This is a genomic window from Rhizobium sp. BK112 (assembly GCF_014193215.1).
GTDB lineage: Bacteria > Pseudomonadota > Alphaproteobacteria > Rhizobiales > Rhizobiaceae > Rhizobium > Rhizobium anhuiense.
Genome location: NZ_JACHYZ010000010.1, coordinates 1 through 57671 on the forward strand (window position 1 = coordinate 1; position 57671 = coordinate 57671).

Consider the following 57671-nt stretch of genomic DNA (forward strand, 5'->3'; position numbering starts at 1 on the left):
CAGGCGGGTGATCTTGACGTCACCGTGTTCCAGGATGCCGCCGGCCAGGGCAAGGGCTCGCTCGACGCGGCGCTGAAGCTTGCCAAGGGCGAAAAGGTCGACAAGAAGGTCTATATTCCCTTCCAGCTCGTCACGCCTGAGAACGTCAAGGACTTCGTCACCAAGAACTGAGGCGAATGCCAAGCAGGATGCGGGCCTTGCCCGCATCCTTTCCGCCTGTCCGTATCCGGAGGAGATGATATGGCCGTCAGCCCGACAACCATGGCCGCCGTGCGCGCCAGTGGTGCAGTTCCGAATGCGGAATATCTCTTGAGCGCCGAGGGCGTTCGCAAGGAATTTCCGGGTGTCGTCGCGCTCGACGACGTGCAGTTCCGGCTGAAGCGCGCCTCGGTGCATGCGCTGATGGGCGAAAACGGCGCCGGCAAATCGACACTGATGAAGATCCTCGCCGGCATTTATATCCCCGACAAAGGCGATATCCGCCTGAAAGGGGTCGAGATCCGGCTGAAATCTCCGCTCGATGCGCTGGAGAACGGGATTGCCATGATCCATCAGGAACTGAACCTGATGCCGTTCATGACGGTCGCGGAAAATATCTGGATTCGTCGCGAACCGAAAAACCGCTTGGGTTTCATCGATCACGGCCTCATGCATCGCATGACCGAGGAGCTGTTTGCCCGGCTCAATATCGAGATTGATCCCGATATCGAGGTCCGGCACCTGTCGGTCGCCAACCGGCAGATGGTCGAGATCGCCAAGGCGGTTTCCTATAAGTCCGACGTGCTGATCATGGACGAGCCGACCTCGGCGCTGACGGAGCGCGAGGTCGAGCATCTTTTCCGTATTATCCGCGACCTCAGGGCCCAGGGCATCGGCATCGTCTACATCACCCACAAGATGAACGAGCTTTTCGAGATCGCCGATGAGTTCTCCGTCTTCCGCGACGGCCGATATATCGGCACGCATGCCTCGACCGACGTCACCCGCGACGACATCATCCGCATGATGGTCGGGCGCGAGATCACCCAGATGTTTCCCAAGGAAGAGGTGCCGATCGGCGAGGTCGTGCTCTCCGTCAAGGATCTCTGTCTCAAGGGGGTCTTCCACGACGTTTCCTTCGATGTCAGAGCCGGCGAGATCCTCGGCGTGGCAGGCCTTGTCGGTTCCGGCCGATCGAATGTTGCCGAAACGCTGTTTGGCGTGACGCCGGCAAGCTCCGGCTCGATCGAACTCCACGGCAAGCCGGTGACGATTTCTTCTCCGACCGAGGCCATCCGTCACCAGATGGCGTTCCTGACCGAGGACCGGAAAGATACCGGCTGCCTGCTGATCCTCGATATTCTCGAGAATATGCAGATCGCCGTTCTGCAGGACAGATACGTCAAGCGCGGCTTCGTGCAGCAGGGCGCTATCGAGGCAACCTGTGAAGACATGGCAAAGAAACTGCGCGTGAAAACGCCCAATCTTTACGAGCGGGTGGAAAATCTTTCGGGCGGCAACCAGCAGAAGGTGCTGATCGGACGCTGGCTGCTCACCAATCCGCGCATCCTTATCCTCGACGAGCCGACGCGCGGCATCGATGTCGGCGCCAAGGCGGAAATCCACCGGCTGGTCGTGGAGATGGCGCGCAACGGCGTGGCGGTGGTGATGATCTCGTCCGAGATGCCTGAGGTTCTCGGCATGAGCGACCGCATCATGGTCATGCATGAGGGACGCGTGACCGGTTTCCTCAATCGCGACGAAGCAACGCAGATCAAGGTGATGGAACTGGCTGCGCAGTGATGCGTCACCGGCAATCGCCCAAGGGAGGTTTGACATGACTACCAAGGCAGCAGAGGGCGGAGCCCCGCTCGCAACCCGGCAAAGGCGGCGGCGCATACCGACCGAGCTCAGCATTTTCCTCGTGCTCGTCGGCATCGCGCTCATCTACGAGGTGCTCGGCTGGATGTTCATCGGCCAAAGTTTCCTGATGAATTCGCAGCGCCTGACGATCATGATCCTTCAGGTCTCCGTCATCGGCATCATCGCCGTCGGCGTCACGCAGGTCATCATCACCGGCGGCATCGACCTTTCGTCGGGCTCTGTCGTCGGCATGACGGCGATGATTGCAACAAGCTTCGCCCAGTCGTCGACCTGGGGACGGGCCGTCTTTCCGTCGCTGACCGACCTGCCGGCTTTCGTGCCGATCATAATCGGCCTGCTGATCGGAGCGGCAGCCGGTCTGGCGAACGGCGCACTCATCGCCTATACGAAGATCCCGCCGTTCATTGCAACGCTTGGCATGTTCGTTTCGGCCAGAGGTGTCGCCAAGTGGTATACGAAGGGACAGCCGGTTTCCGGGATCACCGAACAGTTTCATTTCATCGGAACGAAAGCCTGGCCGGTTGTCGTCTTCCTGGTCGTTGCGCTGATCTTTCACATTGCGCTGCGCTATACCCGCTACGGAAAATTCACCTATGCGATCGGCGCGAACCCGCAGGCGGCACGCGTGTCCGGCATCAACATCGAGGCGCATCTCGTCAAGGTCTATGTGATTGCCGGATTGCTTGCCGGTCTCGCCGGGATCGTCACGGCGGCACGTGCTGAAACCGCACAGGCCAGCATGGGCGTCGGCTACGAACTCGACGCGATCGCCGCGACCGTCATCGGCGGCACCTCGCTGACCGGCGGCGTCGGGCGCATCACCGGCACCGTCATCGGCACCATCATCCTCGGCGTCATGACCTCCGGCTTCACCTTCCTCAGGATCGACGCCTATTACCAGGAGATCGTCAAGGGTCTCATCATCGTCGCGGCTGTCGTCATCGACGTCTACAGACAGAAGAAACGACGCAAGCACTGATCTCTCATGGTTTTTTACGGGGGCTTCGGCCCCCGTTCTGTTTTCCGCACCATGACGGATTTTAAAAAAAGGGGTGGCGAATCCCGTCAGCTTTTCTATTCTGCCGCTTCATTCGCCCTCTACGGCGCCGCGCGTCTGAAAAGACGCGCTACGGAGGCTGTAGCACTTTGAATGCTGCATAATTTGTCCTTAAATCGATTCCGATTTAAGGAATTATGCAGTAGGGCAGCGCAGGAAGACAGATGCAATTCGTATTTGACGGTCACAACGACGTTCTCCTTCGACTCTGGACACATTCAAAAGACGGCAGCGATCCGATCGCAGAATTCGCGGACGGCACGACGGTCGGCCATATCGATGCGCGTCGGGCCAGAGAGGGCGGTCTTTCCGGCGGTCTCTGTGCCATCTACATTCCCTCGGGCGATCTCGTCTTCGCCGATCCGGATGCCAACGGTCGCTATATCACGCCGATGGCCGCCCCCCTTGATCCGCTGCCTTCCCTTGCCATTGCCAATGAAATGGCGGCGATCGCGTTGCGGCTCGACCAGGCAGGCGCCTGGCGGCTCTGCCGGACGGTGAAAGACATCCGCGGCGCCATGGTGGACGACATTTTCGCCGCCGTCATGCATATGGAGGGCTGCGAGGCGATCGGCGCCGATCTCTCGGCACTCGAGGTATTCTACGCAGCGGGGCTGCGGTCGCTCGGGCCGGTCTGGAGCCGGCACAATGTCTTTGGTCACGGCGTGCCCTTCGCCTTCCCGATGTCGCCGGACACAGGCCCCGGCCTGACCGATGCCGGCTTCGCACTGGTCAGGGAATGCAATCGCCTCGGGATCCTGATCGATCTGGCCCATATCACCGAGAAGGGTTTCTGGGACGTGGCGAAGACGACGGACCAACCGCTGGTCGCCAGCCACTCCAATGCCCATGTGCTGACGCCGGTCGCACGAAACCTGACGGACAAGCAGCTCGATGCGATCCGCGAAAGCCGCGGGCTCGTCGGCATCAACTATGCGACCGCCATGCTGCGTGCCGACGGCCGCTCGGACAGCGATACGCCGCTTGCCGACATGATCCGCCATATCGACTATCTCGTGAACCGCATCGGCATCGAATGCGTGGCGCTCGGATCGGATTTCGACGGGGCCACCATTCCCGAGGAAATCGGTGATGCGGCTGGCAATCAGAAGCTGATTGCCGCTCTCAAAGAGGTTGGCTATGCTGATGCCGACCTCGCAAAACTTGCCCGTGAAAACTGGCTTCGCATTCTGGCCCAAGCTTGGCGGGAGGACCGCGCCTAAGCCTTTCCTAATCCAATCAAAAAACAGGGGAACAGATCATGATGATGACCAAACTCAGCCGCAATTTTCGCATGCTTTCCGCCGGAGCCGCGCTTTCGCTCCTGATGATGGCGGCACCCGCCGCCTTCGCCGAGACGCCGAAGGATACGCTGGTCGAAGGTTTTGCCATCGACGATATCATTACGATGGATCCGGGCGAGGCTTTCGAGCTTTCGACCGCCGAGATTACCAGCAACAGCTACAGCCTGCTCGTCCGTCTCGACATGGACGATACGTCGAAGGTGAAGGGCGATCTGGCCGAGAGCTGGAGCGTTTCCGATGACGGCCTCACCTATACGTTCAAGCTGAAGCCCGGCCTGAAATTCGCCTCGGGCAATCCGATCACCGCCGAAGACGTCGCCTATTCGTTCGAGCGCGCCGTCAAGCTCGACAAGAGCCCGGCCTTCATCCTCACCCAGTTCGGCCTCACCGGCGACAACGTCACGGAAAAGGCCAAGGCGGCTGATGCCGGCACCTTCGTCTTCACGGTCGACAAGGCCTATGCGCCGAGCTTCGTGCTGAACTGCCTGACGGCAACCGTCGCTTCCGTCGTCGACAAGAAGCTGGTGCTGGAACACGTGAAGGCGGTGACGCCGGATGCCGAGCACAAATACGACAATGATTTCGGCAATGAATGGCTGAAGACCGGCTATGCCGGCTCCGGCGCCTACAAGCTGCGCGAATGGCGTGCCAACGAAGTCGTCGTGCTGGAGCGCAACGACAATTATTACGGCGACAAGGCGAAGCTCAACCGCGTCATCTACCGCTACATGAAGGAAAGTTCTGCCCAGCGGCTGGCGCTCGAAGCCGGCGATATCGATATCGCCCGCAACCTCGAGCCGGGCGATATCGACGCCGTTTCGAAAAATGCCGATCTCGCGACGACAAGTGCGCCGAAGGGCACGATCTATTATGTCAGCCTGAACAACAAGAACGAGAACCTCAAGAAGCCGGAAGTCCAGGAAGCTTTCAAATATCTGGTCGATTACGATGCGATCGGCGCGACCTTGATCAAGGGTATCGGCGAAATCCACCAGACCTTCCTGCCGAAGGGCCAGCTCGGCGCGCTCGACGAGAATCCCTATAAGCTCGATGTCGCCAAAGCCAAGGAACTGCTCGCCAAGGCGGGCCTGCCCGACGGTTTCTCGGTCACCATGGATGTGCGCAACAACCAGCCGGTGACGGGTATCGCCGAATCCATGCAGCAGACGCTGGCGCAGGCCGGCGTGAAGATGGAAATCATCCCCGGGGACGGCAAGCAGACACTGACCAAATACCGCGCCCGCACCCATGACATGTATATCGGCCAGTGGGGTTCGGACTATTTCGATCCGAACTCCAATGCCGATACCTTCACCGGCAATCCCGACAATTCCGATGCCGGCACGGTGAAGACGCTCGCATGGCGCAACAGCTGGGAAGCGCCGGAACTCGACAAGCAAGCCAAGGCCGCACTTCTGGAACGCGACGCCGCCAAGCGTGCCGCCATATATCAGGATATCCAGAAGAAGTACCTGGCCAGCAGCCCCTTCGTCTTCATCTTCCAGCAGACCGAGGTGGCCGGTTACCGCAAGAGCCTGAAGGACTTCAAACTGGGTCCGAGCTTCGATACCAATTTCGTCGGTCCGATCGCCAAGGAATAATCCGGCAGGATTGAGGGGCTTGAGCACCGTCGAAACACCACAGGAGGCGCGGCCCCGAAGGGGCCGTGCCAGCGCCTTCGCAAAGGCGCTAGGGCGGTTCCTGTTTGCCGCTGTCACTACCTATTTCGGCCTGTTGGCCGTCACCTTCTTTATCGGCCGCGTCGTGCCGATCGATCCCGTGCTCGCCATCCTCGGCGACCGCGCGCCCAATCATGTCGTCGAGCGCGTACGCCAGGAAATGGGCTTCAATCTGCCGCTCTATCAGCAGTTCTTCATCTATATCAAAGGCATCCTATCCGGCGATTTCGGCAATTCGGTCCTGACGACCAATCCTGTCATGGTCGATATTCGCCGTGCATTTCCGGCGACGGTGGAGCTTGCAACGCTCGGAACGCTGATCGGCGCTTTCGTCGGCGTGCCGCTCGGCGTTCTCGCCGCGGTGCGCCGCGGCAGCATCGCCGACCAGGTCGTGCGGGTCATCGGCCTGATCGGTTATTCGGTGCCGATCTTCTGGCTGGCGCTGATTTCGCTCGTCATCTTCTACGCGCAACTGCGCTGGGTGGCCTTTCCCGGCCGCATCGACATCGTTTTCGAATACACCTTCACGCCGATCACCGGCTTCTATCTCCTGGACAGTGCCTGGCAGGGACAATGGGATGTCTTCTACGATGTCTTCCGCCACATCATCCTGCCGGCATCCCTGCTCGGTTATTTCTCGCTCGCCTACATCAGCCGCATGACGCGAAGCTTCATGCTGAACGAGCTTTCCCAGGAATATATCGTTGCCGCGCGCGCCAAGGGGCTTTCGGAAACGCGGGTGATCTGGGGCCATGCGCTGCGCAATGCTGCCGTGCCGCTCGTCACGGTGATTGCGCTTTCCTATGCCGGCCTGCTCGAAGGCTCGGTGCTGACCGAGACCGTCTTTTCCTGGCCGGGCATCGGACTCTACATCACCAATTCGCTGCAGAACGCCGACATGAACGCTGTGCTCGGCGGCACGATCGTCATCGGGACGGTCTTCATCGGCATCAACCTTCTGTCCGATCTTCTCTACCGGACGCTCGACCCGAGGACGCGAAACCGATGACGGCCTCCGCCAGCCCACCTCCTGCGATGAGCCGCCGCGACTGGCTGCTTTCCGACCGGCCGCAATCGCGCCTGCAGGCTCGCCTCGGCCGCGCCTATGTCACCTGGCGGCAGTTTACGGCAAACAGGCTCGCCGTCCTCGGCCTGCTGATCATCGTGGCGCTGCTTTTGACCGCCGCCTTTGCCGATGTCATCGCCACGCATAATCCCGTTGTCGGCGATCTGCGCAATGCCCGGCTGCTGCCGCCGGGAACCAGGGAATTCCTGCTCGGTTCGGACGACCAGGGCCGCGACATCTATTCACGGCTGATCTACGGATCGCGATTGACGCTGCTCGTCGTCGCGCTCGTCGCCATCATCTCGGCGCCGATCGGGCTGATCGTCGGCACGGTCTCCGGTTATGCCGGAGGCTGGGTGGATGCGACGCTGATGCGCATCACCGATATTTTCCTGGCCTTTCCGAAGCTGGTGCTGGCGCTCGCCTTTGTCGCAGCCCTCGGGCCTGGCATCCAGAACGCGATCATCGCCATTGCCATCACCTCCTGGCCGCCCTATGCCCGCATCGCGCGTGCCGAGACGCTGACGGTCCGGCGCTCCGACTATATTTCGGCGGTGAAGCTGATGGGCGCCTCGCCGCTTCGCATCATCGTGCGCCATGTTATGCCGCTCTGCATTTCCTCGCTGATCGTCCGCGTAACGCTCGACATGGCGGGTATCATCCTGACGGCGGCCGGTCTCGGTTTCCTTGGCCTGGGCGCACAGCCGCCGCTGCCGGAATGGGGGGCGATGATCGCCTCGGGACGGCGCTTCATCCTCGATCAATGGTGGGTTGCGGCGATGCCCGGCATCGCCATCCTCATCGTCAGCCTTGGCTTCAATCTCCTCGGCGACGGCCTGCGCGATGCGCTCGATCCGAAGGAGAGTGGCCAATGACGACACTTCTGACGGTTGATAAGCTCAAGGTCAGCTACCCCACGCGCACCGGCGTGATCGAGGCCGTGCGCGGCGTCTCCTTCACGCTCGGCAAGGAAAGGCTCGGCATTGTCGGCGAATCCGGTTCCGGCAAGTCGCAGACCGGACGGGCGATCATGGGTCTGACGCCGAAACACGGCGTCGTCACGGCCGAAAGGCTGAATTTCAGCGGCATCGATCTGATCAATGCCCCGGCGGGCGAAAGGCGCAGGCTGCGCGGCAAGCGCATCGCCATGATCCTGCAGGATCCGAAATATTCGCTCGATCCCGTCATGTCGATCGGGCGGCAGATCTGCGAAACGCTGCGCACGCATGAGAAGGTCGGCAAGGCCGAGGCGCGCGAGCGCGCGCTCGCCATGCTGGAAGCGGTGCAGATTCGTGATCCCCAGCGTGTCTTCGACCTGCATCCGCACGAGGTGTCGGGCGGCATGGGACAGCGGGCGATGATCGCCATGATGCTGATTGCCGGGCCAGAATTGCTGATTGCCGACGAGCCGACCTCGGCGCTCGACGTGACGGTCCAGCTCGACGTGTTGAGGATCATGGACAGGCTGGTGTCCGAGCGTGGCATGGGGCTGATCTTCGTCTCCCATGATCTGAGGCTGGTTTCTTCCTTCTGCGATCGCGTCATCGTCATGTATGCCGGAAAGATCGTCGAGGAGCTTGCGGCTGCCGATCTCAAACATGCGCAACATCCCTATACGCAAGGCTTGCTGAATTGCATGCCCGAGATCGGCTCAAACCGTCACCCGCTGCCGGTGCTCGACCGCAGGCCGGAGTGGGCGGCATGAGCGCAGCTCTCCAAGTCGACGATCTCAGCGTCGTCTACGACCATTTTCATGCGCTGAAGGATGTCAGCATCGCCGTCGAAGGCGGCGAATCCTTCGGTCTCGTTGGCGAGTCCGGATCGGGAAAATCGACCTTGTTGCGGGCTGTTGCCGGACTTGCGCCGATCAGCGGCGGCGCGATCAACATCGATGGCGAAGTGCTGAAGGGTTCGAAACGCAGCAAGTCTTTCTATCGCCGCGTGCAAATGGTCTTCCAGGATCCTTATGGTTCTCTGCATCCGCGCCAGACGATCGACCGGCTTCTGCTCGAACCGCTCGCGATCCATGGCATCGACGACAGCGACAAGCGCATCGCCCGCGCACTCGACGAAGTCGGCCTCGGCAATGGTTTCCGGTTCCGCTATCCGCACCAGCTTTCCGGCGGCCAGCGGCAGCGCGTGGCGATCGCCCGGGCGCTGATCGTGGAACCGTCGATCCTGCTGCTCGACGAGCCGACATCGGCGCTCGACGCCTCGGTGCAGGCCGAAGTGCTGAACCTGCTGGAGCAGATCCGACGTGACCGCAAACTCACCTTCGTGATGGTGAGTCATGATCTCGGCGTCGTCACCCACATGTGTGAAAGGCTCGCGGTAATGCGCAACGGCGCCGTCGTCGAGCGGCTGAGCTCTCAGGAACTGGCGGGCGGCGCGGTTCACGAGGACTACACGCGAAATTTGATGATCGCGAGCAAGGGTTTCGTCAAAGCCTGAACGGCAATCTTTTCAAGCCCTTGAAAAGGAAAGATCGATAGCGGCGTTAAGGATAACGCTTTGCTAAAAGACGACCATTCAACTAGACTATTGACAGCTGCCTTGCTTCTGTCATGATCCTGTTAACGTTTGTTAGCTTTCGTGATCAATGGAGGTTGAAGCATGTTCTTTCTCGGTGGGATGACCATGGGCTACCTCGATCCTCCCGTGAAAACCGATCGCCAAGAACAGGCTTCGGTATCTCTTCCTGCGGAAAAGGACCGCCGGCTGATCGAGACTTCCTCCAACCTGCCTGAGAATGAGAGTGCCGTCGAGCGCTCCTGGATCTGGGCGTGGCGCACGCTCTGCTAAAAAGGCTGGTTGAATTTTCTCTTCCTTTCGCTCTGGACGGAAATTTATCTCTACCTACTTGATAGAGAAAATAAGAATATAAGCGCGAGCCGCACAACCGGCCGCACGAGAACAACGGAGGCGACATATGGCAGATCTGGGTATTTCGCATGCTCACGTGAACCAATATGGTTCCATACCGGCCAAGAAGCCACTCACCACGCGTCACAGGCTTCAGGCGCTGCTCCATGGAGCGATTTTCACTGCGGCATTTCTGTTCGTCGTCGCCATGGTTTGCGGCGTCGTCGGCTAATCGGCGAATGGTAAGCGTTGGCAAGTGCCGGCGCTGCGGCGGTTTCCGCCCCTATAGAATTCCGAACATTTGATGTGTCTCGGCATTCTCCTGGCACTCGAATGTCAAAGGGAGAGTGGCCATGAGGGCATCTTATTGTGGTTGATCGGCATTCCGATCCCCATCATCATTCTTCTGTACTTTTTTCACGCATCTGAATACCGGCGACGGAGCGGCAAAGGACAAGGGTCGAAAGCTGCCCCCAAGCGCCGCCCCCCGGCACATGGTCTATCGATCCTGCCCTTTCCTTTTTCCGAAATCGAAGCTTTCGCATTGCCGCCAGACGAGCTCGCCGGCGGCGGCTGATGCCTCTTGGCTTGAATTATTCCGATAGTGTCCAAATTTTCGCCATGGCTTTCGCGGAGAGGATATCGATGGCCGCGATCAGCCTTCGGACCACATCCTGAACCGGGGCTTAGCCCGTTTGCCTCGCTTGGCCCAAGTCTCATTCGCCCCGGTTTCTTCGATCTTTGAAGAATAGGGCTCCGTTCATGTAGCAGTCATGATAAGCAGTGCAAAAGGCTGAGCAAAACAGCCATAACTTCGTTTGGATCCAGAACCGAACCCATGTCTATTTCACATCTTTCTCCGAGCCCTTCGCGCGAAACCGAGACGAAGCAGATCGATCACAACGATTCGATCCGCTCGACCTATCTTGCCATCGAGGACATCAAGGCGATGGGCGATGGGGTCGCCCGGAACGGCGTCGACAAGCTGCCGGCCTTTGCTCCCTTCGATTTTTTCGCGCGCCATAAGGAAAACGAGAAGGAAATCCTGCGCGTCTACCGGACCACGGCGACTGATGTCGAGGCCGGTGAGACGATCACGCCGGCGGCAGAATGGCTGCTGGACAATCACTATATCGTCGAAGAGGCGATCCAGGAGGTGCGGCGCGACTTCCCCCGCCGCTTCTATCGCGAATTGCCGACCATGGTCGTCGGCGGCGTCGAGGTACCGCGCACCCTCGTGCTTGCCTGGCTCTATGTCGCCCATACCCACAGCACGATCTCGCAGGAAAGCCTGACGGCGCTGGTCGATGGCTTCCAGGCCAGCGAGACGCTGAAGATCGGCGAACTCTGGGCGTTGCCTTCGCTGGTGCGTTACGTGCTCGTCGAAAACCTTCGCCGCATTTCCAGCCGTGTCGAAGCCAGCCGCCGCATGCGCCGCCGCGCCAATGAGGCGGCCGACGAATTGGTGCGCCTGACCGATCCGGCCGGAGCGGCCGCCTATCTGAAGACGCTGGAACCGCTTGCCGAGGACAATACATTCTCGACGCAGTTCCTCTATCGCCTGCGCGACGGCTCACAGACGTCGAGCCTGGCGATCACCTGGCTCGACGAGCGGCTGGAAGAACTCGGCCGCAACACCGAAGAGGCGACGACGGCCGAACATAGCCGCCTGTCTTCCGGCAACGTGACGATGGGCAACATCATCCGCAGCCTTCGCGAGATCGATGATGCCGAATGGTCGGTCTGGGTCGAGCAGGTCAGCCATGTCGACAGGCTGCTCTGGGAGCATTCGGATTACGGCATCCTCGATTCCGGCTCGCGCAACAAATATCGAAAACAGATCGAGAAGCTGGCCAAGCGCTCGCCGCTGACGGAAATGGAAATCGCCCAGCTGGCGCTCGACATGACCGATGCCGCCAAAGCTTCGGACGAGCCGCAGCCGCATGAACCGAATGTCGGTGGTTTCCTGTCGGGCGCGCAGCGGCCGAAGCTCGAGGCGCGGGCGAACTATCGCCCGACGATCATCCAGCATTTCGTGCGCGCCGTGCGCCAGTTCAACTGGCTGGCGATTGCCTTGCCGGTCATGCTGCTGACGATCATCGCCATGGCGATCGTCGGCAGGTTCATGGCCAATGCCGGCATGGGGGCGATCGAAATCGCCGTGCTGCTGATCATGTTCTCGGTACCGGCGTCAGAAGGGGCGACGGGTCTCTTCAACACTCTGCTTTCTTTCTTCGTGACGCCGGCGCGCCTTGTCGGTTACGAGTTCAAGGAAGGCATTCCGGAGGACGCACGCACGCTGCTCGTCGTGCCCTGCCTGATCTCGAACCGCGACAGCGTCGACGACCACGTGCGCAATCTCGAGGTTCACTATCTCGCCAACCCGCGCGGCGAGATCTATTTCGCACTGCTCAGCGACTGGCCGGACAGCGAGGTCGAGGAAACGGCTGCCGATCTCGAGGTTCTCGATTATGCGCGGCGTGAGATCGCCAATCTTTCCGCCCGCTATGCCTATGACGGCAAGACGCGCTTCTATCTGCTGCATCGCCGCCGCCTCTACAATCCTTCGGAAGGCGTGTGGATGGGCTGGGAGCGCAAGCGCGGCAAGCTGCACGAACTGAACATGTTGCTGCGCGGCGACCGCGACACGACCTATCTGCCGGGCGCCAATGCGGTGCCGGCCAATGTGCAGTATGTCATGACGCTCGATGCCGATACGCGCCTGATGCGCGATGCCGTCACCAAGCTCGTCGGCAAGCTCTATCATCCGATCAACCGCCCGGTCATCAATCCGAAAACCGGCCGTGTCGAAAGCGGCTACGGCGTCTTGCAGCCGCGTGTCACCCCGTCGCTGACGACGGGCAAGGACGCCTCGGTCTTCCAGCGCGTCTTTTCGATCAATCGCGGCCTCGATCCTTATGTCTTCACCGTTTCCGACGTCTATCAGGATCTCGCCGGCGAAGGCACTTTCACCGGCAAGGGGCTTTATCATGTCGACGCTTTCGAAGCCTCGCTGAAGGGCCGGATCGACGAGAATTCCGTGCTCAGCCACGATCTTCTCGAAGGCTCGATGGCGCGCTGCGCGCTCGTCACCGATCTCGAACTGGTTGAGGATTTCCCGATCCGCTACGAGGTGGAAACCTCGCGCCAGCATCGCTGGGCGCGCGGCGACTGGCAGCTTCTGCCCTACATGTTCAATCCGAAATACGGCGTCACGGCACTCGGCCGCTGGAAGATGTTCGACAATCTGCGCCGCTCGCTGACGCCGATCGCCTGGTTCTTCGCCTCCGTGCTCGGCTGGTATTTCATGGGCCCGCTCGGCGCACTCATCTGGCAGATTCTGCTGATCTTCTGCCTTTTCGTCGCACCGACGCTGTCGCTCATCAACGGCATCATCCCGCGCACCAGCGATATCATCGCCCGCGCCCATCTCTATACGGTCTGGTCCGATATCACGGCGGCCAATGCACAAGTTGCGCTGCGCATCGTCTTCATCGCCGACTCGGCCTGCATGATGGCGGATGCGATCGGCCGTTCGCTCTACCGCCTGTTCGTCAGCCGCAAGCTGATGCTGCAGTGGCGCACCGCCGCCAGCGTCCAGGCCGGCGGCCAGGGGACGCTGATCTCCTACTACAAGGCGATGTGGCATGCGCCGGTGCTGGCGCTGCTGGCGCTCGGTTTCGCAGCCCTTCCCGGCGACAACGCCTTCCTCGTCGGCATTCCCTTCGCCCTGCTGTGGGTCCTGTCGCCTGTTGTCGCCTGGTATGTCAGCCAGTCGGCGGAGACCGAAGACCGGCTCGAAGTCGCCGATTCCGTGTCGAGCGAACTGCGCAAGATCGCCCGGCGCACCTGGCGGTATTTCGAGACCTTCACGACGGCCGAGCAGAACTATCTGCCGCCTGATAATATCCAGGAAACGCCGCATGTGATCGTCGCGGCACGCACCTCGCCGACCAATATCGGCGTCTATCTGCTCTCCGTCGTTTCCGGCCGGCATTTCGGCTGGTTCTCCTTCGAGGAGACGCTCGAGCGGCTGGAGCAGACGATCGCGACGATCGACAGGATGGAGAAATTCCGCGGCCATCTGTTCAACTGGTATCACACCGATACGCTGCAGACGCTTGGGCCTCGTTACGTCTCGGCCGTCGACAGCGGCAATCTCGCCGGCCATCTGATCGCCATTTCATCGGCCTGCCGCAACTGGGCCGAGGCGCCGTCGGCGCATATGCAGGGCAATCTCGACGGCGTCGGCGACACCGCCGGCATTCTCGGCGAAGTGCTGGCGGACCTGCCCGATGACCGCAAGACCGTGCGCCCGCTGCGCCGGCGCCTGGAGGAGCGCATCGTCGGCTTCCAGAACGCACTTGCCGCCGTCAAACGCGAGCATGAATTCGCCTCGATCCGCATCATCAACCTCGCCGTTCTCGCGCGCGACATCGAGAAGCTTGCCGCCAATCTCGACCATGAGGTCAAGTCGAAGCAGAGCGAAGAAGTCACCCAATGGGCGGCATCGCTGGTAAAGGTCTGCGAGGCGCATATTTCCGACAGCACCTTCGACCTTTCCAAGGTCGATGCGCTGCGGCCGCGCCTGGTGGCGTTGCGCGACAAGGCCCGTGATCTGGCTTTCTCGATGGATTTCGGCTTCCTGTTCCGGCCGGAGCGGCGCCTGCTGTCGATCGGCTACCGCGTCGAAAGCGGCGAACTCGACCAGGCGTGTTACGACCTTCTTGCCTCGGAATGCCGCCTGACCAGCCTCTTCGGCATCGCCAAGGGCGACCTGCCGACCGAACACTGGTATCGCCTCGGCCGCCAGGTCGTGCCTGTGGGGTCACGCGGCGCGCTGGTCTCCTGGTCCGGCTCAATGTTCGAATATCTGATGCCGCCGCTCGTCATGCAGGAGCGTGGCGGAGGCATTCTCAACCAGACCAACAATCTGGTCGTCGTCGAGCAGATGAATTACGCCCGCAAGCTCGGCATTCCGTGGGGCATTTCGGAAGCGGCCTTCAATGCCCGCGACCATAACCTCAATTATCAGTACACGAATTTCGGCGTACCGACGCTCGGCCTGAAGCGCGGCCTTGGCCACAATGCCGTCATCGCGCCTTACGCATCGCTGCTCGCCAGTCAGTACGACCCGCCGGGTGCGCTGGAAAACCTGCAGAGGCTGCGCAAGGTCGGCGCGCTCGGCAAGTTCGGCTTCCATGACGCCGTCGACTTCACGCCGACACGCGTGCCGGAAGGCAAGAAATGCGCGGTGGTCTACAATTATTATGCCCACCATCACGGCATGTCGATCGCGGCTGTCGCCAACGTCGCCTTCAACGGTCATCTGCGCGAGCTCTTCCACTCCGATCCGGTCATCGAGGCGGCCGAGCTGCTGCTGCAGGAAAAGGCGCCGCGCGACATCCCGGTCATGAGCGGCAAACACGAATCCGACACGCCGGCCAGCATCCAGGACGATCTCCTGCGACCGGAGCTCCGGAAGATCAACGATCCGGCTTCGCGCGACCGCGAACTCGTATTCCTGTCGAACGGTCATTATTCGCTGATGCTGACGGCGACGGGTGCTGGTTATTCACGCTGGAACGGCCTTTCCGTATCCCGCTGGAAAGCCGATCCGACCGAAGACCGCTGGGGCAGCTTCATCTTCCTGCGCGATACCGCCACCAGCGAATGGTGGTCGGCGACGGCTGAGCCGAAGGGTGTCGAAGGCGAGAAGATCAAGGTCGAATTCGCCGACGAGAAGGCACAGTTCACCAAGACGGTCGGTGACCTCACCAGCGAAGTGGAGTGCATCATTGCGACCGAGCATGATGCCGAGGCTCGCCGCGTCACCCTGCTCAACATGGGCACGGAAGACCGCTTCATCGAAGTCACCTCCTATCTCGAACCGGTGATCACCTCCGATGATACCGACAATGCGCATCCGGCATTCGCCCGCATGTTCGTCAAGACCGAGATCGGCAAGCGCGGCGACGTCATCCGTGCCGAACGCAACAAGCGCGACCCGAACGAGCCGAACATCAGCATCGCCCATCTGATCGTCGACAATGCCGGCGACACCCGCCATACCGAATTCGAGACCGACCGCCGCAAGTTCATCGGCCGTGGCCGCAGTCTTGCCGATGCGGCGGCCTTCGATCCGGGCGCGACACTTTCGGGCAGCGACGGCTTCATGCTCGATCCCGTCATGTCGCTGCGTCGCACCGTCCGCGTGCCGGCCGGCAAGAAAGTCAGCGTGATCTTCTGGACGATCGCGGCGCCCAGCCGCGACGAAGTCGACAAGGCGGTCAATCGCTATCGCCATCCCGACGCCTTCAACCACGAACTCGTCCAGGCCTGGACACGCACGCAGGTGCAGATGCGCCATGTCGGCGTCACCTCGCAGCAGGCGGCGGCCTTCCAGCATCTCGGACGCTACCTCGTCTATCCCGACATGCAGCTGCGCAAGGACGAGGCGACCGTCGAGGCCGGCCTGCAGTCGCAATCGGCGCTCTGGCCGCTGGCGATCTCCGGCGACTTCCCGATTTTCACGCTGCGCATCAACGACGACATGGATCTCGATATCGCCCGGGAGGCGCTGCTGGCGCAGGAGTATCTGCGCTCGCGCGGCGTCACCGCCGATCTCGTCATCATGAACGAACGCGCCTCTTCCTATGCGCAGGACATGCAACATGCGCTCGACGCCATGTGCGAGAACGTCCGTCGCATGGGCCAGGCCGACGGGTTGCGCCAGCATATCTTTGCGGTGCGCAAGGACCTGATGGAGGAGAGCACCTATCATGCGCTGATCGCGGCCTCCCGCGTCACGCTGCATACCAAGAACGGCAAGGTGGTCGACCAGATCAACCGCGCCGTGGCGCTGTTTGCACCCTCCAAGGAGGAGCTGCAGGAGATGGAACGGGCCGAGCGCAACAAGGCCCCCGTCAAGCGTGTCGTGCCGGTGCCGCCGCCTGTCGTGCCCGCCGTTGTCATCGAGGAGGAAGGCGATCTCGACTTCTGGAACGGCATCGGCGGCTTTGCCCGCGACGGACGCGAATATGTCGTTCGGCTGCCTGGCGGTCATGCAACGCCGCAGCCCTGGATCAACGTCATCTCCAATGACAGGTTCGGCTTCCACGTGTCGGCGGAGGGCTCCGGCTTTACCTGGAGCGCCAATTCGCGCGACTACCAGCTGACCTCCTGGTCGAACGATGCCGTGGTCAACCGTTCGGGTGAGGCCTTCTATCTCACCGATCTCCACAGCGGTGCCGTCATGACGCCTTTCGCTGCGCTTTCCCGCCGGCCGGACATTCGTTTCGAAGCCCGCCACGGGCTCGGCTATTCCGTCTTCTCCAGTGTCCAGCACGATATCGCGCTCGAACTAACGCAGACGGTCGACCGCGAAAGGCCGGTGAAACTGCAGCGCCTGCGCCTGCGCAACACCGGTTCGGCCAGCCGCAAGCTGCGCCTCTACGGTTATGTCGAATGGATCCTCGGCAGCAATCCGGCACGCACGGTGCCTTTCATCCTGTCGAGCCATGACGAGGAGACGGGGGCGCTGTTTGCCACCAATCCCTACAGCATCGATTTCTCCAACCGAACCGCCTTCTTCGCGGCGAGCGAGACGGTTTCGAGTTTCTCGGCAAGCCGGCGCGAATTCATCGGCAAGGCGGGGACGATCCAGGCGCCGCAGGCCGTCATCTCGGCCGCCGCCCTTTCCGGCGGCACCGAACTCGATGGCGATCCGGCCGCGGCTCTTGCGATCGACATCGAACTTGGCGCCGGCGAGGAGCGTGATTTCACCTTCTTCCTCGGCGACACGCCGACGGAAGAAGAGGCGCGCACTGTCATTGCCGATATCCGCAAGGTTTCGTTCGACGACGCCGTCGAGGCTAACCGCGCCTTCTGGCGGGACTTCACCGGCAGACTGCAGATATCGACGCCGGATCGCGGGATGAACAATCTGGTCAACACCTGGCTGCCTTATCAGAGCCTCGGCTGCCGCATCATGGCCCGCACCGCCTTCTACCAAGCAAGCGGCGCCTTCGGCTTCCGCGACCAGTTGCAGGATACGCTCGCCTTCGTGCTGCACGAACCCTCGCTTGCCCGCCGGCAGATCCTGAATGCCGCTTCGCGCCAGTTCCGCGAAGGCGACGTGCAGCATTGGTGGCTGCCGGGAACGGGTGCGGGCGTGCGCACGCTGATCTCGGACGACGTCGTCTGGCTGAGTTATGCGATCCATCACTATTGCAGCGTCACCGGCGACAAGAACGTGCTCGACGAGGAGATCGCCTTCCTGGAAGGGCCGGCACTGCTCGAAGGCCAGCACGACTCCTTCTACAAGCCGGAGATTTCCGAGGACAAGGCGAGCGTCTACGAACATGCGGCGCTGGCTCTCGATCTCGCCATCGCCCGCAAGGGGACCAATGGCCTGCCGCTGTTCCTCGGCGGCGACTGGAACGACGGCATGAACCGCGTCGGCATCGGCGGGCGCGGCACCAGCGTCTGGCTCGGCTGGTTCCTGGCGGGTGCATTGCGCTCCTTCATTCCCTATGCCGAAGAGCGCGGCGACACCGCCCGCACGGAGCGCTGGTCGGCGCATCTCATCGAACTGAAGAAGGCGCTCGAAACTGCGGCCTGGGATGGCGGCTACTATCGCCGCGGCACCTTCGACGACGGTGCGCTGCTCGGCTCCAAGGAAAGCCCCGAATGCCGGATCGATTCGATCGCGCAGTCCTGGAGCGTACTCTCGGGCGAGGGCGATCCGGCCCGCGCCGTCACGGCGATGGAGGCCGTGCTCGACCAACTGGTCGACGAGGATGCCCGGATCATCCGGCTGTTCACGCCGCCTTTCGTCAATTCCGCCAGGGATCCCGGCTATATCAAGGCCTACCCGCCGGGTGTGCGCGAAAATGGCGGGCAATATACCCATGCCTCGACCTGGGTGGTGATGGCGCTAGCGCAGCTGAAGCGGGGTGACGATGCCTTCCGCTGCTTCCAGATCCTCAACCCGATCACCCATGCGCTCGACAAGGTTTCAGCGGAGCAATACCGCGTCGAGCCCTATGTCGTGGCCGCCGACGTCTATGGCCATGAGCCCTACACATCACGCGGCGGCTGGACCTGGTATACCGGGTCGGCCGGCTGGCTCTACCGCGCCGCCGTCGAGGGCATCCTCGGCATCCGGCTGAAGGACGGCCGGCTCTACGTGCGTCCGGCGCTCCCGTCCGAATGGGACGGTTTTGCGGCAGAGGTGGAGCAAGGCGGCGGCAAATACCGCATTTCGGTCTCAAAAGCGTCCAATGATCGCGGCTACACTCTGTCGATCAACGGCTGCGAAGTCACCGATCCCGAAGAGGGATATCCGCTCGGATAACAGCGTTCTCCACGCTGAAAAACACGGCGATTCGCGACGGCCAAAAGGGAACCCTTTTGGCCGTCGTCGCGTTTGCAAATCGGATAATAAGGAGAGACCCATGGCAAGCACGCCGTCCGAAGCCATCGTCCCTGGGCGCAGTACTCTATCCGCAGCTGCGCCAGCGCGCGACACAAGGCTCGACGTCCTGCGCGGTGTGGCCCTGATCATGATCTTCATCAATCATGTTCCCGGACAGATTTTCGAATATGTGACGACGAAGAATTTCGGCTTCTCCGATGCCGCCGAGGCCTTTGTGCTGATCTCGGGCATTGCCGTCGGCCTTGCCTATGGGGCTCGCTTTCAGCCGGGGAACCGGCTCAAGGTGGCGATCAAGGCAGCGAAGCGCGCCTTCACGCTCTATCTCGCCCATATGATCACCACCTTCATGACGCTGGCGCTGTTCATCTGCGGTGCCTGGCTGTTCCACCGACCGGGATTGCTGGTCGAAATCAATATCCTGGCGGTTCTGATGAACCTGAAGGAAGGCATTCCGGCTCTGCTCCTGCTCGGCCATCAGATCGGTTACAACAATATCCTGCCGATGTACGGCGCGCTGATGCTGATGGTGCCTATTATCCTCTTCTTGAATGCGCGGAGCCCGTTGCTGGCGCTCGGTGTCTCGGGCACCGTCTGGCTGCTTGCAGGGATCTACGAGGTGGCGCCGCACAACATGCTCATCGAGGGCTACTGGTTCCTCAATCCGCTCTCCTGGCAGTTCCTGTTTTCGATCGGCATCGTCTCGATGCTGCATATCAAGCGCGGCGGCACGATCCCGCGGCATCCGCTGCTGCTGGCTGCCGCTGCCGCTTACGTCTTACTGTCCTTCGTCTGGGTGACGGGCCATCTCTGGATTTTCGGCAACTCGCTGGCCGCACTTGGCCTGCCGACCGTTATCACCGGTTTCGACAAGACGTTCCTGTCGCTGCCGCGGCTGCTGCATGTGCTGGCGCTGACCTATCTCGTCATCAGCATCCCGGCGCTCTCGCGGATCCTGCGCCGTTCTGCGGATCATCCGCTGACGATCCTCGGGCGCCATTCGCTGAACATCTTCGTCGCCGGCACGATCCTCGCCATGATCGGCCAGGTGGTGCTCTACCTCACCAACAAGGACCCGCTGGTCGGCCCGCTCTTCGTGATATCAGGGGTCGCGATACAATTCGCCTATGCATATTATCTCGAGCGTAAGCGCCAGCAGGGCAAGGTCAAAGGAAAACGCGTCACCGATACCGCCACCATCCCGGTTCCCGTCCGTATCGGCGGAACGGTCAATGCCTATCGCCGGAACGATCGGAAATAGGGTTCGGATTTTTGTCGGATGAAGGAGCCGGTGGCCGATGGCCGCCGGCTCATTTTTTATGAACGAGGATGTTCACCAACTTTCCCAGGGGATCGCGCACATAGAATCGCCTGACGCTCCAGGGCTCATCAACTGGGCCGTACTCGATCGGGAAGCCTGAGGCCGACATGGCCTCGAAAGCAGCATCCAGGTCGTCGACCTCGATCGAGAGGTCGGGCACCGGTGTTCCGGAACCGCCCTCACTGGCAATGCTGAGCTGAACGCTCATCGAGCGCGATGCGCCGAACGTCGTGATCCAGCCGTGATCCATGATGACGTCGAGACCGAGGATATCCTGATAGAAACGCCGGGCCGGCGTGATGTCGGGAGCTTGGATATTGGCGACGATGCGCAGGACCTTCATGGCTTTTCTCCCTATGCTCGTTGACTGACGAAGGTTAGGGAAGATCGGCGGGGTGATCAATCTGTCCGGTCGCATCTGGCTTAAACCGGAGACGTTGTGGCGTGGGATACCCCCCTCTGCCCTGCTGGGCATCTCCCCCACAGGTGGGGAGGTTGGCTGGGCTCACCGGCTTCCCCAAACAATGAGCGTCCAGCATGGCGAAACGGCAGATGGACAGGAAGGTCAAGCTGCTTGTGATCTCCCCACCTGCGGGGGTCCGAAGAACGGGTCGAGACCCGTGGCTCGACCCCGGGCCCGGCAGGGCAGAGGGGGGCCACACGGTAAGACGTCGCTCCCAGGGCTCAAAGCAAACAAAAAGGCCGGAAGGGAGCTACCCTTCCGGCCTTTATCTTGAAACCGAACCGATCAGGCGGCTTCGGTGGCGTGGGCCTTGCGGACCTCTTCGTCCGTCAGGATGCCGCTGGCGCGCAGCAGGGCGGCGAAGCGGCCGTTGCTGTGGCTGAGTTCGTCGAAGCTGCCCTGTTCGACGACGCGGCCGTCATCCAGGAAGAGCACCATATCGGCTTCGCGAACCGTCGACAGGCGGTGGGCGATGATGAAGGTGGTGCGGTTCTGGCGCAGATTGTCGATCGCGGCCTTGACGCGGGCTTCGGTCTCGACATCGAGCGCCGAGGTCGCTTCGTCGAGCACCAGGATCGGGGCGTCCTTGAGGATGGCGCGGGCGATCGCGATGCGCTGGCGCTCGCCGCCGGAGAGCTTGTTGCCGCGTTCACCGACATGCGTATCGTAGCGATCCTCACGGGTCTCGATGAAGTCGGCGGCGGCGGCGGCTTCGGCCGCACGGCGCATTTCCTCTTCGCTGGCGCCCTCGCGGCCGAGGCGGATATTGTCGCTGATCGAACGGTTCAGCAGGCCCGCATCCTGGAAGACGGTGGCGATGTGGCGACGCAGCGACTTGCGGGTCACCTTGGTGATATCGGTGCCGTCGACGAGGATCTTGCCGCCCTGGGCATCGTAGACACGCTGCAGCAGGTTGACGAGCGTCGTCTTGCCGGCGCCGGTCGGGCCGACGATCGCGACCGTCTGGCCTGCCTTCACCGAGAAGGAGACATTGTGCAGGCCCTGCGAGCTGTTGCCGAAGCCGAAGGAGACGTCGCGGAATTCAATCGCACCCTTGACGTCCTTGATCTCGCCGTTGCCAGCCGGCTCTTCACGTTCACGTACCGAGTCTTCCAGCGTATAGAAGTCCTCGAGCTTGGAGCGAGCCTCGAAAATCTGCGTGGCGAACTGGCGCATCAGGTCGAGGCGGCCGATCAGCAGGTTGGCGAAGCCGATGAAGGCGATGACGTCGCCGACGCGCAGCTGGCCGGCCTGGACGAGCATGGTGCCGATGATCAGGACCACCATCATCGCGATGGTCGAAGCCATGCGGTTCAGCGCGCTGGCGATCGCCCACCAGTCGAGCACCGGATACTGGGCTTCGAGCAGACGGTCGGCGAAAGATTTCAGCGCTCGGGTTTCAGCCTCGATGCGGTTGTAGCTGTGCAGGACCGAAACGTTGCTGATCGAGTCGCTGACATGCGAGAAGACGGTGTGATAATGGTTCTCGACCGAAGCCTGGCCGTCCTTGGTGCGGCTCATGACGACGCGGCCGATCAGCCAGTAGGCGATGGCGAGCACCATGAGCACGGCGGAAAGGCGCAAGTCCATCGACATTGCGGTCGGCACCAGAAGGGTAAGCGCGATAACCGTCGACAGGTGGTTGCGCATGAATTCCAGCCAGAGGCCGAACAGCGTTTCGCAGGCACGCAGCAATGTATGCAGCGCGTTGGAGGTGCCGCGCTGGTGGTGCCAGCCAAGCGGCATGGAGATGATGCGGCCGAAGGCTTCCGTCAGCAGCGTTGCCCGGCGTCCATGCGCCAGCCTGTCGGCCTCGCGGGCCACCAGGACGAAGGCGATGGTGTTGAAGACCGCGAAAGTCGCCCACATGAAGAGGATAGGCTTGACCTCTCCCTTGCCGGAAATCGCATCGATGATGCGACCGAACAGGATCGGCTCCGCAATGGTGATCGTCGCCAGAACAATGTTTGCGATAACGACCAGGGATACGCGCAGCTTGTAGGCGCCAAGATAGCGCAGAGCTCTTGCATAGACCTTGAATAGCGTCACGTCGAACCTCTTGTGCATCTGCGAAAACGGGATGATGCGATGCTACAAAAGGCTACCTGAACCGGCGATTAACGGAGCATTCAGGCATCGATCGTCGCGACGATTAAACCCGATCATACTATCGCAGGATGCGACGAGATGGCTATGGCGCTGAAATTGCTGCATGAACATATCTCGCAACAATTTGCGCTTGCATTTTATTAAATGTTTAGCACAGCATTAAATTAGTGACTGCATTTTTTGAAGAAGACCGTTTCGCGACCAATTTGAAAAGCCGCCGACGGCCTCGATGCGGGCGTCAAGTCCGGGCAAGGGGCATTTTGTGAATATTAATTCGTTAATTCAATTGCTTATAATTCTGGAAGAATGTTCAAATCCTGAGGTCGTCGTCACCGAGTTGGAGCAGGGCATCCACGGCTGCGGCTTCGACTATTACGGCCTGCTGCGCCATGTGCCGCAGAATCCGGCGCAGCCGAATCCGGAACCCTGGGCTGCGGCGCTTGCCGGCCGCTGGCCGGAACAATGGCCGCAGATATATACCGCGAAAAAATATGTGCTGATCGATCCGATGGTGCGTTATCTCGCCCATGCCCAGCGGCCTTTCCGCTGGCGAGACAGCATGGCGGCGTTCAGCAAGGATGGGCAGCAACGCCGTATGGAGCAGATGATGGTCGATGCCTTCGGCCATGGACTGGAAGATGGCTACATCTTTCCGATCCACGGACGAAACGGCATTCTCGGCAGCCTCAATCTCGCCGGCAAGCCGATCGAGCTGTCACCGGTGGAGATCGCACTGTTCGAGGCGGTGGCGCGCAAGGCCTTCTGGCGGTTGCTCGACCTGAAAGGCGAAGTGCAGGCGCTGGAGACCGTGCTGCCGGCCGAGACGCCGCTGACCCGACGCGAGATGGAAATCCTGCACTATCTCGCCGAAGGCATGACCTCGATGGAGATCAGCAAGATGCTGAAGATCTCAAACCATACCGTCGATTGGTATATGAATGGCCTGCAGGACAAGCTGAAGGCGAAAAACAGGCAGCAAGTGGTGGCGCTTGCCTTCCGCCATGGCCTGATAAGCTGACGCATGTCGTCCAAAACGGGGCAGCGGCTTTGGACAACGACATGCATGATCATAAGATAAGCGCGTCAAATGACGCGAGTCCGATGCTATGCGCTTCAGAATGGCGAGAAAGTGCATTTCGCAGTCGCAAGAGAAATTGAACTTCCTGTGACAAGAAGTTAAGAATTTTCTTCGCGGGTGCAGCATGCCCGCGTCTGAACGTCTGAGGAGACCGTTTTGCCCATTTCCAAGATTCTCGTTGCCAACCGCTCCGAAATTGCCATTCGCGTGTTCCGCGCGGCCAACGAACTTGGAATAAAAACGGTGGCCATCTGGGCGGAAGAGGACAAGCTGGCACTGCACCGCTTCAAGGCGGACGAGAGCTATCAGGTCGGCCGCGGCCCGCATCTCGCCAAGGATATGGGTCCGATCGAGAGCTATCTCTCGATCGAGGAGGTGATCCGCGTCGCCAAGCTTTCGGGCGCGGACGCGATCCATCCCGGCTACGGCCTGCTGTCGGAAAGCCCCGAATTCGTTGATGCCTGCAACAAGGCCGGCATCATTTTCATCGGCCCGAAGGCCGATACGATGCGCCAGCTCGGCAACAAGGTTGCAGCGCGCAACCTGGCGATCTCGGTCGGCGTGCCTGTGGTGCCGGCCACCGGCCCCTTGCCCGAGGATATGGCCGAAGTGGCCAAGATGGCCGAGGAGATCGGCTATCCCGTCATGCTCAAGGCTTCCTGGGGCGGCGGCGGGCGCGGCATGCGCGCCATCCGCGATCCGAAGGACCTTGCCCGCGAAGTGACGGAGGCCAAACGCGAGGCGATGGCCGCCTTCGGCAAGGACGAGGTCTATCTGGAAAAGCTCGTCGAGCGCGCCCGCCATGTGGAAAGCCAGGTTCTCGGCGATACGCACGGCAATGTCGTGCATCTCTTCGAGCGTGACTGCTCGATCCAGCGCCGTAACCAGAAGGTCGTCGAGCGCGCACCGGCCCCCTACCTCTCGGAAGCGCAGCGCCAGGAGCTTGCCGCCTATTCGTTGAAGATTGCGGCGGCGACCAATTATATCGGCGCCGGCACCGTCGAATACCTGATGGATGCCGATACCGGCAAATTCTACTTCATCGAAGTCAATCCGCGTATCCAGGTCGAGCATACGGTGACCGAAGTCGTCACCGGCATCGACATCGTCAAGGCGCAGATCCACATCCTCGACGGCTTTGCAATCGGCACGCCGGAATCGGGCGTGCCCGGGCAGAAGGATATCCGTCTCAACGGCCATGCGCTGCAGTGCCGCATCACCACGGAAGATCCGGAGCACAATTTCATTCCGGATTACGGTCGGATCACCGCCTATCGCTCGGCCTCCGGTTTCGGCATCCGGCTCGACGGCGGCACCTCCTATTCCGGCGCCATCATCACCCGCTTTTACGATCCGCTTCTCGTCAAGGTCACGGCATGGGCGCCAAATCCATCCGAAGCGATTTCCCGCATGGACCGGGCGCTGCGCGAATTCCGCATTCGCGGCGTCGCCACCAACCTGACCTTCCTCGAAGCGATCATCGGCCATCCGAAGTTCCGGGATAACAGCTACACGACCCGCTTCATCGATACGACGCCGGAGCTTTTCCAGCAGGTCAAGCGCCAGGATCGCGCCACGAAGCTGCTCACCTATCTCGCCGACGTCACCGTCAATGGCCATCCCGAGGCCAAGGACCGGCCGCGGCCGCTTGATAACGCGGCCGAACCGGTGGTTCCCTATGCCAACGGCAATACGGTCAAGGACGGTACCAAGCAGCTCCTCGACACGCTCGGCCCGAAGAAATTCGGCGAATGGATGCGCAACGAAAAGCGCGTACTCTTGACCGACACGACGATGCGCGACGGCCATCAGTCGCTGCTCGCCACCCGCATGCGCACCTATGACATCGCCCGCATCGCCGGCACCTATGCGCATGCGCTGCCGAATCTTTTGTCGCTCGAATGCTGGGGCGGCGCGACCTTCGACGTTTCCATGCGCTTTCTGACCGAGGATCCGTGGGAGCGCCTGGCACTGATCCGCGAGGGGGCGCCGAACCTTCTGCTGCAGATGCTGCTGCGCGGCGCCAACGGCGTCGGCTACACCAATTATCCCGACAATGTCGTCAAGTATTTCGTTCGCCAGGCGGCCAAGGGCGGCATCGATCTCTTCCGCGTCTTCGACTGCCTCAACTGGGTCGAGAACATGCGCGTCTCGATGGATGCCATTGCCGAGGAGAACAAGCTCTGCGAGGCGGCGATCTGCTATACCGGCGATATCCTGAACTCGGCCCGTCCAAAATATGATCTGAAATACTATACCGACCTTGCGGTCGAGCTCGAAAAGGCCGGCGCTCACATCATCGCGCTCAAGGATATGGCGGGCCTGCTCAAGCCCGCGGCTGCCAAGGTTCTGTTCAAGGCGCTGCGTGAGGCGACCGGCCTGCCGATCCATTTCCACACGCATGATACATCGGGTATTGCGGCTGCGACCGTCCTTGCCGCCGTCGATGCCGGTGTCGATGCCGTCGATGCGGCCATGGATGCGCTTTCCGGCAATACTTCGCAGCCCTGTCTCGGTTCGATCGTCGAGGCGCTGCGCGGTACGGAGCGCGATCCGGGCCTCGATCCGGAATGGATCCGCCGTATCTCCTTCTATTGGGAAGCGGCGCGCAACCAGTATGCGGCCTTCGAAAGCGATCTGAAGGGTCCGGCATCCGAAGTCTATCTGCACGAAATGCCGGGCGGCCAGTTCACCAACCTCAAGGAACAGGCTCGCTCGCTCGGCCTCGAGACCCGCTGGCATCAGGTGGCGCAGGCCTATGCCGACGCCAACCAGATGTTCGGCGATATCGTCAAGGTGACGCCGTCTTCCAAGGTCGTCGGCGACATGGCGCTGATGATGGTTTCGCAGGACCTGACGGTCGCCGATGTCGTCAGCCCCGACAAGGAAGTCTCCTTCCCGGAATCGGTCGTATCGATGCTGAAGGGTGATCTCGGTCAGCCGCCGTCTGGATGGCCCGAAGCGCTGCAGAAGAAGGCGTTGAAGGGTGACAAGCCCTATACCGTGCGCCCCGGCTCGCTGCTCAAGGAGGCCGATCTCGATGCCGAGCGTAAAGTCATCGAGACGAAACTCGAGCGAGAGATCAGCGACTTCGAGTTTGCCTCCTATCTGATGTATCCGAAGGTCTTCACCGACTTCGCGCTCGCCTCCGACACCTACGGCCCGGTCTCGGTGCTGCCGACGCCGGCCTATTTCTACGGTCTCAAGGATGGCGAGGAACTGTTTGCCGATATCGAACGCGGCAAGACGCTCGTCATCGTCAACCAGGCGATGAGCGCGACGGACAGCCAGGGCATGGTGACCATCTTCTTCGAGCTCAACGGCCAGCCGCGCCGCATCAAGGTGCCGGACCGGGCTCATGGGGCGACGGGTGCCGCCGTCCGCCGCAAGGCCGAGCCGGGCAATGCCATCCATGTCGGTGCGCCGATGCCGGGTGTCATCAGCCGTGTCTTCGTCTCGCCCGGCCAGGTCGTCAATGCCGGCGACGTGCTCGTCTCCATCGAGGCGATGAAGATGGAAACGGCGCTGCACGCGGAAAAGGATGGCACGATTTCCGAGGTGCTGGTGCGCGCCGGCGATCAGATCGACGCCAAGGACCTGCTCGTCGTCTACGCCGGCTGAGCAGGCGGGGTCGATGTTTCCGAAGGGTTGCATTCGGCCATGCTACCGATCACCCGATTGTGTACGGTCGGGCTGTTAAAAAGCTGATTTTGTGAAAAGTGAGCGGCCTCCTTGCCTTGCCCGGCGAGGAGGCTTTCTCATAGATTGGCACGCTCACCACCCGCCCCCAAGACCCATCAGGAAATCGTCTATGAGCAAGTTGAAGATTGCCGTCATTGTCGGCAGCACGCGTATTGGCCGTTTTGCCCAGCATCCGGCCAAGTGGATCGCAGATTTCGCCAGCCAGCGCTCTGATCTCGAAGTCGAAGTTCTCGACCTTCTCGACTACCCCATGCATTTCTTCGGGGAAGAGCGCGCCACCACGGCGGAAAGCGAAACCGCAGAGAACTGGAAGAAGAAGCTGCGCGAGTTCGACGGCTTCATTTTTACCGCCGCCGAATATAACCATGCGCCGACCGCGGTTCTGAAGAACGCGATCGATCTCGGCGAATTCATTCAGAAGCCGGTCGGTTTCGTCGGTTACGGCGGCGTCGGCGGCGCACGTGCGGTCGAGCAGCTTCGCCTGATCTTCGTCGAAATGAGCGCAGCGTCCGTCAAGACCGCCGTCCACATCGCGTTCAGCGAATATCTTGCGGTTCTCAAGGAAGGCAAGAGCCTCGGTGATTACGCCCATCTCAATGAGGCCGCCAAGAACATGCTCGATCAGCTCACCTGGTGGGGCAATGCGCTGAAGGCCGCGCGCGCCGTCGTTACGGCCTCCTGATTGCAGCGAGCAATGCCGGGATGTTCGCATCCCGGCACCAGAGCCTTTCCCGGTTGGATTGCAGCATTCTGCCGGCGCAAAGATGCCCGGCCCACCGGCCGCACTGCTTCACTATGCGAAGCAATAGGTGCGTCCGGCGCTTCTAAAGTCTTGCAGATTTGCAAGGCAAATCTGCGGGAGGGTTGGCTGAAACGGGCCGGCTTGGCCGTAGAGCCGGGCTACGACGCGCGCCGGCCGGTCGACCATCCGACTCCGTTTGAGCCAACAGAATGCTGCAATCTAAATCGGAAAGGCTCTAGCTCAGATATCGTAAGTATTGGCGGCGTTGATCGTCGAGATGAAGCGCTTGGTGCGCTCGCGCTCCGGCGTATTGAAGATCGCCCTGGCGCTGCCCGTTTCCACCACGCTTCCGGCTTCCAGGAAAACGACGTCATTGGCGATCTTCGAGGCGAGCCGGAGATCATGGGTCGCCATCACCATCGTCGTGCCTTCGCTGGCAAGCTTGCCAAGCACATCGACCACCTCGGCCGAAAGTTCGGGATCGAGCGCGGATGTCGGCTCGTCGCAAAGAAGCACGCGCGGCGATGGCGCCAGTGCCCGGGCAATTGCGACGCGCTGCTGCTGGCCACCCGATAGTGTCGAAGGCCAGGCGTCGGCCTTGTGGGTCATGCCGACCTTGGTCAGCAATTCCATTGCGCGTTCGCGGGCCTTTTCCCTCGGCCATCTCAGCACCGTCACCAGACCTTCCATGACATTCTCGATCGCGGTCTGATGCGGGAAGAGCTGGAAGTTCTGGAAGACCATGCCGGTCTGGCGGCGGATCTTCTGGATCGCCTGCCAGCTCGTTCGTTTGTCCGGGGTAAAGGCCAGCGTTTCCTCTCCCAGGCGGATCGCGCCTGCTGTCGGAATTTCGAGCAGGTTGATGCAGCGCAGCAGCGTGCTCTTGCCGCCGCCGGAAGGTCCGACCAGCGCGGTGACGCTGCCTTCGGGGATGCGGATGCTGATATCCTTCAGGATGACCGCATCGCCGAAGCGCTTTTCGATGTTGGAAAGCTCGATCATGCATTTGCCTCCAGCATACCGCCATAACGCGCGAAGCGGCGTTCCAGCCGCACTTGCAGCTGCGAGAGGACGGAGCTCAGGACGAGATAGATCAGCGCCGCCTCGATATAGAGGATCAACGGCTCATAAGTGGTGGCGACGATGCGCTGCGCCGCCTGGAAGAGTTCCGGCACGGTGATGGCGGCGGCAAGCGAAGTGTCTTTGACCAGCGAGATGAAAGTATTCGACAAAGGCGGCACGGCGACACGGGCGGCCTGCGGCAGGATGGTGCGGCTCATCGCCTGGCGCCAGCTCATGCCGATCGAATAGGCAGCTTCCCACTGGCCTTTCGGCACCGAGGAAATGACGGCGCGGATGATCTCGGAGCTATAGGCGCCGATATTCAGGGTGAAGCCGATGAGGGCGGCCGGGAAGGCATCGAGCAGGATGCCGAGGCTCGGCAGGCCGTAGAAGATGACAAAGAGCTGAACGAGCAGCGGCGTGCCGCGGATGACCCAGACATAGAAGCGCGCGACGGCGGAGAGCGGCATCGGCCCGAAGAGTCGGGCGATCGCGGTGGCGAGCCCGAGGGCCAGGCCAAAGACGAAGGAGAGCAGGGTCAGCGGAATCGTGAAGATCAGCCCCGCCCACAGGAGCGAAGGCAGCGATTCCGCCATCAGTTGGAGCCAGTGCGCCAAGGGAATTCCTTCTGGTCGGTTGGTGCGTCGAAGTGGAATACCCCTCCCCAACCCCTCCCCACAAGGGGGAGGGGCTTATCGGGGCCTTCGGCGCGCCAAATAGCGACCGTACTGTGGCGGGGAGGCTGTTCTGAGATGAGGCGGCGCGGCATCGAACCCCCTTGCCCTTGTGGGGGCGGGGGTTCTTTTCTTGAACGAAGCTTACTTGGAAACGTCCTGGCCGAAATACTTGTCGGCGATCTTCTTATAGGTGCCGTCGGCCTTGATGTCGGCAAGCGCCTTGTTGATTTCGGCGAGAAGCTCCGGCTCGTTCTTGCGGATGATGACGCCGGAGTAGTCGGCATTTTCCTGTTCGGCGACGATCTTCACCGGCGCGTCCGGCTTGTGCTTCTTGAAATCGAGGAAGGAGAGGCTGTCGTTGATCGTGGCGTCGGCGCGCTTGGTCAGCACGAGCTGGATCGACTGATCGAAACCGTCGGTGCCGACGAGTTCGGCGCCGGCTTCGGTGGCGAGCTTGCCGAAGTTGCTGGTCAGTGATTGGGCGGCCTTCTTGCCCTTCAGATCGGCGAAGGACTTGATGCTGTCATCGCCGTCACGGGCGATCAGCACGGCCTTGGAGGCAATATAGGGCTCGGAGAAATCATATTTCTGCTTGCGGGTTTCGGTGATGCCGACCTGATTGATGACGGTGTCGTAGCGCTTGGCATCGAGGCCGGCGATCAGGCCGTCCCACTTGCCTTCGACGAACTCGGCCTTGACGCCGAGCTTGGCGGCGATCGCTTCGCCGATCTCGACATCGAAGCCGACGAGCTTGCCGCTTTCGTCATGATAGGTGAAGGGCGCATAGGTGCCTTCGGTACCGATCTTGAAGACGCCGGCCGATTTGATGGCGGCGAGGTTCTCGCCGGCATGGGCAGGCAGGAGGGCCGCAGCCTGAATGAGGGCGGCAGCGGCGACGGTTTTCAACCAGTTCATTGTTTTATCCATCCTTGGGAGGTTGTCATCGGATGGGGATACTTTGCAGAAAATTATGGCGCCGGAAGCGTAGAAAACTGCGAATAAAAGCAGCAACTGCAAATAATTTTCTCAAGCGGCCGTTCCAACCATGAATCCTGCGGAAACAGGCATCATGCTCCGGCCCGGCGGCGCAGCCTTTCGCTGACGATGATGATCAATCCGGCGCTGAGGATCAGGGCCGCGCCGACGACCACATTGTGCGTCGGGATGTCGGCCCAGATCAGATAGCCCAGGAGGAAGGCCCAGACGAGAGAGCTGTATTCGAATGGTGCAAGCACGGAGACGGGCGCCTGGCGCATGCCTTCGAAAAGGGCGAACTGGGCGCAGCCGGCAACGATGCCTGTGGCAATGAGCAGCGCGAGCTGCGTCATATCGGGGGTCTGCCAGGTGTAGAGAACGGCAAGGCCGGTCAGGGCAAGAAAAAAGACGTTGGAAACGGTGAGCTGCACGATGGTCTTTTCGTGCAGCGACGTCTTGCGCAGCAGCACCATGGCGGATGCCCAGAGGACGGCCGCCTGCAGCGCAAGATAGACCGGCCAGGAAATGGTGAGGCCGACCGGATTGCAGGCGATCAAGACACCGACGAAACCGACGCCGACGGCCAGCCAGCGCGCCGGCGTGACCTCTTCCTTCAGGATGACCCATGCGAGCAGGGTACCGACGACAGGTGCGGCGTAATAAAGCGTCGTCACTTCGGCAAGCTGCAGGCGGCTTGCCGCGGAATAATAGGAAAGCCAGGCACAAAGAAGAAGGATGCTGCGGGCGATCATCGGCTTGACGATCGGCGATGTGATCGTTTGGCGAACGAGTTTGCCGCGACCATAGGCGAGACAACCGAGGAAGATCGTGAGGCTGCGGAAAAACAGGATCTGCCAGACGGGAATGCTTGAAGTCAGGATCTTGATGATCGCGTCATGGAAGGTAAACGCCATATAGGCGACGGTCGTGAGCAGGATGCCCAGGCTGACGGAGTTTTTCACAGGAAGACGCACCAGATGGCGGATATGCCGGAGGGAATCGGGAATGATGAATCGATATTCCTGCCTCTTAGACCGGTCAATAGGACATATTTCGCTCTGGTAGTGACTTTGTTTCAAAACGTCAGAAAACGTGTAGCAATGCGTATTGCCTGCACGATCATAAGTGTTTATGCACGTTTCTAGATTTGTGAGATGTCGATCCGGTAGGAACATGCAGGATTTTCTATTACGCGAGCGTCAAGGGGTGATTTCCGAGAGGTTGCGGATGAATGGCCGCGTGCTGGCGGCGGAACTTGCGCTCGAATTCGGCGTCTCCGAGGATACGGTGCGGCGCGATCTGCGCGAGATGGCGGCCGCGGGGCTCTGCGAGCGGGTCTATGGCGGCGCATTGCCGGTCTCGCCGGCGCATGGAAGCCTGACGCAGCGCATCGGCTTTGCCGCCGACCGGAAACAGGCGCTGGCGCGCGCTGCGGCACAGCAGATCGCCGCCGGTTCGACCGTGTTCTTCGATGCCGGCAGCACCAATCTGGCGATTGCCCATGCATTGCCGGCCGATCTTGCGCTGACGGCTGCGACGAATGCGCCGGCGATTGCCGCAGCGCTGATCGACAAGCCTGCCATCAACGTCATCCTGATCGGCGGGATGGTCGATCGGCAGACGGGCGGTGCGCTCGGCGCCAAGGCCCTGCGCGATATGGAGCAGATTTCGCCCGACCTCTGCATTCTCGGCGCCTGCGGCGTCGACCTTGAGGCCGGCATCACGGTGTTCGGTTTCGAGGATGCGGAGTTCAAGCGGTTTGCGACGTCGAGGAGCAAAAGGGTGCTGGTGGCTGCAACCTCGGAGAAATTCGGCACTGCCGCCCCCCATAGTGTCCTGCCGGTTGCCCATTGCGAATGTCTGGTGGTCGAACACGATGCCGATCCGGCAATTCTCGGCCGCTACCGCGAGCGCGGATGCAGGACTGTTATCGCCGAGAAAACGAACTGAGGCGACGTCACAGAGTTTAGGGAAATCGGGCGCTTGCAAGCCCGGCAATGAGGAAAGACCGAGAAATGGACAGTCATGTAAGTGCGCCGGGGGTCCGGAGCGGCTTCGTTACCAGAAGCAGGGCGGCGGTTTCCCTGCTCTTTCTCATGAATGGCTTCGTCGTCGGCTGCTGGGCGCCGAAGATTCCGGACTTTGCCGAGCGTCTGGCGCTGAGCAAGTTCGAGCTTGGGCTGATGATCCTCGTCTTCGGCGTCGGCTCGCTGGTCATGATGCCGATTGCCGGTGCGCAGATTGCCAAGCACGGCTCGCGTATCGTCGTTCAGGTGACGGCTGTCTGCGTGCTGCCGTTGCTGCTGGCATTGACGCTCGCGCCAAATGTGATCACCGGGGCCATCTCGCTCTTCCTGTTCGGCGGCTTCATTGGCGCAATGGATGTGGCGATGAATGCCAATGCGGTGTCGGTCGAGAAATCCATGCGCCGCGCCATCATGTCGTCCTGCCATGCGTTCTGGAGTCTTGGTGGACTGATCGGCTCAGGTCTCGGCGGCATCGTGATTTCCAAGCTCGGTATTCTCGGTCATGCGGAACTGGCGACGGTGCTGGCGGCAATCTTCCTTGCTCTGGCATGGCCGATGATCCTTGCGGACCCGCCGCATCCCGACACCAAGAAGGAAAAGACGAAGCTGCCGATGGTGCCGCTGCCGTGGCTGCTCGGATTGATGGCGCTGTTCAGCATGGTGCCGGAAGGTGCGGTTCTCGACTGGGGCGCGCTCTATCTCCGGCAGGAAATGGATGCATCCGTGGCACTTTCCGGTCTTGGTTTCGCAGCCTTTTCGGCGACCATGGCGATCATGCGCTTTGCCGGCGATCTGGTGCGCGACCGTCTGGGCGGCGTCAAGACGCTGCGCATCTGCACGCTGTTTGCGATCGTCGGCATGCTGCTTGCAGGCTTGGCCCCCAATGCCGAGATCGCTATCCTGGGTTTTGCCTTTTGCGGGATCGGGATTTCCAACATGGTGCCGATCGCTTTCTCGGCGGCGGGCAATATTCCCGGCCTCAAGCCCGGCATCGGCATCTCGGTCGTCACGACCATGGGCTACTCCGGCATGCTGGTCGCACCGTCCTTGATCGGCTTCGTCGCCGAGCATGTCGGCTTCGCTGCGGTCTTCATGGCGCTGCCGGTGCTGCTGCTCGTCGTCCTCCTGTTTTCCAAACTGGCCCATTATGCCGATGGGACCTCCGGAGGCGGCCACTGAACCGCCTCCAACCAAAAGTGATATCGGGGGCGGTTGACAAGAAAGCGGTCATGATCCACCTGAAAGGCGCTGTTTCTAAAGCGCGTCGCAATCTTTCAGATTTGCTTCTCGCGCTTTAGGTCTTTATTTTGCGCATGTCGTGATCGCAAAACCGCTGCATACTTTTGCGCGACATGCTTTAGGGGTGCAAGAACTCTTCATGTTGTCAGCCGCCGATTTTGATCCGAAACCGCGCCGCGCTTCCGTTGCCGTCGATGTCGGCGGCGTCATCGTCGGCGGCGGGGCGCCGGTCGTCGTGCAATCCATGACGAATACCGATACGGCCGATATCGACTCGACCGTCGCGCAGGTCGCCGCCCTGTTCCGGGCTGGCTCGGAGCTTGTGCGTATCACCGTCGACCGTGACGAGAGTGCGGCTGCCGTGCCGAAGATCCGCGAGCGGCTGCTGCGGCTCGGCATGGACGTGCCATTGATCGGCGACTTCCACTATATCGGCCACAAGCTGCTCGCCGATCATCCCGATTGTGCCGCGGCGCTGGCGAAATACCGCATCAACCCCGGCAATGTCGGCTTCAAGGACAAGAAGGACAAGCAGTTCGCCGAGATCATCGAGATGGCGATCCGCCATGACAAGCCGGTGCGTATCGGCGTCAACTGGGGTTCGCTCGACCAGGATCTGCTGACGGCGCTGATGGACCAGAATGCCGCGGCCGGTTCGCCGCTTTCGGCCCGGCAGGTGACGCGTGAGGCGATCGTGCAGTCGGCGCTGCTTTCGGCAGCCCTTGCCGAGGAGATCGGCCTGCCGCGCAACCGCATCATCCTGTCGGCCAAGGTCAGCCAGGTGCAGGATCTGATCGCCGTCAATTCGATGCTCGCCGAACGCTCCAATCACGCGCTGCATCTCGGTCTGACCGAAGCCGGCATGGGCACCAAGGGCATCGTCGCCTCGTCGGCGGCCATGGGCTTCGTGTTGCAGCATGGCATCGGCGATACGATCCGCGTGTCGCTGACGCCCGAGCCGAATGGCGACCGCACCCGCGAAGTCCAGGTGGCGCAGGAGATCCTGCAGGTCATGGGCTTCCGCCAGTTCATACCGGTCGTTGCCGCCTGTCCGGGCTGCGGACGCACGACCTCGACGGTGTTCCAGGAGCTTGCCCAGAACATCCAGAACGACATTCGCAAGAACATGCCGGTCTGGCGCGAAAAGTATCCCGGAGTCGAGGCGCTGAACGTCGCCGTCATGGGCTGCATCGTCAACGGGCCGGGTGAAAGCAAACATGCCGATATCGGCATTTCGCTTCCAGGCACCGGCGAGACGCCGGCCGCCCCTGTTTTCATCGATGGCCGTAAGGCGCTGACGCTGCGCGGCCCCAATATCGCCGCCGACTTCGAGGCGCTTGTCGTCGATTATATCGAGAAGCGTTTCGGCCAGCGGACGGCGGCGGAATGAACGCCCGCGAGTTCGAATGAGCCGGTACTGGTCTGATATCGTCAGCAAGCTTCGGCCCTATGTCGCCGGAGAGCAGCCGCGTATCGCCGGCTTGGTCAAGCTCAACACCAACGAGAATCCCTACGGGCCGTCTCCGAAGGCACTCGAGGCAATCCGGCAAGCGACGGACGATCGTCTGCGGCTCTATCCCGATCCCGCGGCGACGGAATTGCGCGAGACGATCGCCGCCCGTTTCGGCCTGATGGCAGAAGAAGTATTCGTTGGCAACGGCTCCGACGAGGTCCTCGCCCTCGCGTTTCAGGCGCTGTTGAAACACGAACGGCCGCTTCTCTATCCCGATGTGACCTATAGCTTCTACCCGACATATAGCCTGCTATACGATGTCGAAGCGATCGAAGTGCCTGTCGATCACGGGTTCCAGATCCGACTGGCGGATTACGACAGGCCGTGCGGCGCGATCATCATCCCCAATCCGAATGCACCGACCGGGATCGGCCTGCCGCGTGCCGACATAGAGGCGCTTGTCGCCGCTCACCCGGATGCGGTCGTCGTGATCGACGAGGCCTATGTCGATTTCGGCGGCGAAAGCGCCGTCCCGCTCATTTCAAAATATCCCAATCTGCTTGTCATTCAGACCCTGTCGAAATCCCGCTCGTTCGCAGGCCTGCGCGTCGGCTTCGCGCTGGGGCAGCGGGAACTGATCGAGGCGCTGGTGCGCGTCAAGGACAGTTTCAATTCCTATCCGCTCGATCGCCTGGCGCAGGTCGCCGCGACGGCGGCGATCAAGGACGAGGCGTGGTTCGAGACATGCCGGAGGAAGCTTATCGCCAGCCGGGAAAACCTCGTCTCCGAACTCCAAGCGCTGGATTTCGAGGTCTTGCCGTCCCAGGCGAATTTCGTTTTCGCAAGGCACCAAAGTCAGTCGGGTGCAGCGCTTCTCACCGCCCTGCGCGAGCGGAACATTCTCGTCCGGCTTTTTGCCAAGCCGCGTATTTCGGACTTCCTGCGGATCAGCATCGGCACGGACGAGGAATGTGCCCGCCTGGTTTCGGCTCTCACGGAAATATTGGCAGCCTGACCTGGAAAGGGATAGAGCGGTTCAGCTTTTAACGGAAGCGCAGAACCACTCTATTCCTTTGTTTTACGTAATTCCCGGTAAAAACGCGTCGCGCTTTGCCTGGGAAAACCGCTTCGCACTTTTCCTGGAATTGCTCTAGCTCTTCCGGTCGGCGATGAAATGCGCCGCAGCGGTAAGGGTCGAGGCACGGGCGCCGTAAGGGGTAAGCAGCGCCTCGGCATCGCGGACATGCTGGTGGAGCTGGCGCTCGGCCCATTCCATACCGCGCAGGGCGACGAGCGTTCCCTTGCCCCGGGCTGCGTCCTTGCCGGTCGCCTTGCCCATGGTCTCGGTGTCCGAAGTCAGGTCAAGAATGTCGTCGGCCAGCTGGAAGGCAAGGCCGATCTTTTCGCCGAAGGCGCGCAGGCGGCGGCGGTCTTCCGGCGCACTTGCCGAGATGATGGCGCCGGCTTCGCAGGCGAAGCGGATCAACGCGCCCGTTTTCATCGCCTGCAGGCGGATGATGCCGGCCTCGTCAGGGGCTTGTTTTTCCGCTGCCAGATCGAGGGCCTGGCCGCCGGCCATGCCGCCAAGACCGGCGGCGCGGGCAAGGGCCAGCACCAGCGATGCCTTGCTGGTATCGGGAAGCGCCGTTTCCGGCGCGGCGACGATATCGAAGGCGTAGGTCAGCAGGCTGTCGCCGGCGAGGATCGCGGTCGCTTCATCGAATTTAATGTGTACCGTTGGTTTGCCGCGGCGCAGGTCGTCATCGTCCATGGCCGGCAGGTCGTCATGGACGAGGGAATAGCAGTGGACGCATTCGAGTGCCGCGCCGACGCGAAGTGCTGCCTCAGCGTTGCCGCCGAGAAGGGCAGCGCTTTCGACGACCAGGAATGGGCGCAGCCGCTTGCCGCCGTTCAGCACGGCATAATGCATGGCATCGCGCAGCCTTTCGGGCCTGGCGATTTCATCGGAAAGGATGCTTGGTGAAAGCAATGCGTCGAGCAGCGCCTCGATCTCGTGGGCGTTGTTCTTCAGCCTCGTTTCGAAAGTGTCCCGGTTCGCGTCCATGGGCGCTGTTTGGCATGAGCGCCCCCGGGCTTGCAACGGAATTGTCGATGACAGCGGCAAGATTCACCACGCACTCTGGCATAAGCTCTGTACAGGCGCTATGAGAACGAGAGGAGCGAAATCGGACTGGGGAACATTGGATATAGCGCCGGAGAGAGAGGACAGCGTCGACATGCCGGTTCGTCGGCAATGGTTCGGAGATCGGCGGTTCGGAGATCGGCGCGTGTTGAAACGCATTGTTCTTGCCGTCCTGGTCTTTCTGATCCTTCCCTACGCGTTGATCTTTTTCTATCTGCTGCCCTTCATTCACCCCGTCTCGACGCTGATGCTGCGCGATCTTCTTCTGCTGCGCGGTTACGACAGGCAATGGGTGTCGCTGGATGACATCGCCCCGGTCGTGGTGCAGTCGGTGATGATGTCGGAGGACGGGCAATATTGCTTTCACGGCGGCGTCGACTGGGCTGAAATGCGCATGCTGGTCGAGGATACGCTGAAAGGCCAGGCGACGCGCGGCGGCAGCACCATCCCGATGCAGACGGCGAAAAACCTCTTCCTCTGGAACAGCCGCTCCTTTGTGCGCAAGGCGCTGGAGCTTCCACTTGCGGTCGCCACGGATTTCGTCCTGTCGAAACGGCGGCTGATGGAAATCTATCTCAATATCGCCGAATGGGGCCCCGGCATCTACGGCATCGAGGCGGCCGCCCAGCATCATTTCAAGGTGCCGGCCTCGAAGCTGACGCGGCGCCAGGCATCGCTGCTAGCCGTCTCGCTGCCGAACCCGATCGACCGCAATGCCGGCAAGCCCGGACGCGGCCTTCGCCGGCTTGCCGGCGTGATCGAGAGGCGTGCGCAAGGTTCGGGCGATTACATCAAGTGCATCTATGATTGACATCAGAGATTGACATCAGAACTTGTCGTCAGAACAGGATGATTTTAGCCCGGGGGCGGCCTGAAATCTGAATCCTGTTCTAAATTATATTGTGAGAGCGTGATGTCATGAGAAAACCGCGCACACTTTTCGGCATCATGCTCTAGAGGCGGTAAGCGTCATCTGACATTCTTGGTTCTGCCATATGGACGGATGCAGTCCAACCAGAGCCCTGATTCGCCCATGACCATCACGACATTTTCGCCCGAGCTTCTCTCTTATTCGAAGACGCACAATCCGAACCCGCCCGCCCATCTCGGCAGCCGCTATCGCAAAATCGGCGGCTTTCTCCCGGAAGCCGGCAACACCATCGTCTGCCATATCGAGAAGGGTTCGCAGACGCAGATGGCGCTGATCGAGGCGCGCGAGACATATCTGGCCATGCCCGAGGCTCCGCAGTTCCTCTTTACGCCGATATCAAGTCTTCACATGACACTTTTCGAAGGCGTCATCGAAACCCGGCGCCGGCAGGATTGCTGGCCGGGCGATCTGCCGCTCGATACGCCGATCGAAGACATGACCGAGTTGATGGCGGCCAGGCTCGAAGGTTTCTCGATGGCTGACCCCTTCAGGGTCGCGATCGTCGAAGCTCGCCCGTCGGGCCTGCTCGTCGACGGGGCGACGGAGACGGACCGCAAGGTCATGCGCGCCTGGCGCAACGCGCTGGCCGATCTTCTCGGCTATCGCCAGCCGAACCACGAGGATTATAAGTTCCACATGACCTTCGCCTATGCGGTCGAACGGCTTGAGGACGGAGCCTTGCCGCGCTGGCAGGCGATGCTCGATGACGTGGCCGAGGATATCCGCCGCAAGGCTCCCGTTTTCGAGCTTACCCCGCCGGCATTCTGCGTGTTCGAGGACATGAACCATTTCCACGAATTGCTGATCTTTGATTTCGAAGCCTGAACGGAGGAGGCCCATGGACAAACCGACGCTCTATATCGCCAACAAGAACTATTCCTCCTGGTCGTTTCGGCCCTGGATGGCGCTGACGGGCGTCGGCATCGATTTCGAGGAAGTCCTGATCCCCTTCGATTATCCTGGTGGCAATCCCCATATCAAGGCGGTTTCGCCGACCGGGCGAGTGCCGCTTCTCAAGCACGGCGCGTTGAAGATCTGGGAATCGCTGGCGATCATCGAATACGCCGCCGAGCTTTATCCGGAGGCCGGCCTTCTGCCTGGGGATCGGGCCGAGCGGGCGCTTGCCCGTTCGGTTTCGATGGAAATGCTCTCGAGCTTTCGGGCGCTGCGCAACGCCTGCCCGATGAATATCCGCCGGCCGAAGGCCAAGATCGCATTGCCGGATGGTGTCGACGCCGATATCAGCCGCATCGAGACAATCTGGCGCAACCTGTTGCAGCAATCCGGCGGACCGTTTCTCTTTGGTGCGTTCAGCGGGGCGGATGCGATGTTTGCGCCCGTCGTCAACCGCTTCGACATTTATGATCTCGTCAGCCGAAACGATACGCTGGCCTATATGGAGACCATGAAGGCGCATCCGGCCTGGCGAAAATGGGAAGAGGCGGCCCGCGCGGAGCCTTGGATCGTGCCGGAAGACGAAGTCTGAGCCCGGAATCATCGGCTTCGCAAAAAATACGCATGGGGACTGGTCAAGGCCACCCCTTGCATGTATAAGCGCGCCAAATTCCGAAATCGCGACATGTCCGTTTCGGCCGCCAGTCTGGCCGTGGGAATGTTTTGCCCGCAAGTGGAGTAAGAGAAATGGCTGTACCGAAGAGAAAAACAAGCCCGTCCAAGCGCGGTATGCGCCGTTCGGCAGATGCACTGAAGGCTCCGACCTATGTCGAAGACAAGAACTCCGGCGAACTGCGCCGCCCGCACCATATCGACCTGAAGACCGGTATGTATCGCGGCCGCCAGGTTCTGACGCCGAAGGAAAGCGCATAATTTCCTGATCCGGCTTGTCCGATCGAAAGTTTCAAGGCCGGCGTCACGCCGGCCTTTTCTATTTCGACGGTATAATATTTGCAATGACTTGCGGTCTGGCAGCGGTTTGCGGCAGTATTCTTCTTGCGCTGAGGAGACTGCCGATGATAGCCGCAATGCCGCTGATGATTATCCCGTTTATTCTTTACAATCTGGCGATGCTGGGCCTGATGGGCGATGGCGGCATTCCGGCCCTGCAGCATGATGTCATCGTGCTGTCGATGATCTCGGGCGCGATCTGGAGCATGGCGCTCGGCGATCTGTTCATCGTCATCGCCCTTGTCGTGCTGTTCTTCGAAATCCTCAAGGCGACCAGAACCGGCCCCGGCAATCTCGTCAACCATATGTTGTCGATGCTGGTGTTCATCGCCTTCCTGGTCGAGTTTCTGCTCGTCCGGGATGCTGCGACGCAGGTATTCTTCATTTTGATGACGATCGCCCTGATCGATGTGATCGGCGGTTTTGCCGTCTCGATCCGGAGCGCCGGGCGTGATGTCTCGATCGGATTATAGGTTGTCGAGTTTGTTCTGAAGGGCGCGGAGCTGTTCCTTCAGCTCATCGATATCCTTGGCCTCGGCCTTGCGGCTTTCCTTGGCAGGCGGCGTCATGAAGGGCGAGAACATCTGCATCGCCTGCTGAAACAGCTCGGTGTTGCGGCGAACCTGATCTTCGACCATCTGCATCGGCAATTGCAGGTTCTTGCCGAGCGGCGTCTCGCCGAAGGCGCGGTTCACCTGCTCGCGCATCTGCGACTGCTGTTCGGTGAAGGCGCGCATCGAATGTTCGAGAAAGCTCGGCACCACCATCTGCATCTGGTCGCCGTAATAGGTGATGAGCTGGCGCAGGAAGGAGATCGGGAGCAACGTGTTGCCGGTCTTCGATTCCTGTTCGAAAATGATCTGGGTCAGCACCGAATGGGTGATGTCATCTCCGCTTTTTGCATCCTGTACGGTGAAGTCTTCGCCTTTCTTCACCATCTCCGCCAAGTCTTCCAGCGTCACATAGGTGCTGGTGCCGGTGTTATATAGGCGGCGATTGGCGTATTTCTTGATAACGATCTGACCCTCATGCTTCGCCATATCAGTCTCCTGAACCCCCGTCTGATTTATGGATCTTCCTCCACTTGAGACTGTAAACGCAAAAGAAGGCCGGTGACAATCTCTTTGTGCGATGCGGCAAACCTTTAACAGAGCAGATGAATCGGGCTTGGGAGCGCTTCGGCTGAAAAATGGCGGCAGCCGGTCTTCGCGTTTGACTTGTGCTCCAAGCTTTGCCAGTTTCTCCTTATGTAAGTGAGACGAAAACGAGGAGCGTCCCCATGAGCAATTCATCCATCGTCATCGCCAGTGCAGGGCGAACAGCAGTCGGCTCGTTCAACGGCGCTTTCGCGACGGTCCTCGCGCATGAGCTCGGGGCGGCGGTCATAAAGGGGGCGCTCGAGCGCGCCGGCGTCGATGCCGGCGAGGTGGATGAGGTGATCCTCGGCCAGGTGCTTGCCGCCGGCGAGGGCCAGAACCCGGCCCGCCAGGCGGCGATAAAGGCCGGCATTCCGAAGGAGGCGACTGCCTGGGGCGTCAACCAGCTCTGCGGCTCGGGCCTGCGCGCGGTCGCGCTCGGCATGCAGCAGATCGCCACCGGCGACGCCAAGATCATCGTTGCCGGCGGCCAGGAATCCATGTCGATGGCCCCGCATGCCGCGCACTTACGCAGCGGCGTCAAGATGGGCGACATGAAGATGGTCGACACGATGATCAAGGACGGTTTGACCGACGCCTTCCATGGTTATCACATGGGCATCACCGCCGAAAATGTCGCGCGTCAGTGGCAGCTGTCGCGCGACGACCAGGATCAGTTCGCCGTGGCTTCGCAGAACAAGGCGGAAGCGGCGCAAAAGGCCGGCCGTTTTGCCGACGAGATCATCCCCTACGTCATCAAGACACGTAAGGGCGACGTTACGGTCGATGCCGACGAATATATCCGTCACGGCGCCACACTGGAAGCGATGGGGAAATTGCGCCCGGCCTTCGACAAGGACGGCACTGTGACGGCCGCGAATGCATCCGGCCTTAACGACGGCGCCGCTGCGGCGGTGCTGATGAGCGAAGCGGAAGCCGTCCGGCGCGGCATCCAGCCGCTCGCCCGCATCGTTTCCTGGGCAACGGCGGGCGTCGATCCTTCCATTATGGGCACCGGGCCGATCCCGGCTTCGCGCAAGGCGCTCGAAAAGGCCGGCTGGTCGGTGAACGATCTCGATCTCGTCGAAGCGAACGAAGCTTTCGCGGCGCAAGCCTGCGCTGTCACCAAGGATCTCGGATGGGACCCGGCGATCGTCAACGTCAATGGCGGCGCGATCGCGATCGGCCATCCGATCGGCGCGTCCGGCGCGCGTGTTCTCAACACACTGCTGTTCGAAATGAAGCGCCGCGGCGCCAAGAAGGGTCTCGCCACGCTCTGCATCGGAGGCGGCATGGGTGTGGCCATGTGCTTTGAAGCGCTTTAAATAGCATACGATCCAGGATTGATTGAAAATCCCGCCATGCGGCGGGGCGAAAAACAAAAGGGGAGCGAAGCATGAGCAGAGTGGCTGTGGTCACCGGGGGTACACGCGGCATCGGCGCGGCAATATCCATGGCACTGAAAAATGCCGGATACAGGGTCGCGGCCAGCTATGCCGGCAACGACGAGAAGGCCAAAGCCTTTCACGATGTCACCGGCGTTCCGGTGTTCAAATGGGATGTTTCCGACTACGCTGCCTGCGGCGAAGGGATCGCCAGGATCGAAAGCGAGATCGGGCCGGTCGAAATCCTCGTCAACAATGCCGGCATCACCCGCGACGCGATGTTCCACAAGATGACGCCGCAGCAGTGGCACGAGGTGATCAATACCAACCTCACCGGCCTGTTCAACATGACGCATCAGGTCTGGACCGGCATGCGCGATCGCGGCTTCGGCCGCATCGTCAATATCTCGTCGATCAACGGCCAGAAGGGCCAGATGGGCCAGGTGAATTATTCGGCGGCCAAGGCGGGCGATCTCGGCTTCACCAAGGCGCTGGCCCAGGAAGGGGCAGCCAAGAACATCACCGTCAACGCCATCTGCCCCGGTTACATCGGCACGGAAATGGTGCTTGCCGTGCCGGAGAAGGTGCTGAACGAACGCATCATTCCGCAGATCCCCGTCGGCCGTCTCGGCGAGCCGGAAGAGATCGCGCGCTGCGTCACCTTCCTCATCTCCGACGATGCCGGCTTCATCACCGGTTCGACGCTGACGGCCAATGGCGGACAGTTCTTCGCCTAATTATTCCTTTAAACGGTTATACGCAGATCAAAGCGATGGCGCGTCCGGCAGGACGCGCCATCGCTTTGATCATTTACGGGATTAAGAGCGGCGGTCGGCATTCGGTTGCCGCTCTGTCCGAACCTTGACCGGTACTTTCCGCAGCGAGCGATCCTGGCTGCTAAGGGCTGTTATCGCAGTCGTCAGAGAGGCCGATGCGATGAGAACGGCGACAAGGGAATTCAGGAAAATCTGGATCATGAAAGCGTTCCTTTCCGGTGCGCCGGGCGGCTGTGCCTGTCCGTTGCGCTGGTGAAGGAAATATGTGCCTGCCTGTTGGGTAGCAGTAGGTGTGGCTTTCATAACCGATTGTCAACGTCTCGTTGACGGATGCGGCAGGCCAAAAAAACGGGCGCAGAAGCGCCCGTTGGGAGTCCGATATGGTTTTGCCGATTAGCGGCAACGAGCCTCGTAGCGGCGGCCGTAGCGGTCGCGATAGACGCAGTAGCCGCGGCGTTCGACCGAGTGGCCGATGAGAGCGCCGGTTAGACCGCCGGCCACGGCGCCGACGGCGGCACCGCCCCAGCTGTTGGTGACGACACCGCCGATGACCGCACCGGTGCCGGCGCCGATCGCCGTACCTTGCTCGGTTGCTGTGCAGGATGCCAGAGCGCCGACCAGCGCACCAATAAGAACAATCTTCTTCATCATGTCGTAACTCCCCAGGTTCGTTGGCCTTTAGATGCGGCCCATTAGTACAAGGATAATGATAATCACGAGAACTAGCCCCAAACCGCCAGAAGGTCCATAGCCCCAGCCACGGCTGTAACCCCAATTCGGCAAGGCTCCGATCAAGAGCAGAATGAGGATAATTAGAAGTATCGTGCCAAGCATGGTGTGTTTCCTTCATTTCATCCGCAATTTGGATGGACCAGAAACACGCATTGGCGATTTTTGTTCCCGGTTAAGCTTGGAAATGTGACAAGGGCGTGATTCACGGTTAATTTCCGTCATCTCGGAAAATTGCCGCTATGGTTAAAATTACATTTAAATACAATATGTTGCGGTGAACAAAGAGGGAAAGCCGCGGTGTCGCCGATTCGTCAGCGATTCGTTCCGCTTTTGATCGACCCATCGCGATTGGCCGCCTTGACTTAACGCTGTCTGAATCCGGCTTCAAAAAGATTAATGCCTATGCCAGGAGGCGGGCGAAGAGTTCCGCTGCCGATTCCGCATCTAGCGTCCGGACCTGGTGATGCCACCAGATTTGGTCGTGAACGAAAGGCGAAAACCGCGGAGTCAGCGATTCGTCTCCGATTCGTTCCGGCTTTGGTCGAGAGGTTAATTTCGGGACGCTCTCGCCTGTTCAAAATCGGCGCGGGAATCGTCGCTCACGACGGCGAAAATGCGAATGGGAGGGAGTCTCGCGATTCAGCATCTAGTGGGAAAAAGTGATTCAAAATCAATACTTAGCCGTGAACAAAAGCTGAATCAGCTGGAGTCAGCGATTCGTCGCTGATTCGTTCTCACGCTGTTCCGAATCGTGAATTCAGACGTTCCACAAGACTCGCAAAGGTCGTAATCCCCGGTGCATTTTGAAATCTGCCCTTGCGTTTGCGGCGGCAGCTGTCCATGTGTTCTTTAGCTTCCCTCGTGGGGCTGAGATTTTCCTGGGGCCACCCGCCTCATTTGCATGGACCCATGACTCTGACTTCGCAGCCGATGATTCTGAGTGGACGCGGTGTGACCGCGGTGCTCGGACCGACCAATACCGGCAAGACCCATTATGCCATCGAGCGCATGGTCGCGCACGGGACCGGCGTGATCGGCTTGCCGCTCAGGCTGCTGGCGCGCGAGGTCTATACGCGGGTGGTGGAGAAGGTCGGCGTGCAGAATGTGGCGCTGGTCACCGGTGAGGAAAAGATTTCGCCGCCCAATGCGCGTTTTTCCGTCTGTACCGTCGAGGCGATGCCGCGTGAGACCAAGGCCGCCTTCGTTGCCATCGACGAGGTTCAGCTCGCCGGCGATCTCGAGCGCGGTCATATCTTCACCGACCGCATTCTGCATCTTCGCGGCCGTGAGGAAACGCTGCTGCTTGGCGCGGCGACGATGCGGCCGATCCTGCAGCAGCTCCTGCCGGGCATCACTGTCGTCGAGCGGCCGCGGCTTTCGCATCTTTTCTATGCCGGCCAGAAGAAGATCACCCGGCTGCCGCAGCGTTCTGCCATCGTCGCGTTTTCGGCCGACGAGGTCTATGCCATCGCCGAGCTCATCCGCCGCCAGCGTGGCGGCGCGGCTGTCGTGCTCGGCGCGCTCAGCCCGCGCACCCGCAATGCGCAGGTCGCACTCTATCAGGCGGGCGACGTCGAATATCTGGTGGCGACCGATGCGATCGGCATGGGCCTCAACCTCGATGTCGATCACGTCGCCTTTGCCCAAGACCGGAAATTCGACGGTTACCAGTTCCGCAATCTCAATCCGGGCGAACTCGGCCAGGTCGCCGGGCGCGCCGGGCGGCACGTGCGGGACGGGACCTTCGGCGTCACCGGACAGGTCTCGCCCTTCGACGATGAATTGGTGCAACGTATCGAGGGGCACGAATTCGACAACGTCAAGGTTTTGCAATGGCGCACGACGGAGATGGACTTCTCCTCGATTCAATCCTTGCGGACAAGCCTTGAGGCGGGACCGCGCGTGCCGGGACTGACGCGAGCGCTGCCTGCTGTCGACCAGCAGGCGCTGGAACAGCTTTCGCGTTATCCAGAGGTCATCGATCTCGCCGACAGGCCGGCGCGCGTCGAAAAACTCTGGGAGGCTTGCGCGCTTCCCGATTACCGGCGTATCACTCCTGCGCAACACGCCGATCTTATCTCGACCCTCTTTTCCGATCTCGTCCGCTATGGCACGGTGAATGAGCAGTTTCTCGCGGAGCAGGTGCATCGCTCCGATCGGACAGATGGGGAAATTGACACGCTTTCGGCGCGAATCGCGCAGATAAGGACCTGGACCTACGTTTCGAATCGGCCTGGCTGGCTTGCCGATCCGACACACTGGCAGGAAAAGACGCGGGAAATCGAAGATCGATTGTCCGACGCGTTACATGAAAGGTTGACGAAACGCTTTGTTGATCGCAGGACATCTGTGCTCATGAAGCGCCTGAGAGAGAATGCGATGCTGGAAGCTGAAATCAGTGTGAATGGTGATGTCTTCGTTGAAGGACATCATGTAGGGCAATTGAGCGGATTCCGTTTCACGCCGGTGGCGGGAACGGACGGACCGGATGCCAAGGCGGTTCAGGCTGCGTCGCAGAAGGCGCTCGCGCTCGAATTCGAAGCCCGCGCGGCGCGGATGCATGCCGCCGGCAATAGTGATCTGGCGATCGGCTCGGATGGGTTGATTCGTTGGCTGGGCGACCCGGTGGCGCGGCTTTCGGGCAGTGATCACGTCATGCGTCCGCGCGTGCTTCTGCTGGCCGACGAGCAGTTGACGGGCAATGCCCGGGATCACGTTGCGGCCCGCATCGAACGCTTCGTCAACCATCATATCAGCACGGTGCTGAAACCGCTCGATGATCTGTCGCGCGCCGAGGATCTGCAGGGTCTTGCCAAGGGGCTTGCCTTCCAGCTCGTCGAAAATCTCGGCGTGCTGTTCCGACGCGACGTGACCGAGGAGGTGAAGTCGCTGGACCAGGATGCCCGCGCCTCCATGCGCCGCTACGGCGTGCGTTTCGGCGCCTATCATATCTTCGTTCCGGCACTTCTGAAGCCGGCGCCGGCCGAGCTCATCACGCTGCTCTGGGCGCTGAAGAACGACGGTCTCGACAAACCGGGCTACGGCGATCTCATTCCCGTGCTTGCCGCCGGCCGCACCTCCGTCGTCACCGACCCGAGCTTCGAGCGGATGTTCTATAAGCTCGCCGGCTTCCGGTTCCTCGGCAAGCGTGCCGTGCGAATCGACATCCTGGAACGGCTTGCCGACATCATCCGTCCGCTGCTGCAGTGGAAGCCCGGTCAGAATAATCGTCCGGAGGGCGCCTATGACGGCCGCCGTTTCACGACGACGACGGCTATGCTGTCGATTCTTGGTGCGACGCTCGAGGACATGGAAGAAATCCTCAAGGGTCTCGGCTATCGCGCCGATGCCGTGAAGGCGGAAGAGGCATCGGCACATCTTGCGGCGCAGGATGCGGCCTCAGTGCCCGCCGCCACCGCGGAAACGTCGGCGGATGAGACAGCCGAAAAGGCCGATCACGACGATGCCGACGGGGCGGCGGAAGAGACTGCTGCCGAAGCGCCCGCAACCGAGGCGGCGCCCGTGGCTGCCGACGCGCCCGTGGCCGAAACGGTCCAAACCCCTGCTCCTGTCGAAGCAGCCGAGACAGCCGCTTCGGTGGAAGCGTCTGCCGAGACGGCGGTATCCGCTGCTGAGGACGCCGGCGAGCCGGTCGAACCGAAGCCGGTTCTTCTGTGGCGTCTCGGCGGCCGCAACGACAATCAGCGCCAGGCGCGCGGCGGGCATGGCGAACGCCGTGGCGGCCAGGGCCAGGAACGCGGCGACCGCAATCGTCGGCCGGGCGGCGGTGAAGGCGGCGAGGGCAATCGCGGCGAAGGCCGTGACAACAATCGCAACAATCGCGGCAAGGACGGCGGCGGTCGCGATGGCGGCCGGCCGCAGCAGGCAAGGGGCGATCGCAACAATCAGCCACGGGGCGATCAGCCGCGCGGCGACCGGCAGGACCGTGGTGACCGCAAGGATCGCGGTGACCGCAACGATCGTAACGACCGCAACAACAATCGCGGCGGCTCGCAGCCGCTGCGCTTCGAGGCCAAGCCGCCGCGCAAGGAGAAGCCGATCGATCCGGATTCGCCTTTCGCCAAGCTCGCGGCTCTCAAGGAGCAGATGAAGAAGTAATCATGAGCGCGGAGACACAGCCGACAAGCGGTTCGCGCCAGCGCATCGACAAGTGGCTGTTCTTCGCGCGCATGGTGAAGTCGCGTTCGTTGGCGCAGAGCCAAATCCAATCCGGCCATGTGCGCATCAACGGCGAACGCTGCAGCCATCCGAGCCAGATGGTCAAGCCGGGTGACCGTATCGAGATGACGCTGGAACGGCGCGACGTCGTTCTCGTGGTGCGCCTCGCCGGTGAGCGGCGGGGACCTTACGAGGAGGCGCGCCTGCTGTATGACGATCAATCGCCGCCGCCTGATGAGGCAAAACGTCTCACGCCCTACGAACAGGCGATCCGGGCGACCGGTACCGGCCGTCCGACCAAAAAGGAAAGACGTGCAATCGACAGGCTGATGTCGGACGAGGATTAGAAAACTCTGTCTGCGCTGGCGGCTTTTGCAGATCGTTTATCCTTGAAATCCGGCGCCAAAGCCGATAGGTCACTGTCAACCTGCCGGAAGCGTGCTTGCCGCCCAAGCCTGCCCACGCTTTTCCTCCGGCACGGGGATAGGCGCGACGTTCCAGGTTGCCCGGCCCCATCGCATGGAAATCCTGGAGTTCTTCATGACCTATGTCGTGACCGACAATTGCATCAAGTGCAAATACACCGATTGCGTGGAAGTCTGCCCTGTCGACTGCTTCTATGAGGGCGAGAACTTTCTCGTTATTCATCCCGACGAATGCATCGATTGCGGCGTCTGCGAACCCGAATGTCCCGCCGAGGCGATCAAGCCCGATACCGAGCCGGGTCTCGATAAATGGCTGAAGATCAATACCGAATATGCGACGATCTGGCCGAATATCACGGTCAAGAAGGAGCCGTTGCCTGAGGCCAAGGAAATGGATGGCGAGACCGGAAAATTCGAGAAGTATTTCTCCGAGAAGCCCGGTTCCGGCGATTGAGACAGCGCCCACATTCGGCCTCCGGATTCGGGCGGTGGCGGGGCGAAACGTTTGGAGCCTTTCCTGGTCAGATTGCAGCATTCTGACCTGGCATAGAGATGCCCGGCCCACCGGCCGCACTGCTTCGCCATGCGAAGCAACAGGTGCGTCCGGCGATTCTAAGGTCTTGCAGATTTGCCAAGCAAATCTGCAAGAGGGTTGGCTGAAGCGGGCCGTCTGATCGATCGGCCGGGTTGGCCGTAGATCTGGGCTACGACGCGCGCCGGCCGGTCACCATCCGACTCCGTTTGAGCCAACAGAATGCTTCAATCTGACCAGGAAAGGCTCTAAAAGCTGCGTGAGGCATATGGGTGACATGTGTTGCCCGCATGACTCAAGCGAAGCAAATTATTGATTTCCTCATATTTTTATGATAGGTTTCGTCTACTGTTCCATTTGTGGCATGACGCATGCCCAAAACCATCACGAAAGCAAAACAAATCCGTACGCGGTTTCCGTGACATATCAACGCTTTGAGCGCCGGGTCCCAAGATCGTGCGCAAAAAGTCTTTGCTTTTGCCCGATAGGACCAGAGTGAAGTCACCCGACGGATACTACCGTCTCACCCGGGCCTGACTGACCCGGCTCCGGCCGCCGCCGGATGCGTAACAGGGAGTTTTTGAATAGAATGACGACTCAGCAGAAAAAGCCTTCTACAGCACGTCACGGCTTCAAGACCGGTGAATCGATCGTCTACCCCGCTCATGGCGTCGGTACCATCACCGCTATCGAAGAGCAAGAAGTTGCCGGCATGAAGCTCGAACTTTTCGTTATCGATTTCGAGAAGGACAAGATGCGTCTGAAGGTTCCGGTCGCGAAGGCCATGAGCATCGGTATGCGCAAGCTTTCGGAAACGGATTTCGTCGAGCGTGCTTTGAAGGTCGTGCAGGGCAAGGCGCGCGTCAAGCGCACCATGTGGTCCCGTCGCGCCCAGGAATATGATGCCAAGATCAATTCCGGCGACCTGATTTCCATCGCTGAGGTCGTGCGTGATCTCTATCGTGCCGAGAACCAGCCCGAACAGTCCTATTCCGAGCGTCAGCTTTATGAGGCTGCGCTCGATCGCATGGCGCGCGAAATCGCCGCCGTCAACAAGATGTCGGAAACCGAAGCCGTCCGTCTCGTCGAGACCAATCTCAACAAGGGTCCGAAGCGCGGAAAGGCAATCGAAGAAGACGATTCGCAGGACGAAGCCGCATAAGGCGAGCCTGTTTTCCTGTCAAAAAACCCGGCCTTCGCGCCGGGTTTTTTTATTGGAACTTTTTCCCGACTGCCGCGTTTAACACACGTAATTGCGGACTGCTCGCGGGCAATGGCCTCGACGGGCGAACTGCTATTCCGTCAATGTCGATGAGGAGCGGATCATGCCTTTTCAATATTGCCCATCCGGCAACGTGAAGAAACAGGTCCAGCCCGGCCGTCTTAGCGGCACATGATGAGAAATAGGGCCTCCCCCTGAAAAGTCCAGGGGCGAGGCCTTTATGCATTCAGAACCCCATTCAGTCTGGAACAGCGATGTTCCGGAAGGTGCGTTTTATTGTTCATTTTAGGGCGAGAGGCCTGTTTCAGGAGATCGAAATGAAGAACATGTCTGCAGATCGGCGCATGATCAAAATCGCGATGGCCGCCCCCTATCTCGCCCGTCAGGAAGAGCACGATCTTGCCACTCGTTGGAAGGATCACGACGATCGCGGTGCCCGCAACCAGATCGCCATGGCCCATATGCGCCTGGTCATCTCTATGGCCGGCAAGTTCCGCAACTTCGGCCTGCCGATGAGCGATCTCGTGCAGGAGGGCTATGTCGGGCTGCTGGAGGCCGCCGCCCGCTTCGAACCGGAACGCGACGTGCGCTTTTCGACCTATGCAAGCTGGTGGATCAGGGCTTCGATCCAGGATTATATCCTGCGCAACTGGTCGATCGTGCGCGGCGGCACGAGTTCGGCGCAGAAGGCGCTGTTCTTCAATCTGCGTCGCCTGCGCGCCAAGCTCGCCAAGGGTGACACGCAGCTGACGCTGCAATCCATTCACCAGGAAATCGCCGCTGCCCTCGGGGTCAGCCTCGCCGATGTACAGACCATGGATGCCAGGCTTTCTGGCAACGATGCCTCGCTGCAGGCGCCTTCGGTTTCCGGCGATGCCGAGAGTGCGGAGAAGATGGATTTCCTCGTCAGTGACGATCCCCTGCCGGATGAGCAGGTTTCCAACATGATCGACGGCGAGCGCCGCCGCGTCTGGCTCGCCTCGGCGCTGAAACATCTCAACGAACGCGAGATGAAGATCATCAGTGCCCGGCGTCTGGCGGAGGACGGAGCCACGCTCGAAGAACTCGGCGCCGACCTCGGCATTTCCAAGGAACGCGTGCGTCAGATCGAAAGCCGGGCGATGGAGAAGCTTCGCAGCGCGCTCGTCAGCGCCGATCCGCATATGGCCGCCTATGCTTGAACCCAAAGCGCGTCGCGATCCTTCAGATTCGCTCCTCGCGCTTCAGGTCTTTGTTTTACGCATGTCGTTATCGTAAAACCGCTGCACAGTTTTGCGCGACATGCTTTGTCCCCTCCAGCAGCACAGACTGGCCCGGCGTAAGCCGGGCCTCTTTTATTCGGCGATGATCTTGACGCGGTCGCCCGGTGAAACGGCTGCGCCCGTGGGCAGGGCGTTGATGAGCTTGAAGAGATCGAGCTTGCGGTCGGTGCCCATCATGCGGGCGGCGAGCGTCGAGATGTTCTCCCCCGGCCGGACGGTGACGACGCGGATGCGCAGCGGCTTCAGCGAGGCTGCCTCTGCCGGCGTCATACGCCGGAAACTCGCACGCAGGACATTGGCCGTCGGCTCAAGGGCGTCACTGCCTTTCGGCACGGCGGTCAGGAAGCGGAAGATTTGCGAATTGTTGCGGATCACGGTGACATCGAAATCCCAGCGGTCGGCGCTTGCGCGCGCGGTGGCTGCTTCCATGCCGTTGATGGTGATCGGCTGGATGGTCGAGGGGTCGAGACCGGTCACCCAGCCGCTGGAGATATAGTTGGTGAGGCTCTGGTTCTGATTGTCGGCGACGCCGTCGAAGCGGACGGCGATGTCGTTCGGGCCGGTGGCCATCACGGCTTCGACCTTGTTGTCGATGTGGAAATCCGGTGGCACGTCGAAGCGGATCCCGAGACCGCCATGCAGGAAGGTCTGGCCGCGCACATAGCCTTCCTCCGGGCTGTCGCCGTAGAGCAGTCCATCTATGCCATCGAGATAATAATCGCGGCCCTTGTCGCCGACGGAACCTTCCTGGCCGAAAGCGCGGGCGTGGGTGCGGGCAAGCTCGATGCGCTGGGCGGAGTTCGGGTGGCTCGACAGGAAGTCGAGGCTCTGGTCGGCTTCGGGATCGACCGACATGAAGCGGCTGTATGCCGCCATCGAATCGAGGAAACGGGCTGCGGCATAGGGATCGTAGCCGGCTTCGCCGAGCATGCGCACGCCGATGACATCGGCCTGCAGCTCCTGCTGGCGGGAGAAGGCGGCGAGCCGCAGCTTGCCGCGGGCCAGCGCCTGCTTGCCTGCGATGTCGCTGGAAAGCACCTCGGCGACGACGCGGCTGGCGATGACCTCAGCCTCTTCGCGCTTCTGCCGCTCGATGCCGTGGTTCGCCGTCACATGGCCCATCTCGTGCGACAGCACGGCGGCGACTTCCGAGGCGTCGTTGGCAAGGGCGAGCAGGCCGCGGGTGACATAGAGATAACCGCCCGGCAGCGCAAAGGCGTTGATCGCCGGCGAATTCAGGATGGTGATGCGGTAGGACTGGCTCGGATTTTCCGACACCGCCGTCAGCGCGCCGGCGATGCGGGCAACGAGGCGTTCGGTCTTGGCATCCTTGTATTCGCCGCCGTAGCTTGCCACGATGCGCGGATGCTCACGGGCGCCCATCGCCGCGCGCGGGTCGTTCTTCTGCACCTCGTCGACGATCTGCGGATTGGAAGAAGGCGAAACACTCGGCTGATAGGATTGGTCGATCAGCGATTGACAGCCATTCAGCGCCATTGCGAGGGCTGAAAGCAGCATTAGGCGACGCGCGAAGCGCCGCGGCGTGGAGATGGCATCACTGGAAAGCGCGGGCGATTTCCACGTCGTCAAGCTGTCCAGTCTGTTTCTCCGCATCATGTCGCTGTTTTGCCGGTTTGCCGCAGATTCAAACCGACCGTGGCAAGGGGAATTCAACAGGTGCGCACCCCTGATCTCGCGCTGCACAATCGGCCGATACAAGTCCTTGCTGTAGCTGATTTACGCATCGGTTGCATAGCGAGACTCTGTTTAAATGTGGCGCCGTTGCATTTTGGCAAGCCTCGGGCATTGAGGCCTCCCTTCGCTCGGATGAAATTATGGCGAAAGTTCCGTCACAGAGCGGAGATTCGTCAACGGCGCGGAAAAAGAACGGGCCGATTGAATTAACCGGCGCGGCCGCGACAGCCATGCGCGAAAAGCGCAACCAGAAATATGTTCTTTGTGAGGGAGCGCCTCTTGGTGAGGCATTTCCGCGGGGCGATTCGACTATTCGGCAGCTTCCGCCGTCGCCGCTTGCGGCTTCTCCGTCTCGCCGGCGCGGGGCAATTGCACTGGCTTCAGCATGATGGCAGCCACAAGGCCGATCAGTGCAATGGCGCAGGAGGTCATGAAGAGCGGCGAGAAAGCGGCAGCATAGATATCGGCCACGGCCTGGCGGCTTGGCTCGGGAAGGGCAGCCATCATCTTTGGCGTCAGTTGCTCGATATCGGTGACGCCGGGAATGGAAATGCCGACCGTGCCGAGCCCAGAGGCAATGATCGCGCCGTAGATCGAGATGGCGATCGAAGCGCCTCCCATGCGCGACAGCGTCACCGAGCCGGTGGCCGCACCGACGTCGCGCGCCGGTGCTGCATTCTGCACGCCGATGATGGGAACCTGCTGGGCAAGGCCGATGCCGATACCGTGCAGCATCATGATCGCGCCGATGAAGGCGATCGGCGTTCCCGCATGGACCTGCGACAATAGCGCAAAGGCGGTGGCGCTGCAGGTGAGGCTTGCGATGGCGAAGGGCTTGTAGCGCCCCGTCCTCGAGATGATGCGGCCTGCCGTCAACGATCCGCAGACGAGGCCGCCGGTCAGGAGGATGAAGAGCAGGCCGGCGGCGGACGGTGAAAGGCCTGTGGTGGTCTGCAGGAAGAGGGCGAGATAATTGACCATGCCGATGGCGATGGCGCCGCCCATGATCGAGATCACCAGGAGCAGGCTGAAGGTCGAATTGCGAAAGAGCTGCAGGGGAACGATCGGCTCCGGCGCGCGGCGCTCCGTGAAAACCCAGATGACGGCACAGATCACACCGAAGGCGACGATGCCGACGCTCTGGGGTGAGATCAATGCGCCGAACAGTTCGCTGCTGTCGGTGGCAAGCACGATGCTTGTCGTCGTCATGGCAAGCAGAAGTGCACCTGCATAGTCGATCTTCGGTCGGCGATGCGGTTTTCGGTACGGCAACATGAAAGCAAGGCCGGCAAGTACGATGAAGCCGATCGGCACATTGACGAGGAAGATCGAGCGCCAGCCGAAGAGATCGCTCATCGTACCGCCGAGCACCGGGCCGATCGCACCAGATGCCATCAGCACGAGGCTGGAATAGCTTTGATAGCGCGCCCGCTCGCGCGGCTCGAACAGATCGGCGTTGACGGCGAAGATCGACACCATGATGCCGCCGCCGCCAAGGCCCTGCAGCACACGGGCGGCGATCAGCGTGTCCATCGAGACCGCAAGGCCGCAGACCGCTGAGCCGACGGTGAAGATCGTGATCGCCGTCATCATCACATATTTGCGGCCGAAGAGATCGCCGAGCTTGCCGTAAAGGGGCATGACGGCGCTCAGCGACAGGAGATAGGCCGAACCGATCCAGCCGAAGCGCTCGAGATGGCCGAATTCGCCGACGATCGTCGGCAGCGCCGTGGAGACGATCTGATTGTCCAGCGTCGCCATGAACATGGCCGTCATCAGGAAGAAGAACAGGATAAGCCGGCGACGAGGATCGGTCACGAGCGGCGCAGGCACGAATTGCATGTCCATGGGAGCGTCATTCCGGGTTTGATGAGCTTTTATGTGCTAACAGCATATAATTGTCAACAGCACATTATTGACATCAGCATGTTCAAATTCCGCATCGGCTCTGTTATGGTCTCGTCATGAGTGACGTGCTGACCAAGACCATTTCCGCGCAATCCGCCACGCCGAATGAGGAAAACGTGCCTCGTATCGGCCGCAGCATGGCGCGCATGCGATTGATGACCGGTCGGCGGCTGATCGGTCGGCTGGCGATCCAGAGTGCCGCACCGGGCCTTGAACTTTCGCATCTCGATGTGCTCGATGCCGTGCGGAGGGCGCAGCCTGCCGGCGAGGTCACGGTCGGCATGATCGCGGAGATGCTGCGCATCGATCCGTCACGGGCAAGCCGCGTGGTGGCCGACATGGTCGGGCGCAACGTCCTGCGCCGCGAGGCCTCGCAGGCCGACGCGCGGCGGATCGTTGTCGTCATGACCGAGGTCGGCCAGGCTCTGCTTGCCGAGATCGTCGCGCAGAAGCTCGCGATCATCTCCGAGATCGTCGCCGACTGGCCGCAGGAAGATATCGATCGCTTCGCGATACTTTTCGAGCGTTTCATCGGCGGTTACGAGGCGGTCTTCCTGTCGCGCGACAAGGATACGCCGGGCTGAGGCGAGGCACGTCGTTCGGCGCCCCTTCCCCTCGACCCCCCGTTTGCGCTAAGGGCAGTGCCCATGAGCCAATCCACCTTCACCATTCTCCTTGGCGGCGAACTCAGCCTGACGGAGCGCCTGAGGCATGCCATCGGCGACAGCCGCTTCATTGCGGCCGATGGCGGGATGCGGCATGCGGCAGCACTCGGCATTATGCCCGAGCTCTGGGTCGGCGATTTCGATTCGACGCCCGCCGATCTCGAGGATGCATTTCCCGATGTGCCGAAACAGCCTTATCCCGCAGCGAAGGCGGCGACCGATGGCGAAATCGCAGTGTCGGAAGCGATCGCGCGCGGTGCGCGGCGGCTGATTCTGGCCGGTGCGCTCGGCGGCGAACGCTCGGACCATGCGCTTCAGCATCTGCTGTCGGCCGTCAGCCTGGCGGAAGAGGGCTTCGACGTGCTGCTGACCTCGGGCAAGGAAGAGGCCGTGCCGTTGATTGCCGGGACGATCGAACTGGACCTTCCCAAGGGCAGCCTGTTTTCCGTGCCCGGGTTCAGCGAGCTGATCGGGCTTTCCATCGAGAATGCGCGTTATCCGCTGGCCGATTTTCATCTGCCTTTCGGCTCGTCGCGCACCATTTCCAACGTCGCGGAAGGCAAGGTTCGCTTTTCGCTCCGCAGCGGCCAGGCGATCGTGCTCGCCAGGCCCTATGATCTTTCCGGAGTCTGATTTTGGCCCCTCCCATTCTGAAACTCG

General features: G+C 61.0%; 47 protein-coding genes and 1 pseudogene (1 of these 48 running past the window's edge). 35 read left to right on the plus strand and 13 right to left on the minus strand.

Translation table 11 applies throughout. The annotated features are described in order from the left end of the window. From FHT75_RS24550 to FHT75_RS24610, 13 genes and pseudogenes are all read left to right on the plus strand, one after another. Nucleotides 1-171: pseudogene (locus FHT75_RS24550) on the plus strand (rhizopine-binding protein); the annotation flags it as partial. A 69-nt stretch (nucleotides 172-240) separates the two neighbouring features. After that, nucleotides 241-1782 carry a sugar ABC transporter ATP-binding protein gene (locus FHT75_RS24555; RefSeq protein WP_028757414.1) on the plus strand — a complete coding sequence of 514 codons (1542 nt, stop codon included), beginning with the start codon at nucleotides 241-243 and terminating at the stop codon, nucleotides 1780-1782. 34 nt (nucleotides 1783-1816) lie between these two features. Further along, a complete protein-coding gene (locus FHT75_RS24560; protein WP_028757415.1) occupies nucleotides 1817-2842 on the plus strand; it encodes an ABC transporter permease in 1026 nt (341 codons plus the stop codon). A gap of 242 nt (nucleotides 2843-3084) precedes the next feature. Continuing rightward, the gene (locus tag FHT75_RS24565; RefSeq protein ID WP_028757416.1) at nucleotides 3085-4143 is read left to right on the plus strand and encodes a dipeptidase; all 1059 of its coding nucleotides are present in this window, start codon (nucleotides 3085-3087) and stop codon (nucleotides 4141-4143) included. Nucleotides 4144-4181: 38 nt separating this feature from the next. Next, nucleotides 4182-5825, plus strand: a complete 1644-nt coding sequence (locus FHT75_RS24570; RefSeq protein ID WP_028757417.1) for an ABC transporter substrate-binding protein — start codon at nucleotides 4182-4184, stop codon at nucleotides 5823-5825. Between the two features lie 19 nt (nucleotides 5826-5844). Then, nucleotides 5845-6912 carry an ABC transporter permease gene (locus FHT75_RS24575; RefSeq protein ID WP_028757418.1) on the plus strand — a complete coding sequence of 356 codons (1068 nt, stop codon included), beginning with the start codon at nucleotides 5845-5847 and terminating at the stop codon, nucleotides 6910-6912. Further along, a complete protein-coding gene (locus FHT75_RS24580; RefSeq protein WP_183845230.1) occupies nucleotides 6909-7844 on the plus strand; it encodes an ABC transporter permease in 936 nt (311 codons plus the stop codon). Before FHT75_RS24575 ends, FHT75_RS24580 begins: the two co-directional genes overlap by 4 nt. Further along, entirely contained in the window at nucleotides 7841-8674 is an 834-nt protein-coding gene (locus tag FHT75_RS24585; RefSeq protein WP_028757716.1) for an ABC transporter ATP-binding protein, read from the plus strand. Before FHT75_RS24580 ends, FHT75_RS24585 begins: the two co-directional genes overlap by 4 nt. Next, nucleotides 8671-9420, plus strand: coding sequence for an ABC transporter ATP-binding protein (locus tag FHT75_RS24590; protein WP_063473848.1), 750 nt, complete (start codon nucleotides 8671-8673; stop codon nucleotides 9418-9420). Before FHT75_RS24585 ends, FHT75_RS24590 begins: the two co-directional genes overlap by 4 nt. A 162-nt stretch (nucleotides 9421-9582) precedes the next feature. Further along, nucleotides 9583-9771 carry a hypothetical protein gene (locus FHT75_RS24595; RefSeq protein ID WP_063473847.1) on the plus strand — a complete coding sequence of 63 codons (189 nt, stop codon included), beginning with the start codon at nucleotides 9583-9585 and terminating at the stop codon, nucleotides 9769-9771. Nucleotides 9772-9898: 127 nt separating this feature from the next. Then, on the plus strand, nucleotides 9899-10063 hold the full coding sequence (locus FHT75_RS24600) for a hypothetical protein (protein WP_168333612.1): 165 nt from the start codon (nucleotides 9899-9901) through the stop codon (nucleotides 10061-10063). A gap of 606 nt (nucleotides 10064-10669) precedes the next feature. After that, the gene (locus FHT75_RS24605) at nucleotides 10670-19189 is read left to right on the plus strand and encodes a GH36-type glycosyl hydrolase domain-containing protein (protein ID WP_063473845.1); all 8520 of its coding nucleotides are present in this window, start codon (nucleotides 10670-10672) and stop codon (nucleotides 19187-19189) included. 100 nt (nucleotides 19190-19289) lie between these two features. After that, entirely contained in the window at nucleotides 19290-20528 is a 1239-nt protein-coding gene (locus FHT75_RS24610) for an OpgC family protein (RefSeq protein WP_063473844.1), read from the plus strand. A gap of 49 nt (nucleotides 20529-20577) precedes the next feature. Here FHT75_RS24610 and FHT75_RS24615 read toward each other — a convergent pair whose 3' ends face one another. Further along, complete coding sequence (locus tag FHT75_RS24615) at nucleotides 20578-20931, minus strand: VOC family protein (protein ID WP_028757673.1); 354 nt, start codon at nucleotides 20929-20931, stop codon at nucleotides 20578-20580. 405 nt (nucleotides 20932-21336) lie between these two features. Further along, the gene (locus FHT75_RS24620) at nucleotides 21337-23100 is read right to left on the minus strand and encodes a glucan ABC transporter ATP-binding protein/ permease (RefSeq protein ID WP_028757674.1); all 1764 of its coding nucleotides are present in this window, start codon (nucleotides 23098-23100) and stop codon (nucleotides 21337-21339) included. A gap of 322 nt (nucleotides 23101-23422) precedes the next feature. On the opposite strand from FHT75_RS24620, the gene FHT75_RS24625 reads away from it, so the two are divergent. The 3 genes from FHT75_RS24625 (at nucleotide 23423) to FHT75_RS24635 (ending at nucleotide 28622) form a co-directional block, all read left to right on the plus strand. Continuing rightward, nucleotides 23423-24178, plus strand: coding sequence for a helix-turn-helix transcriptional regulator (locus FHT75_RS24625; RefSeq protein WP_028756542.1), 756 nt, complete (start codon nucleotides 23423-23425; stop codon nucleotides 24176-24178). Between the two features lie 216 nt (nucleotides 24179-24394). Next, nucleotides 24395-27859, plus strand: coding sequence for a pyruvate carboxylase (gene pyc / locus FHT75_RS24630; RefSeq protein WP_028756541.1), 3465 nt, complete (start codon nucleotides 24395-24397; stop codon nucleotides 27857-27859). 190 nt (nucleotides 27860-28049) lie between these two features. Beyond that, on the plus strand, nucleotides 28050-28622 hold the full coding sequence (locus FHT75_RS24635) for an NADPH-dependent FMN reductase (RefSeq protein WP_028756540.1): 573 nt from the start codon (nucleotides 28050-28052) through the stop codon (nucleotides 28620-28622). 300 nt (nucleotides 28623-28922) lie between these two features. Here FHT75_RS24635 and FHT75_RS24640 read toward each other — a convergent pair whose 3' ends face one another. From FHT75_RS24640 to FHT75_RS24655, 4 genes are all read right to left on the minus strand, one after another. Further along, the gene (locus tag FHT75_RS24640; protein ID WP_028756539.1) at nucleotides 28923-29684 is read right to left on the minus strand and encodes an amino acid ABC transporter ATP-binding protein; all 762 of its coding nucleotides are present in this window, start codon (nucleotides 29682-29684) and stop codon (nucleotides 28923-28925) included. Continuing rightward, nucleotides 29681-30361: an amino acid ABC transporter permease gene (locus FHT75_RS24645; RefSeq protein WP_012759450.1), complete on the minus strand. Its 681-nt coding sequence runs from the start codon at nucleotides 30359-30361 to the stop codon at nucleotides 29681-29683. Before FHT75_RS24645 ends, FHT75_RS24640 begins: the two co-directional genes overlap by 4 nt. Nucleotides 30362-30562: 201 nt before the next feature. Next, complete coding sequence (locus FHT75_RS24650; protein ID WP_017995516.1) at nucleotides 30563-31336, minus strand: amino acid ABC transporter substrate-binding protein; 774 nt, start codon at nucleotides 31334-31336, stop codon at nucleotides 30563-30565. A gap of 152 nt (nucleotides 31337-31488) precedes the next feature. Then, nucleotides 31489-32358 (minus strand): DMT family transporter, encoded by an 870-nt coding sequence (locus tag FHT75_RS24655; protein ID WP_028756538.1) that lies wholly within the window; start codon nucleotides 32356-32358, stop codon nucleotides 31489-31491. Nucleotides 32359-32569: 211 nt separating this feature from the next. On the opposite strand from FHT75_RS24655, the gene FHT75_RS24660 reads away from it, so the two are divergent. From FHT75_RS24660 to hisC, 4 genes are all read left to right on the plus strand, one after another. Next, a complete protein-coding gene (locus FHT75_RS24660) occupies nucleotides 32570-33346 on the plus strand; it encodes a DeoR/GlpR family DNA-binding transcription regulator (protein WP_028756537.1) in 777 nt (258 codons plus the stop codon). 65 nt (nucleotides 33347-33411) lie between these two features. After that, entirely contained in the window at nucleotides 33412-34602 is a 1191-nt protein-coding gene (locus tag FHT75_RS24665; protein ID WP_028756536.1) for an MFS transporter, read from the plus strand. 199 nt (nucleotides 34603-34801) lie between these two features. Next, nucleotides 34802-36052: a flavodoxin-dependent (E)-4-hydroxy-3-methylbut-2-enyl-diphosphate synthase gene (gene ispG / locus FHT75_RS24670; protein ID WP_028756535.1), complete on the plus strand. Its 1251-nt coding sequence runs from the start codon at nucleotides 34802-34804 to the stop codon at nucleotides 36050-36052. 16 nt (nucleotides 36053-36068) lie between these two features. Continuing rightward, entirely contained in the window at nucleotides 36069-37130 is a 1062-nt protein-coding gene (gene hisC / locus FHT75_RS24675; protein WP_028756534.1) for a histidinol-phosphate transaminase, read from the plus strand. 135 nt (nucleotides 37131-37265) lie between these two features. Here the strand turns inward: hisC and FHT75_RS24680 are convergent, their stop codons facing one another. Further along, entirely contained in the window at nucleotides 37266-38180 is a 915-nt protein-coding gene (locus FHT75_RS24680; RefSeq protein WP_028756533.1) for a polyprenyl synthetase family protein, read from the minus strand. Between the two features lie 136 nt (nucleotides 38181-38316). Between FHT75_RS24680 and mtgA the strand changes: the two genes are divergently transcribed. From mtgA to FHT75_RS24705, 5 genes are all read left to right on the plus strand, one after another. After that, nucleotides 38317-39069: a monofunctional biosynthetic peptidoglycan transglycosylase gene (mtgA, locus tag FHT75_RS24685; RefSeq protein ID WP_028756532.1), complete on the plus strand. Its 753-nt coding sequence runs from the start codon at nucleotides 38317-38319 to the stop codon at nucleotides 39067-39069. A 222-nt stretch (nucleotides 39070-39291) separates the two neighbouring features. Next, nucleotides 39292-40014 (plus strand): DUF1868 domain-containing protein, encoded by a 723-nt coding sequence (locus FHT75_RS24690; RefSeq protein ID WP_063473843.1) that lies wholly within the window; start codon nucleotides 39292-39294, stop codon nucleotides 40012-40014. A 13-nt stretch (nucleotides 40015-40027) separates the two neighbouring features. Continuing rightward, nucleotides 40028-40675, plus strand: a complete 648-nt coding sequence (locus FHT75_RS24695; protein ID WP_183845231.1) for a glutathione S-transferase family protein — start codon at nucleotides 40028-40030, stop codon at nucleotides 40673-40675. A 155-nt stretch (nucleotides 40676-40830) separates the two neighbouring features. Further along, a complete protein-coding gene (gene rpmF / locus FHT75_RS24700; protein WP_003543812.1) occupies nucleotides 40831-41016 on the plus strand; it encodes a 50S ribosomal protein L32 in 186 nt (61 codons plus the stop codon). 143 nt (nucleotides 41017-41159) lie between these two features. Further along, complete coding sequence (locus FHT75_RS24705; protein ID WP_028756529.1) at nucleotides 41160-41567, plus strand: hypothetical protein; 408 nt, start codon at nucleotides 41160-41162, stop codon at nucleotides 41565-41567. Here the strand turns inward: FHT75_RS24705 and phaR are convergent. Beyond that, nucleotides 41562-42134 carry a polyhydroxyalkanoate synthesis repressor PhaR gene (phaR, locus tag FHT75_RS24710; RefSeq protein WP_028756528.1) on the minus strand — a complete coding sequence of 191 codons (573 nt, stop codon included), beginning with the start codon at nucleotides 42132-42134 and terminating at the stop codon, nucleotides 41562-41564. The genes FHT75_RS24705 and phaR overlap by 6 nt on opposite strands. A gap of 239 nt (nucleotides 42135-42373) precedes the next feature. On the opposite strand from phaR, the gene FHT75_RS24715 reads away from it, so the two are divergent. Then, entirely contained in the window at nucleotides 42374-43555 is a 1182-nt protein-coding gene (locus tag FHT75_RS24715) for an acetyl-CoA C-acetyltransferase (protein WP_028756527.1), read from the plus strand. A 71-nt stretch (nucleotides 43556-43626) separates the two neighbouring features. Next, entirely contained in the window at nucleotides 43627-44352 is a 726-nt protein-coding gene (locus FHT75_RS24720) for a beta-ketoacyl-ACP reductase (protein ID WP_063473842.1), read from the plus strand. A gap of 81 nt (nucleotides 44353-44433) precedes the next feature. Here the strand turns inward: FHT75_RS24720 and FHT75_RS24725 are convergent, their stop codons facing one another. The 3 genes from FHT75_RS24725 to FHT75_RS24735 form a co-directional block, all read right to left on the minus strand. Continuing rightward, complete coding sequence (locus FHT75_RS24725; RefSeq protein ID WP_176707329.1) at nucleotides 44434-44592, minus strand: hypothetical protein; 159 nt, start codon at nucleotides 44590-44592, stop codon at nucleotides 44434-44436. 192 nt (nucleotides 44593-44784) lie between these two features. Beyond that, nucleotides 44785-45042 carry a YMGG-like glycine zipper-containing protein gene (locus tag FHT75_RS24730; RefSeq protein ID WP_018244057.1) on the minus strand — a complete coding sequence of 86 codons (258 nt, stop codon included), beginning with the start codon at nucleotides 45040-45042 and terminating at the stop codon, nucleotides 44785-44787. Between the two features lie 27 nt (nucleotides 45043-45069). Next, nucleotides 45070-45225: a DUF3309 family protein gene (locus FHT75_RS24735; protein ID WP_017962528.1), complete on the minus strand. Its 156-nt coding sequence runs from the start codon at nucleotides 45223-45225 to the stop codon at nucleotides 45070-45072. Nucleotides 45226-46032: 807 nt separating this feature from the next. On the opposite strand from FHT75_RS24735, the gene FHT75_RS24740 reads away from it, so the two are divergent. From FHT75_RS24740 to FHT75_RS24760, 5 genes are all read left to right on the plus strand, one after another. Then, complete coding sequence (locus FHT75_RS24740; protein ID WP_028756525.1) at nucleotides 46033-49242, plus strand: helicase-related protein; 3210 nt, start codon at nucleotides 46033-46035, stop codon at nucleotides 49240-49242. A gap of 2 nt (nucleotides 49243-49244) precedes the next feature. Next, on the plus strand, nucleotides 49245-49649 hold the full coding sequence (locus tag FHT75_RS24745; protein WP_028756524.1) for an RNA-binding S4 domain-containing protein: 405 nt from the start codon (nucleotides 49245-49247) through the stop codon (nucleotides 49647-49649). Nucleotides 49650-49842: 193 nt separating this feature from the next. After that, nucleotides 49843-50181: a ferredoxin FdxA gene (fdxA, locus tag FHT75_RS24750; protein WP_007632346.1), complete on the plus strand. Its 339-nt coding sequence runs from the start codon at nucleotides 49843-49845 to the stop codon at nucleotides 50179-50181. Nucleotides 50182-50848: 667 nt separating this feature from the next. Beyond that, nucleotides 50849-51421 (plus strand): CarD family transcriptional regulator, encoded by a 573-nt coding sequence (locus tag FHT75_RS24755; protein ID WP_003543775.1) that lies wholly within the window; start codon nucleotides 50849-50851, stop codon nucleotides 51419-51421. Nucleotides 51422-51798: 377 nt separating this feature from the next. Beyond that, nucleotides 51799-52662 (plus strand): RNA polymerase factor sigma-32, encoded by an 864-nt coding sequence (locus tag FHT75_RS24760; protein WP_018244054.1) that lies wholly within the window; start codon nucleotides 51799-51801, stop codon nucleotides 52660-52662. A gap of 153 nt (nucleotides 52663-52815) precedes the next feature. Here the strand turns inward: FHT75_RS24760 and FHT75_RS24765 are convergent, their stop codons facing one another. After that, nucleotides 52816-54360, minus strand: a complete 1545-nt coding sequence (locus tag FHT75_RS24765; RefSeq protein ID WP_028756523.1) for a M48 family metalloprotease — start codon at nucleotides 54358-54360, stop codon at nucleotides 52816-52818. 387 nt (nucleotides 54361-54747) lie between these two features. Further along, complete coding sequence (locus tag FHT75_RS24770) at nucleotides 54748-56286, minus strand: MDR family MFS transporter (protein WP_028756522.1); 1539 nt, start codon at nucleotides 56284-56286, stop codon at nucleotides 54748-54750. Nucleotides 56287-56402: 116 nt separating this feature from the next. Here FHT75_RS24770 and FHT75_RS24775 point away from each other — a divergent pair, with 116 nt between their 5' ends. The 3 genes from FHT75_RS24775 to FHT75_RS24785 form a co-directional block, all read left to right on the plus strand. Beyond that, entirely contained in the window at nucleotides 56403-56930 is a 528-nt protein-coding gene (locus FHT75_RS24775) for a MarR family winged helix-turn-helix transcriptional regulator (RefSeq protein WP_028756521.1), read from the plus strand. A gap of 63 nt (nucleotides 56931-56993) precedes the next feature. Next, the gene (locus FHT75_RS24780) at nucleotides 56994-57644 is read left to right on the plus strand and encodes a thiamine diphosphokinase (RefSeq protein WP_028756520.1); all 651 of its coding nucleotides are present in this window, start codon (nucleotides 56994-56996) and stop codon (nucleotides 57642-57644) included. A 2-nt stretch (nucleotides 57645-57646) separates the two neighbouring features. After that, a protein-coding gene (locus tag FHT75_RS24785; RefSeq protein ID WP_028756519.1) for an ABC-F family ATP-binding cassette domain-containing protein crosses the window boundary here: on the plus strand, nucleotides 57647-57671 show its start. The gene runs 1796 nt beyond the window's last position; the window shows 25 of its 1821 coding nt (coding positions 1-25); the start codon lies at nucleotides 57647-57649; its stop codon lies off the right edge, out of view.

Coding starts and splice junctions, on each gene's coding strand:
- FHT75_RS24690 (WP_063473843.1), top strand. CDS start 39,292: ATGACCATCACGACATTTTCGCCCGAGCTTCTCTCTTATTCGAAGACG.
- FHT75_RS24765 (WP_028756523.1), bottom strand. CDS start 54,360: ATGATGCGGAGAAACAGACTGGACAGCTTGACGACGTGGAAATCGCCC.
- FHT75_RS24680 (WP_028756533.1), bottom strand. CDS start 38,180: ATGGACGCGAACCGGGACACTTTCGAAACGAGGCTGAAGAACAACGCC.
- FHT75_RS24730 (WP_018244057.1), bottom strand. CDS start 45,042: ATGATGAAGAAGATTGTTCTTATTGGTGCGCTGGTCGGCGCTCTGGCA.
- FHT75_RS24740 (WP_028756525.1), top strand. CDS start 46,033: ATGACTCTGACTTCGCAGCCGATGATTCTGAGTGGACGCGGTGTGACC.
- phaR (WP_028756528.1), bottom strand. CDS start 42,134: ATGGCGAAGCATGAGGGTCAGATCGTTATCAAGAAATACGCCAATCGC.
- FHT75_RS24650 (WP_017995516.1), bottom strand. CDS start 31,336: ATGAACTGGTTGAAAACCGTCGCCGCTGCCGCCCTCATTCAGGCTGCG.
- FHT75_RS24725 (WP_176707329.1), bottom strand. CDS start 44,592: ATGATCCAGATTTTCCTGAATTCCCTTGTCGCCGTTCTCATCGCATCG.
- FHT75_RS24720 (WP_063473842.1), top strand. CDS start 43,627: ATGAGCAGAGTGGCTGTGGTCACCGGGGGTACACGCGGCATCGGCGCG.
- FHT75_RS24555 (WP_028757414.1), top strand. CDS start 241: ATGGCCGTCAGCCCGACAACCATGGCCGCCGTGCGCGCCAGTGGTGCA.
- FHT75_RS24660 (WP_028756537.1), top strand. CDS start 32,570: ATGCAGGATTTTCTATTACGCGAGCGTCAAGGGGTGATTTCCGAGAGG.
- hisC (WP_028756534.1), top strand. CDS start 36,069: ATGAGCCGGTACTGGTCTGATATCGTCAGCAAGCTTCGGCCCTATGTC.
- FHT75_RS24665 (WP_028756536.1), top strand. CDS start 33,412: ATGGACAGTCATGTAAGTGCGCCGGGGGTCCGGAGCGGCTTCGTTACC.
- FHT75_RS24615 (WP_028757673.1), bottom strand. CDS start 20,931: ATGAAGGTCCTGCGCATCGTCGCCAATATCCAAGCTCCCGACATCACG.
- FHT75_RS24635 (WP_028756540.1), top strand. CDS start 28,050: ATGAGCAAGTTGAAGATTGCCGTCATTGTCGGCAGCACGCGTATTGGC.
- FHT75_RS24715 (WP_028756527.1), top strand. CDS start 42,374: ATGAGCAATTCATCCATCGTCATCGCCAGTGCAGGGCGAACAGCAGTC.
- FHT75_RS24755 (WP_003543775.1), top strand. CDS start 50,849: ATGACGACTCAGCAGAAAAAGCCTTCTACAGCACGTCACGGCTTCAAG.
- FHT75_RS24780 (WP_028756520.1), top strand. CDS start 56,994: ATGAGCCAATCCACCTTCACCATTCTCCTTGGCGGCGAACTCAGCCTG.
- FHT75_RS24580 (WP_183845230.1), top strand. CDS start 6,909: ATGACGGCCTCCGCCAGCCCACCTCCTGCGATGAGCCGCCGCGACTGG.
- FHT75_RS24705 (WP_028756529.1), top strand. CDS start 41,160: ATGATAGCCGCAATGCCGCTGATGATTATCCCGTTTATTCTTTACAAT.
- FHT75_RS24775 (WP_028756521.1), top strand. CDS start 56,403: ATGAGTGACGTGCTGACCAAGACCATTTCCGCGCAATCCGCCACGCCG.
- FHT75_RS24560 (WP_028757415.1), top strand. CDS start 1,817: ATGACTACCAAGGCAGCAGAGGGCGGAGCCCCGCTCGCAACCCGGCAA.
- FHT75_RS24640 (WP_028756539.1), bottom strand. CDS start 29,684: ATGATCGAGCTTTCCAACATCGAAAAGCGCTTCGGCGATGCGGTCATC.
- FHT75_RS24605 (WP_063473845.1), top strand. CDS start 10,670: ATGTCTATTTCACATCTTTCTCCGAGCCCTTCGCGCGAAACCGAGACG.
- FHT75_RS24600 (WP_168333612.1), top strand. CDS start 9,899: ATGGCAGATCTGGGTATTTCGCATGCTCACGTGAACCAATATGGTTCC.
- FHT75_RS24585 (WP_028757716.1), top strand. CDS start 7,841: ATGACGACACTTCTGACGGTTGATAAGCTCAAGGTCAGCTACCCCACG.
- FHT75_RS24590 (WP_063473848.1), top strand. CDS start 8,671: ATGAGCGCAGCTCTCCAAGTCGACGATCTCAGCGTCGTCTACGACCAT.
- FHT75_RS24770 (WP_028756522.1), bottom strand. CDS start 56,286: ATGGACATGCAATTCGTGCCTGCGCCGCTCGTGACCGATCCTCGTCGC.
- FHT75_RS24610 (WP_063473844.1), top strand. CDS start 19,290: ATGGCAAGCACGCCGTCCGAAGCCATCGTCCCTGGGCGCAGTACTCTA.
- FHT75_RS24595 (WP_063473847.1), top strand. CDS start 9,583: ATGTTCTTTCTCGGTGGGATGACCATGGGCTACCTCGATCCTCCCGTG.
- FHT75_RS24745 (WP_028756524.1), top strand. CDS start 49,245: ATGAGCGCGGAGACACAGCCGACAAGCGGTTCGCGCCAGCGCATCGAC.
- FHT75_RS24565 (WP_028757416.1), top strand. CDS start 3,085: ATGCAATTCGTATTTGACGGTCACAACGACGTTCTCCTTCGACTCTGG.
- FHT75_RS24570 (WP_028757417.1), top strand. CDS start 4,182: ATGATGATGACCAAACTCAGCCGCAATTTTCGCATGCTTTCCGCCGGA.
- FHT75_RS24735 (WP_017962528.1), bottom strand. CDS start 45,225: ATGCTTGGCACGATACTTCTAATTATCCTCATTCTGCTCTTGATCGGA.
- FHT75_RS24760 (WP_018244054.1), top strand. CDS start 51,799: ATGAAGAACATGTCTGCAGATCGGCGCATGATCAAAATCGCGATGGCC.
- FHT75_RS24695 (WP_183845231.1), top strand. CDS start 40,028: ATGGACAAACCGACGCTCTATATCGCCAACAAGAACTATTCCTCCTGG.
- ispG (WP_028756535.1), top strand. CDS start 34,802: ATGTTGTCAGCCGCCGATTTTGATCCGAAACCGCGCCGCGCTTCCGTT.
- fdxA (WP_007632346.1), top strand. CDS start 49,843: ATGACCTATGTCGTGACCGACAATTGCATCAAGTGCAAATACACCGAT.
- rpmF (WP_003543812.1), top strand. CDS start 40,831: ATGGCTGTACCGAAGAGAAAAACAAGCCCGTCCAAGCGCGGTATGCGC.